At 36.8% G+C, this 57,671-nt stretch carries 52 protein-coding genes, 11 pseudogenes and 1 riboswitch (2 of these 64 cut by a window edge); of the genes and pseudogenes, 18 read left to right on the top strand and 45 right to left on the bottom strand.

Going from position 1 to position 57,671, the window contains the following annotated elements; translation table 11 throughout:
- Positions 1–792, bottom strand: partial view of a response regulator transcription factor gene (locus JCM19034_RS00950; protein ID WP_062046551.1) — the 5' portion only. It extends 789 nt beyond the left edge of the window; only the first 792 of its 1,581 coding nucleotides appear in the window; it begins with the start codon at positions 790–792; its stop codon lies beyond the left edge, outside the window.
- Between the two features lie 441 nt (positions 793–1,233).
- On the opposite strand from JCM19034_RS00950, the pseudogene JCM19034_RS22625 reads away from it, so the two are divergent.
- Together JCM19034_RS22625 and JCM19034_RS22620 are read left to right on the top strand one after the other, a co-directional pair.
- Positions 1,234–1,946: pseudogene (locus JCM19034_RS22625) on the top strand (4-hydroxyphenylacetate 3-hydroxylase N-terminal domain-containing protein); the annotation flags it as partial.
- 114 nt (positions 1,947–2,060) lie between these two features.
- On the top strand, positions 2,061–2,633 hold the full coding sequence (locus JCM19034_RS22620) for a 4-hydroxyphenylacetate 3-hydroxylase C-terminal domain-containing protein (protein ID WP_231686787.1): 573 nt from the start codon (positions 2,061–2,063) through the stop codon (positions 2,631–2,633).
- 89 nt (positions 2,634–2,722) lie between these two features.
- Here JCM19034_RS22620 and JCM19034_RS00940 read toward each other — a convergent pair whose 3' ends face one another.
- Positions 2,723–3,472 (bottom strand): Cof-type HAD-IIB family hydrolase, encoded by a 750-nt coding sequence (locus JCM19034_RS00940; protein WP_269431643.1) that lies wholly within the window; start codon positions 3,470–3,472, stop codon positions 2,723–2,725.
- Positions 3,473–3,597: 125 nt separating this feature from the next.
- Between JCM19034_RS00940 and JCM19034_RS00935 the strand changes: the two genes are divergently transcribed.
- Positions 3,598–4,644 (top strand): lactonase family protein, encoded by a 1,047-nt coding sequence (locus JCM19034_RS00935; protein ID WP_062047315.1) that lies wholly within the window; start codon positions 3,598–3,600, stop codon positions 4,642–4,644.
- A gap of 114 nt (positions 4,645–4,758) precedes the next feature.
- Here the strand turns inward: JCM19034_RS00935 and asnB (JCM19034_RS00930) are convergent, their stop codons facing one another.
- From asnB (JCM19034_RS00930) to JCM19034_RS00860, 16 genes and pseudogenes are all read right to left on the bottom strand, one after another.
- Complete coding sequence (gene asnB, locus JCM19034_RS00930) at positions 4,759–6,687, bottom strand: asparagine synthase (glutamine-hydrolyzing) (protein ID WP_082393663.1); 1,929 nt, start codon at positions 6,685–6,687, stop codon at positions 4,759–4,761.
- A 150-nt stretch (positions 6,688–6,837) separates the two neighbouring features.
- Complete coding sequence (locus tag JCM19034_RS20710) at positions 6,838–6,972, bottom strand: YjcZ family sporulation protein (protein WP_082393662.1); 135 nt, start codon at positions 6,970–6,972, stop codon at positions 6,838–6,840.
- A gap of 96 nt (positions 6,973–7,068) precedes the next feature.
- Positions 7,069–7,305, bottom strand: coding sequence for a hypothetical protein (locus JCM19034_RS00925; RefSeq protein ID WP_062046549.1), 237 nt, complete (start codon positions 7,303–7,305; stop codon positions 7,069–7,071).
- Complete coding sequence (locus JCM19034_RS00920; protein WP_062046547.1) at positions 7,260–7,970, bottom strand: NAD(P)/FAD-dependent oxidoreductase; 711 nt, start codon at positions 7,968–7,970, stop codon at positions 7,260–7,262. The genes JCM19034_RS00925 and JCM19034_RS00920 overlap by 46 nt, the downstream gene beginning before the upstream one ends.
- 129 nt (positions 7,971–8,099) lie before the next feature.
- Positions 8,100–8,519, bottom strand: a complete 420-nt coding sequence (locus tag JCM19034_RS00915; protein WP_062046545.1) for a peptidylprolyl isomerase — start codon at positions 8,517–8,519, stop codon at positions 8,100–8,102.
- A 128-nt stretch (positions 8,520–8,647) separates the two neighbouring features.
- Positions 8,648–9,967, bottom strand: a complete 1,320-nt coding sequence (gene lysA / locus JCM19034_RS00910; protein WP_062046543.1) for a diaminopimelate decarboxylase — start codon at positions 9,965–9,967, stop codon at positions 8,648–8,650.
- 215 nt (positions 9,968–10,182) lie between these two features.
- The gene (locus tag JCM19034_RS00905; protein WP_062046541.1) at positions 10,183–11,667 is read right to left on the bottom strand and encodes a spore germination protein; all 1,485 of its coding nucleotides are present in this window, start codon (positions 11,665–11,667) and stop codon (positions 10,183–10,185) included.
- Positions 11,664–12,222 (bottom strand): annotated as a pseudogene (locus JCM19034_RS00900) (stage V sporulation protein AE). Before JCM19034_RS00900 ends, JCM19034_RS00905 begins: the two are co-directional and overlap by 4 nt.
- 11 nt (positions 12,223–12,233) lie before the next feature.
- Positions 12,234–12,587 (bottom strand): stage V sporulation protein AE, encoded by a 354-nt coding sequence (spoVAE, locus tag JCM19034_RS00895; RefSeq protein WP_062046539.1) that lies wholly within the window; start codon positions 12,585–12,587, stop codon positions 12,234–12,236.
- Position 12,588: 1 nt separating this feature from the next.
- A pseudogene (spoVAD, locus tag JCM19034_RS00890) lies at positions 12,589–13,592 on the bottom strand (stage V sporulation protein AD).
- Positions 13,593–13,608: 16 nt separating this feature from the next.
- Positions 13,609–14,070, bottom strand: coding sequence for a stage V sporulation protein AC (gene spoVAC / locus JCM19034_RS00885; protein ID WP_062046537.1), 462 nt, complete (start codon positions 14,068–14,070; stop codon positions 13,609–13,611).
- Between the two features lie 225 nt (positions 14,071–14,295).
- Positions 14,296–16,201, bottom strand: a pseudogene (gene asnB, locus JCM19034_RS00880) (asparagine synthase (glutamine-hydrolyzing)).
- A gap of 189 nt (positions 16,202–16,390) precedes the next feature.
- Positions 16,391–16,924, bottom strand: a complete 534-nt coding sequence (locus JCM19034_RS00875) for an acireductone dioxygenase (RefSeq protein WP_062046534.1) — start codon at positions 16,922–16,924, stop codon at positions 16,391–16,393.
- A complete protein-coding gene (locus JCM19034_RS00870) occupies positions 16,911–17,549 on the bottom strand; it encodes a methylthioribulose 1-phosphate dehydratase (RefSeq protein WP_062046532.1) in 639 nt (212 codons plus the stop codon). The genes JCM19034_RS00875 and JCM19034_RS00870 overlap by 14 nt, the downstream gene beginning before the upstream one ends.
- Positions 17,546–18,193 (bottom strand): 2-hydroxy-3-keto-5-methylthiopentenyl-1-phosphate phosphatase, encoded by a 648-nt coding sequence (locus tag JCM19034_RS00865; RefSeq protein ID WP_062046529.1) that lies wholly within the window; start codon positions 18,191–18,193, stop codon positions 17,546–17,548. Before JCM19034_RS00865 ends, JCM19034_RS00870 begins: the two co-directional genes overlap by 4 nt.
- Before the next feature lie 5 nt (positions 18,194–18,198).
- Positions 18,199–19,386 (bottom strand): 2,3-diketo-5-methylthiopentyl-1-phosphate enolase, encoded by a 1,188-nt coding sequence (locus JCM19034_RS00860; RefSeq protein ID WP_062046528.1) that lies wholly within the window; start codon positions 19,384–19,386, stop codon positions 18,199–18,201.
- 162 nt (positions 19,387–19,548) lie between these two features.
- A riboswitch (SAM riboswitch) is annotated at positions 19,549–19,655 on the top strand.
- 76 nt (positions 19,656–19,731) lie between these two features.
- On the opposite strand from JCM19034_RS00860, the gene mtnK reads away from it, so the two are divergent.
- Together mtnK and mtnA are read left to right on the top strand one after the other, a co-directional pair.
- Entirely contained in the window at positions 19,732–20,943 is a 1,212-nt protein-coding gene (mtnK, locus tag JCM19034_RS00855; protein WP_062046527.1) for an S-methyl-5-thioribose kinase, read from the top strand.
- Positions 20,940–21,987, top strand: a pseudogene (gene mtnA / locus JCM19034_RS00850) (S-methyl-5-thioribose-1-phosphate isomerase). The gene mtnK and the pseudogene mtnA overlap by 4 nt, the downstream one beginning before the upstream one ends.
- A gap of 58 nt (positions 21,988–22,045) precedes the next feature.
- On the opposite strand, the gene sigF reads toward mtnA, so the two are convergent.
- The 5 genes from sigF to JCM19034_RS00825 all read right to left on the bottom strand — a co-directional run bounded on the left by sigF (position 22,046) and on the right by JCM19034_RS00825 (position 25,299).
- Positions 22,046–22,810 (bottom strand): RNA polymerase sporulation sigma factor SigF, encoded by a 765-nt coding sequence (gene sigF / locus JCM19034_RS00845; RefSeq protein WP_062046525.1) that lies wholly within the window; start codon positions 22,808–22,810, stop codon positions 22,046–22,048.
- A 12-nt stretch (positions 22,811–22,822) separates the two neighbouring features.
- Positions 22,823–23,263, bottom strand: coding sequence for an anti-sigma F factor (gene spoIIAB / locus JCM19034_RS00840; protein ID WP_062046523.1), 441 nt, complete (start codon positions 23,261–23,263; stop codon positions 22,823–22,825).
- Positions 23,264–23,611, bottom strand: coding sequence for an anti-sigma F factor antagonist (gene spoIIAA / locus JCM19034_RS00835; RefSeq protein WP_062046521.1), 348 nt, complete (start codon positions 23,609–23,611; stop codon positions 23,264–23,266).
- Positions 23,612–23,744: 133 nt separating this feature from the next.
- Positions 23,745–24,908 carry a D-alanyl-D-alanine carboxypeptidase family protein gene (locus JCM19034_RS00830; protein ID WP_062047313.1) on the bottom strand — a complete coding sequence of 388 codons (1,164 nt, stop codon included), beginning with the start codon at positions 24,906–24,908 and terminating at the stop codon, positions 23,745–23,747.
- A gap of 181 nt (positions 24,909–25,089) precedes the next feature.
- Positions 25,090–25,299, bottom strand: a complete 210-nt coding sequence (locus JCM19034_RS00825) for an alpha/beta-type small acid-soluble spore protein (RefSeq protein WP_062046519.1) — start codon at positions 25,297–25,299, stop codon at positions 25,090–25,092.
- A 155-nt stretch (positions 25,300–25,454) separates the two neighbouring features.
- Here JCM19034_RS00825 and JCM19034_RS00820 point away from each other — a divergent pair, with 155 nt between their 5' ends.
- Complete coding sequence (locus JCM19034_RS00820) at positions 25,455–25,634, top strand: H-type small acid-soluble spore protein (protein ID WP_062046517.1); 180 nt, start codon at positions 25,455–25,457, stop codon at positions 25,632–25,634.
- A 338-nt stretch (positions 25,635–25,972) separates the two neighbouring features.
- A complete protein-coding gene (locus JCM19034_RS00815) occupies positions 25,973–27,520 on the top strand; it encodes an MDR family MFS transporter (RefSeq protein ID WP_062046515.1) in 1,548 nt (515 codons plus the stop codon).
- 391 nt (positions 27,521–27,911) lie between these two features.
- On the opposite strand, the gene JCM19034_RS20705 is transcribed toward JCM19034_RS00815, so the two are convergent.
- The 4 genes from JCM19034_RS20705 to xylA form a co-directional block, all read right to left on the bottom strand.
- On the bottom strand, positions 27,912–28,058 hold the full coding sequence (locus JCM19034_RS20705) for a YycC family protein (protein ID WP_082393661.1): 147 nt from the start codon (positions 28,056–28,058) through the stop codon (positions 27,912–27,914).
- A gap of 134 nt (positions 28,059–28,192) precedes the next feature.
- Positions 28,193–29,185, bottom strand: a complete 993-nt coding sequence (locus JCM19034_RS00810) for a Gfo/Idh/MocA family protein (RefSeq protein WP_062046513.1) — start codon at positions 29,183–29,185, stop codon at positions 28,193–28,195.
- 20 nt (positions 29,186–29,205) lie between these two features.
- The gene (gene xylB / locus JCM19034_RS00805) at positions 29,206–30,705 is read right to left on the bottom strand and encodes a xylulokinase (protein WP_062046511.1); all 1,500 of its coding nucleotides are present in this window, start codon (positions 30,703–30,705) and stop codon (positions 29,206–29,208) included.
- 75 nt (positions 30,706–30,780) lie between these two features.
- Entirely contained in the window at positions 30,781–32,097 is a 1,317-nt protein-coding gene (gene xylA, locus JCM19034_RS00800) for a xylose isomerase (protein WP_062046509.1), read from the bottom strand.
- 228 nt (positions 32,098–32,325) lie between these two features.
- On the opposite strand from xylA, the gene JCM19034_RS00795 reads away from it, so the two are divergent.
- Together JCM19034_RS00795 and JCM19034_RS00790 are read left to right on the top strand one after the other, a co-directional pair.
- The gene (locus JCM19034_RS00795; RefSeq protein WP_370621764.1) at positions 32,326–33,504 is read left to right on the top strand and encodes an ROK family protein; all 1,179 of its coding nucleotides are present in this window, start codon (positions 32,326–32,328) and stop codon (positions 33,502–33,504) included.
- A 68-nt stretch (positions 33,505–33,572) separates the two neighbouring features.
- Positions 33,573–34,715 carry an acyl-CoA dehydrogenase family protein gene (locus JCM19034_RS00790; protein WP_062046506.1) on the top strand — a complete coding sequence of 381 codons (1,143 nt, stop codon included), beginning with the start codon at positions 33,573–33,575 and terminating at the stop codon, positions 34,713–34,715.
- Positions 34,716–34,802: 87 nt separating this feature from the next.
- Here JCM19034_RS00790 and JCM19034_RS00785 read toward each other — a convergent pair whose 3' ends face one another.
- The 11 genes and pseudogenes from JCM19034_RS00785 to JCM19034_RS00735 form a co-directional block, all read right to left on the bottom strand.
- Entirely contained in the window at positions 34,803–35,159 is a 357-nt protein-coding gene (locus tag JCM19034_RS00785; protein ID WP_062046505.1) for a VOC family protein, read from the bottom strand.
- A gap of 20 nt (positions 35,160–35,179) precedes the next feature.
- Positions 35,180–36,479: pseudogene (locus tag JCM19034_RS00780) on the bottom strand (pyrimidine-nucleoside phosphorylase).
- Positions 36,480–36,498: 19 nt separating this feature from the next.
- Positions 36,499–37,327 (bottom strand): annotated as a pseudogene (locus JCM19034_RS00775) (purine-nucleoside phosphorylase).
- A gap of 13 nt (positions 37,328–37,340) precedes the next feature.
- Positions 37,341–38,156, bottom strand: a complete 816-nt coding sequence (locus tag JCM19034_RS00770) for a purine-nucleoside phosphorylase (protein WP_062046504.1) — start codon at positions 38,154–38,156, stop codon at positions 37,341–37,343.
- Between the two features lie 15 nt (positions 38,157–38,171).
- Positions 38,172–39,346, bottom strand: a pseudogene (deoB, locus tag JCM19034_RS00765) (phosphopentomutase).
- Positions 39,347–39,513: 167 nt separating this feature from the next.
- Positions 39,514–40,404, bottom strand: coding sequence for a site-specific tyrosine recombinase XerD (xerD, locus tag JCM19034_RS00760; RefSeq protein ID WP_062047311.1), 891 nt, complete (start codon positions 40,402–40,404; stop codon positions 39,514–39,516).
- 29 nt (positions 40,405–40,433) lie between these two features.
- The gene (locus JCM19034_RS00755; RefSeq protein ID WP_062046502.1) at positions 40,434–40,661 is read right to left on the bottom strand and encodes a YqzK family protein; all 228 of its coding nucleotides are present in this window, start codon (positions 40,659–40,661) and stop codon (positions 40,434–40,436) included.
- 198 nt (positions 40,662–40,859) lie between these two features.
- Entirely contained in the window at positions 40,860–41,348 is a 489-nt protein-coding gene (locus JCM19034_RS00750) for a Fur family transcriptional regulator (protein WP_062046499.1), read from the bottom strand.
- A gap of 123 nt (positions 41,349–41,471) precedes the next feature.
- Positions 41,472–42,110 (bottom strand): stage II sporulation protein M, encoded by a 639-nt coding sequence (spoIIM, locus tag JCM19034_RS00745; RefSeq protein WP_082393660.1) that lies wholly within the window; start codon positions 42,108–42,110, stop codon positions 41,472–41,474.
- Between the two features lie 301 nt (positions 42,111–42,411).
- Positions 42,412–43,565, bottom strand: a pseudogene (locus JCM19034_RS00740) (endonuclease Q family protein).
- Between the two features lie 5 nt (positions 43,566–43,570).
- On the bottom strand, positions 43,571–44,113 hold the full coding sequence (locus JCM19034_RS00735) for an NUDIX hydrolase (protein ID WP_062046495.1): 543 nt from the start codon (positions 44,111–44,113) through the stop codon (positions 43,571–43,573).
- Between the two features lie 88 nt (positions 44,114–44,201).
- Between JCM19034_RS00735 and mciZ the strand changes: the two genes are divergently transcribed.
- The gene (mciZ, locus tag JCM19034_RS23835; protein WP_269431654.1) at positions 44,202–44,390 is read left to right on the top strand and encodes a Z-ring formation inhibitor MciZ; all 189 of its coding nucleotides are present in this window, start codon (positions 44,202–44,204) and stop codon (positions 44,388–44,390) included.
- On the opposite strand, the gene JCM19034_RS00730 is transcribed toward mciZ, so the two are convergent.
- Together JCM19034_RS00730 and JCM19034_RS00725 are read right to left on the bottom strand one after the other, a co-directional pair.
- Positions 44,306–45,379 (bottom strand): DUF3866 family protein, encoded by a 1,074-nt coding sequence (locus tag JCM19034_RS00730; protein ID WP_062046493.1) that lies wholly within the window; start codon positions 45,377–45,379, stop codon positions 44,306–44,308. The two genes, mciZ and JCM19034_RS00730, sit on opposite strands and share 85 nt — an antisense overlap.
- Before the next feature lie 69 nt (positions 45,380–45,448).
- A complete protein-coding gene (locus tag JCM19034_RS00725; RefSeq protein ID WP_062046491.1) occupies positions 45,449–45,967 on the bottom strand; it encodes a TlpA disulfide reductase family protein in 519 nt (172 codons plus the stop codon).
- Positions 45,968–46,132: 165 nt separating this feature from the next.
- Here JCM19034_RS00725 and uppP point away from each other — a divergent pair, with 165 nt between their 5' ends.
- Complete coding sequence (gene uppP, locus JCM19034_RS00720; protein ID WP_062046489.1) at positions 46,133–46,966, top strand: undecaprenyl-diphosphatase UppP; 834 nt, start codon at positions 46,133–46,135, stop codon at positions 46,964–46,966.
- Positions 46,967–47,031: 65 nt separating this feature from the next.
- Here uppP and JCM19034_RS00715 read toward each other — a convergent pair whose 3' ends face one another.
- On the bottom strand, positions 47,032–47,676 hold the full coding sequence (locus JCM19034_RS00715) for an SDR family oxidoreductase (protein ID WP_062046487.1): 645 nt from the start codon (positions 47,674–47,676) through the stop codon (positions 47,032–47,034).
- Positions 47,677–47,911: 235 nt separating this feature from the next.
- Here JCM19034_RS00715 and JCM19034_RS00710 point away from each other — a divergent pair, with 235 nt between their 5' ends.
- The 4 genes from JCM19034_RS00710 to JCM19034_RS00695 all read left to right on the top strand — a co-directional run bounded on the left by JCM19034_RS00710 (position 47,912) and on the right by JCM19034_RS00695 (position 51,489).
- Positions 47,912–48,301, top strand: a complete 390-nt coding sequence (locus JCM19034_RS00710; RefSeq protein ID WP_062046485.1) for a GntR family transcriptional regulator — start codon at positions 47,912–47,914, stop codon at positions 48,299–48,301.
- Positions 48,294–49,193, top strand: a complete 900-nt coding sequence (locus JCM19034_RS00705; RefSeq protein ID WP_062046483.1) for an ABC transporter ATP-binding protein — start codon at positions 48,294–48,296, stop codon at positions 49,191–49,193. Before JCM19034_RS00710 ends, JCM19034_RS00705 begins: the two co-directional genes overlap by 8 nt.
- Positions 49,168–51,141: a DUF6449 domain-containing protein gene (locus JCM19034_RS00700; RefSeq protein WP_062046481.1), complete on the top strand. Its 1,974-nt coding sequence runs from the start codon at positions 49,168–49,170 to the stop codon at positions 51,139–51,141. Before JCM19034_RS00705 ends, JCM19034_RS00700 begins: the two co-directional genes overlap by 26 nt.
- A gap of 78 nt (positions 51,142–51,219) precedes the next feature.
- Positions 51,220–51,489 (top strand): hypothetical protein, encoded by a 270-nt coding sequence (locus tag JCM19034_RS00695; RefSeq protein ID WP_062046479.1) that lies wholly within the window; start codon positions 51,220–51,222, stop codon positions 51,487–51,489.
- An 88-nt stretch (positions 51,490–51,577) separates the two neighbouring features.
- On the opposite strand, the gene JCM19034_RS00690 is transcribed toward JCM19034_RS00695, so the two are convergent.
- Positions 51,578–52,120, bottom strand: a complete 543-nt coding sequence (locus JCM19034_RS00690; RefSeq protein ID WP_062046478.1) for a DUF2179 domain-containing protein — start codon at positions 52,118–52,120, stop codon at positions 51,578–51,580.
- Positions 52,121–52,321: 201 nt separating this feature from the next.
- Here JCM19034_RS00690 and JCM19034_RS00685 point away from each other — a divergent pair.
- A pseudogene (locus JCM19034_RS00685) lies at positions 52,322–53,354 on the top strand (permease).
- Complete coding sequence (locus tag JCM19034_RS00680) at positions 53,312–54,316, top strand: TIGR03943 family protein (RefSeq protein ID WP_370621797.1); 1,005 nt, start codon at positions 53,312–53,314, stop codon at positions 54,314–54,316. Before JCM19034_RS00685 ends, JCM19034_RS00680 begins: the two are co-directional and overlap by 43 nt.
- Positions 54,317–54,421: 105 nt before the next feature.
- Here the strand turns inward: JCM19034_RS00680 and JCM19034_RS00675 are convergent, their stop codons facing one another.
- Positions 54,422–54,925: a PTS glucose transporter subunit IIA gene (locus tag JCM19034_RS00675; protein WP_062046474.1), complete on the bottom strand. Its 504-nt coding sequence runs from the start codon at positions 54,923–54,925 to the stop codon at positions 54,422–54,424.
- A 154-nt stretch (positions 54,926–55,079) separates the two neighbouring features.
- On the opposite strand from JCM19034_RS00675, the gene JCM19034_RS20695 reads away from it, so the two are divergent.
- Positions 55,080–55,160: a YjcZ family sporulation protein gene (locus JCM19034_RS20695; RefSeq protein WP_082393657.1), complete on the top strand. Its 81-nt coding sequence runs from the start codon at positions 55,080–55,082 to the stop codon at positions 55,158–55,160.
- A 163-nt stretch (positions 55,161–55,323) separates the two neighbouring features.
- Here the strand turns inward: JCM19034_RS20695 and JCM19034_RS00670 are convergent, their stop codons facing one another.
- Together JCM19034_RS00670 and asnB (JCM19034_RS00665) are read right to left on the bottom strand one after the other, a co-directional pair.
- On the bottom strand, positions 55,324–56,070 hold the full coding sequence (locus JCM19034_RS00670) for an SDR family NAD(P)-dependent oxidoreductase (protein WP_082393709.1): 747 nt from the start codon (positions 56,068–56,070) through the stop codon (positions 55,324–55,326).
- A gap of 143 nt (positions 56,071–56,213) precedes the next feature.
- A pseudogene (asnB, locus tag JCM19034_RS00665) lies at positions 56,214–57,671 on the bottom strand (asparagine synthase (glutamine-hydrolyzing)) (it continues 389 nt past the right edge of the window).

The raw sequence follows: 57,671 nt of genomic DNA, 5'->3' as shown, positions 1-57,671 counted from the left end.
TAGTCGCTTAACATCTTGTCCTATATATATAGATACATCCTTTTTCGTATGACGCTCCACTGCCTCCTGAAGCTTTTCAACAAAAATAGTTAGTGAATTCATACAACGTGAAAATAATGCATCAGATACAACTAGTCCGTAGCTATGTCGTCGGTGTGCTCTAATTAAAAACGTCCTCTGTTCTGTTACGATTTCTAATATGATCTTTTCAAGTTCGCTTTGGTAATTAATATCTATATCATCATGTGCAAAGGCGGTATTCACTTCAATAACAATATAATAGTAACAGCTTGCTTGTTCTGTTTTAAACATATCTTTAAAATGAACGGCATATTCCTGTTTCCCACACAATAACTCTTCCAGCTTGGAAGCAAGTAGAACTCTTTCATTATTTTGCTTCATGACCCTTTCTTCTTTTAATGCTGTTGCAAGCTGCTTCAATGTCTCTTCCAATTCCTCTTGCTCAATTGGTTTTAATATAAAATCAAAAACGCCGTAGCGAACAGCTTTTTGGGCATAATTAAAGTCACTATATCCACTTAATATAATAAACTTTGTTCTTAATCGTTTTTCTTCCACTACCCTGCGAATTAATTCTAATCCGTCAAGAACCGGCATACGTATATCGGTAATTACAACATCAGGCTGATATTCCTCAATTAGATGTAATGCTCCTTCACCGTTATCTGCTTCTGCGCATACTTGAAAGCCACATTTCTCCCAATTTATTAAGTTTCTTAATCCGGCACGCACAAATTGCTCATCATCTACTAACACGACTTTATTTATCATGATTACGACCCCTTTCTATTGCAGCAGACAGGAAGGCATTAACAATGCTTACTTTATTTTATTACGTTTTTTACAATTTTGGAAACGGTTTCAATACTATTTTCACATATTAACTACAACGTAATGTTATAAAACCTCCCATGGAATGAAGCTCCATAAGAGGTTGACTAATAGTTATTATGATTCCTAATTCATTCTATAAATAGCATTCAATGTATCCTTATATAAAACTTTACTTCAATAAATCGAGTATATACAACCTAATAAACGATAGAACTTGCTTAAAAAAATTAAGAACCTTTCTGTCAGAAGAAAGAGATAAATAAATCATAAGTATAGAAAGCTATACATATACATAATTGAACTTTCATCATACGGATAAAAGGTGTGAGATTATTGACTTTTTTATCAGGCAACCAGTTCATTGACCGCCTTAATAAAATGGAAAATAGTATTATCATTGAGGGAAAGAACGTAACAGGAAACGTATCAGAACATCCTGCATTTGAAGGAATCGTAAAAACAAAAGCATCAATCTACGACATGTATTTACAAAAAGAGCACGAATCAATGTTAACTTGTAAAAAAGAAGGAAAACTCATTAAAAGGGCTTTTCAAAAACCTGAGTCGATTAGCGACTTACAAGCTAGGAGAGAAGCGACACAACTTATTTCAAGGTCAAATGGGGAACAATCGGTCGTTCACCTGATTATATTCATACAGCCATTATGACCTTAAGGCATTCTAAGGATTTCTTTGATCAAAGGTTTCAATCTAACATTATCACTACGTATGAACAAGCGGTTCAGAATGATCTTTCTTTTACTCACACATTTGTTAATCCGCAAACAAACCGATCCACCCAATACGATGAATTTGTACATGATCTGGATGATGAAGCGGTTATTGCTGCACGAAACTTATCAGAAACTGAAGATGGAATTATTATACATGGTGCACGTTTACTTGCTACACAAGGTGGCATAACCGATGAACTGCTCGTTTTACCAGCGGCTAGTCCCATAATGGAACCTGCTTATGCTTTTGCTTTTACTATTCCTTCAAATGAAAAGGGGATTCACTTCTATTGTCGTGAACCATATGCACCTAATACAAAAAACAATACCTTTAACTATCCATTAAGTTCTCGTTTTGATGAAATTGATACGATTATTGTCTTTGATCACGTACTTATCCCATGGGAGAGAGTTCTCTTTTATAAAGATTGCGAAAGGGCACAGTCCGTATATAATCAAACAGACTTAAATTTGCTGTTGTTATTTCAAGCTGTTTCAAGACAAATAATAAAAACTGAATTTTTACTAGGTATTTGTGAATCTATGGCATCAACAATTTCAATCACACAATATCAACATATCCAAGAAAAAATTAGTGAAATCATTGTAACTCTTGAGATTATGCAAGCCTTATTATATCGTGCAGAAATAGAAGGAGCGAAAAACCATTTTGGTATGTTTGTTCCACTTGCTACACCACTTATGGTCGCCTCTACTTATTATCAAAAAACATACCCTAAACTTATTCAATCCCTCCAACAAATTGGTGCTAGCGGACTCATATCTTTACCTACAGAAGCTGATTTCAGCGAAGAAATTTCTTCACCCTTACACCATTACTTAAAATCACAAACACTTGATGGTAAAGGCAAAACTCAACTTTCAAGATTGGCATGGGATTTAACTATGAGTTCATTCGGTGCAAGACAAACGCAATATGAACGTTATTTCTTTGGTGATCCCGTTAGACTTTCATCAGCCCTTTATAATTCATATGACAAAGCCCCTTTTGCTAATGCAATCTCTGCATTTTTAAAATCATAAATATATTAATGACAGCATTTAGGGAATGCGAGGAAATGAAATTTTAAAAACATCTATGAAAGGCTATTGCCTTCCATAGATGTTTTTACCTATAAACACCATTTACGAATCGCTTTTGCTACTCCATCTTCTTCATGACTTGACGTAATCCAATTTGCTGCCTCTTTTACTAAATCCTGTGCATTTCCCATCGCAACACCAACACCTGCTTCTTGAATCATTGCTAAGTCATTAAGACTGTCACCTATTGCCATAACTTGATCCATTGTAAATCCTAACTGATCACAAACCGTTTTAATCGCTTTCGCTTTGTTTACACCAATAGAATTAATTTCTAAATTAGTTGGGCTTGAATTTGTTATTTCTAATGTACCAAGCTTAGACAAGTCATCATATATTAACGATCGTACATCTTCATCATCAATGTCAAAGCCAAATTTCATCCATTCATGAGCATGAATATCTTCGGCGGGAAATTCATCTCGCCATACACGTCCAACCGAAGCAGCCCAACAATACGTATTATGCTTTTCTTTTAAACTCCACATATATTCTACTAAATTAGTTGGTAATGTTTTGCGTTCAACTAAATTTCCTGACTGATCCCATATTTCACTACCATTCACGGTGATTAAAAAAGAATCTAACGGTAAATCTTTAATAATTGGGTCTAGTGTCATTCGTGTTCTACCTGTGCTAATGACGATATGAATGCCTTGTTGTTGAGCTTCTTGAATCGCCCTTCGATTCTCTTCTGATATAGAATGATCTTTTGATAATAATGTTCCGTCCATATCAATTGCCACTAAGCGAATGACATGATTAGGTTCTCTCTTCAATTTTCTCCCTCCACGACTTCGATTTTCTTTATGTTCATTGTAATTTACTAATCATCAATTAGGCAAATGTGGCGATTAAATGATATAGTAATAGTAGATTTTTGAAGGAGGATGATTTTGTGAAAATGGATTCGTTTAATGCGTATATTGGAACATATACGAACGGAGAAAGTAAAGGAATTTATCGCCTAGATTTCAACTCTACTCAAGCAAAAATAACAGATGTACAAATAGCAGCAGAGATTGAAGGACCTACGTATTTAACGATTAGCGGGGCAAATTCTCATTTATATGCAGTAGCTAAACAAGGGGATCAAGGTGGTGTCGCTGCATTTAAAATTAATGATGATCTCACATTAACTGAGTTAAATCGCCAATTAACAGCTGGAAGCTCACCTTGTCATGTTCAATTAAATGAAAAAAACGATCTTTTGTTTTCGGCTAATTACCATAAAGGGCAAGCTGATGTCTATCCCATTGATCGCGATGGGGCATTACAAGCCTCTTCTTCAACAGTGACACACGAAGGAAAAGGACCAAACAAAGATAGACAAGATAAAGCACATGCCCATTTTGCTGGATTAACTCCTGATGGTAAATATGTGGTTGTAGTAGATTTAGGAACAGATACGATTGCTCTATATACGTTAAAAGATCAATCATTAACTTTACATAATGAAGTAAAAGTGAAGCCAGGCAGCGGACCTAGACATATCAGTTTTTCTAACAATGGTCAATATGCCTATGTCAATGCTGAGTTAAGTTCTGAATTAATTGTCTTTGCCTATAATGGCGAAGCTGGAACTCTAACTGAAATTCAAACTGTATCAACATTACCTAATGACTTTCATGAAGAAAATACAGGAGGTGCTATCTGCTTATCAAATGATGGTCGTTTTGTCTATGCGTCAAACCGTGGTCATGATAGTATTGCTTATTTTAGTATTAATGAGGAAGATGGACAAGTAACGAGACAAGGAATCATCTCAACAGGAGGTAAACATCCTCGTGATTTTACAATAGACCCAAGTGGAAACTTCATTCTAGCAGCAAACCGTGACACAAGTAACATTGTTTTATTTACAATTGACAAAAAAACCGGAGCACCTTCACCTGCTAATGTGGAGGTTACAGTGCCAAATCCGGTATGTATCAAGTTTCTTCAAGTTTAAATATATTAAACATGGTATCCTTAATGAACCTGACTAACAGGTATTGTTTCATTAGCAACAAAGTCCGCTAATTGGGATTAGATATCCTAATTAGCGGACGTTATACGTTTTAAGTTAATAAGGAAGATATAGCGAATTAGGTCGCAATGTTCGTATTGACTTACCATTGAACTGGACTCCCACTTCACTTACATGCTCGTCCACTGAGTCACTTTTTTCTATATATAATTGATGCCAAATCATAAATACAATAGCCGTCCATAGCTTTCGACTGTAATCCCCTTCTCCCTTTTTATGAGCTTCAAGTAATTGTATAAGCACGTCTTTATTCAATAAGTAATCTGTTTGACTATTCTTAAAGATATTCAATACTCGTTCATACCACTCCTTCTTTAACCAATGGCGAATAGGAACGGGGAAACCAAGCTTTTTACGCATAAAAATATGTTCTGGGACAATCTCTCTCAAAGCATCGCGTAATATAAATTTCGTCGTTTGATGAGCAATTTTATACTCTGTTTGAATTTTCCGAGCAATTTCAAACACGTTCTTATCTAAAAAAGGAACCCGTAATTCTAGAGAATGGGCCATAGTCATTTTATCTGCCTTTACTAAAATATCGCCACGTAACCATGTATGAAGGTCAATATATTGCATCTTCGTAACGTCATCGTAAGTATCAGCTTGTTCATAAAGGGGCCTTACCCACTCAATCGATTCCATCCCTCTTTGATAAGTAAGCAAAACAGCTTCTTTTTCTCGTTCACTCATGATATAAGCATTTCCTATAAATCGACGATGCAACTCTGTTGTCCCACGTTCGAGAAATCCTTTCCCCTTTATTCCTTCTGGTAAAAGAAGAGCCACCTGTCTTAATAGCTTCTTTCCGAAATTAGGAATATACGAAAACAACTTTAACGATTCGGGTTCACGATAAATGTTATAACCGCCGAATAATTCATCTGCCCCCTCTCCAGATAAAACTACCTTTACATGTTTACTTGCCTCTTTCGCTACAAAATAAAGAGGAATGGCAGAGGGATCAGCTACCGGCTCATCCATATGCCATAAGATCCGCGGTAATTCTTGTAAATATTCCTCTGCAGTTATGACATAATTAATATTCTCAACACCTAAATCTTCTGCACTTTTTTTGGCGACTTGTACCTCACTGTAACCATCTATTTCAAATCCTACACTAAATGTTTTTATCTTTGGATTTATTTCTCTTGCCAAAGCAACGATTGCCGTCGAATCGATACCTCCTGATAAAAAGGATCCTACTGGTACATCACTACGCATATGGTGTTTGACCGAATCACGTAATACATCTAAAACCTTATTTTTTTGCACTGCATAGGTTTCATGATTTGGAGTAAATGAAGGCTGCCAATACGCTCTCACTTCTAATTCGCCATCCCAGCTTTTCTTCATATAATGACCTGGCTCTAATTTAAGAAGTCGATCCATCATCGTTTCTGGCTCGGGAGTATATTGAAACGTCAAATAATGCTGTAATGCTTGTTTATTGACTTGCACATTATTGAGCACAGCTAAAATCGCTTTTGCTTCAGAAGCCATATATAATTTCCCTTTATTTTCAACATAAAAAAATGGCTTAATTCCGAAATAATCGCGTGCTGCAAAAAGTTCTTTGTTGACTTTATCCCAGATAATAAAGGAAAACATACCCCTTAATTCTTTCACGCAATCTTCCTTATTCAAACTATATAGTGCGGCAATTACTTCCGTATCCGAGTTGGTATTAAACGTAATCCCCTTTTGTATTAAACGGTTACGTATTTCAGTATGATTATAAATCTCTCCGTTAAAAACAATCGTATAACGATTCTGATCAAATGAAAGTGGTTGTTGTCCGTTTTCCAAATCAATTATACTCAAACGTCGAAAACCTAGCTTTATAAAATCATCCTCATAAAACCCTAATTCATCCGGACCTCGATGTGCGATCACGTTCGTCATTTCTTTTAATTGATTACTTCGAGGTAGGCTTGTCCCAAATATTCCAACAAATCCACACATCTTTATCATTCCTTATACTTAGTTTAAAACGTATCATGTCCAACTCTTTGGTGTATTATTCTTCCACCAACCTAGTATAAGATTGAGAAAGCTTAGTAGATAAAAGGATATGTGCCTGACGATAATCGTCAAGCACATAGAAAAAAGAACTTAGCACCATGCAGACCCAACAATAATTAGCAGAATAAACAAGACAACGATTAGTACAAACCCGCTGCCTCCATGTCTAGCTCCAGCAACTGGTGCTCCGTATCCATAACCATAACAATCATAACCGTAACCCATATGATCCCCTCCTAAAAAAATGTCAGAAGACCAATTATTATTGATTTTCTGCTCATACTAACATATGCAAAATAACAAAACTGGTTCGACTACGACTTAAAACATTTTCGCCCAATCATCTTCAACAAGTTCCTTGTTAATACTAATCCCAGCTTCATAGCCTTCACTTGCTGCACCGATTAAACCGGTAAAGCGTTTTGCAGCATCTCCTATTATATACAGTCCTTTTTCATTTGTTTTACCGTGCTCACTCGTCTTATAAGAACCGTTCTCTACATAATCAATACCTAATTGTTCTGGTAGATCTGTATGCTGGACAGCATTTGTTTGCAACAAAAACCTGCATCATAATCAATAACATGCCCATTTGAATACAGAATTTTTAACTTGTCGGCATCACTAAATATCTCTACAATTTCGTCTTCAACTATCGGTATTTGTCTATTTTTTATAGAAGTTCGGTCTTCTTTTGAACACGTTATCTGACCATTCGTCGAAACAGAAATATCTTGACTCCATGTCCTAATTAGCTTTACATAATTGAGCAAATTATCACCATTACCAATAATAACAAGCTTTTTATTGCGATACTCCCAACCATCACAATAAGGACAAGAATAAATTAAGTTCCCATAGACTTCTTTCAAACCTTTGATAGAGGATAAACGTTCCTTTAACCCAGTAGCAATGATTACCTTTTTCGCTTCATATGTATGAATACCTGATTGAATAGTGAACGTTTCCCCTTCTTTTTTAATTCTTTCAGCAGTCATCATAATAAATTGAACCGTTTCATATTTTTCAATTTCTTCTCTCGCCAATTGCCGTAGTTTTTTTGGTGACACAGAATCACGGGTTAAAAAGCCATGAGATTGATTAACGACAAAATTACGTGCCATCTCATTATCAATAACTAATACGTTACGTCTCGCACGACCTAAAACAAGTGCAGCAGACAAACCACCTGGACCGCCACCGACAATAATAACATCATACATAACAGTACCCCCTTATTAAAATCAATAAAAGTAAGTATTCCCTTAGAGAAACAAGTACATTCTCTTTAATCTTTAAGATGAACACAAAAAAACCCCCTCATTTTAAAAATGAGAGGGTACCTGTTGTATTTATTCTTCCCAAACTCTTACTTCTTCCATAACATCGCCTTGTTTAATACGATATACTGATTCTAATCCTTCTACAACTTGCCCGAATACAGTATGTACACCATCTAAATGAGGCTGTGGCTCATGCACGATAAAGAATTGACTACCACCAGTATCTTTTCCAGCATGTGCCATTGATAATGAACCTGCAACATGCTTATGAGGATTTCCTTCTGTTTCACATTTAATTGTGTATCCAGGTCCTCCAGTTCCGTTTCCTAGTGGGCATCCACCTTGAGCAACAAAACCAGGAATAACACGATGGAATGTTAATCCGTTATAAAAACCTTCATTTGCCAGTTTTTCGAAATTCTCTACTGTCTTTGGTGCTTCATTTGGGTAAAATTCAATGATTATTTTTTCACCATTTTTCAAATTCAATGCTACCTTTTTTCATTTCATAAATCCTCCTAAAATTTCGTTCACCTTATTCTACATGATTTACTTTAGAAATGCGACTAAACAACCTAATGAAAAAGTGAAAAGAGAGCGATGCTCTTTTCACTCTACTATTTCAACATATTGCTTGGCAATGGTACATCTAAACGAATAAGATCTGGGTAGCTTTCACGCTCAATCACTTCAAAAGCTTCTCCGTTTTCAACAAAAACAACACCAGGTCGAGGAATCCGATTATAATTATTCGCCATTGAATATCCATATGCACCAGTACAGAAAACAGCTAAAATATCTTCATGGTTTGCTTTTGGTAATGGTAAATCCCAAATAAGCATATCTCCACTTTCGCAACATTTCCCAGCTATTGAAAACGTCTCATTTGCTTCTTCATTGGCACGGTTTGCAAGTACCCCTTCATATTCTGCTTGATATAAGGCTGGTCGTAAATTATCACTCATTCCACCATCAACCGCTAAATAATGACGGACATTAGGAATTTGTTTTTGTGAACCAATCGAATATAATGTTGTTCCTGCATCCCCTACTAAAGAACGGCCTGGTTCGATCCAAATTTCAGGAATATCAATCCCTGCAAGCTGAGCTTTTTCTTTCACAACATTAGCCATTTCCTTTACATATTCACCAGGAGGTAATGGTGTGTCGCCCTCAACATAACGAATTCCGAATCCACCACCAACATTAATTACTGATGGAACAAATTGAAATTGCTCTTTTAATTCTTCTAGTAGTTCAAACATTTTTTCAACTGCCATAATAAACCCAGACGTTTCAAAAATTTGTGAACCAATATGACTATGCAATCCTAGTAAAGTCAGAGATTCATCCTCTTGAGCGAGCTTAACTGCCTCATGCACTTGACCGCTTATAAGATCAAAGCCAAATTTAGAATCCTCCTGACCAGTAGAAATATAATCATGAGTGTGTGCTTCCACTCCTGGGGTAATTCGCAATAAAATACGCATATGCGACTTACGTAGCTTACAAATGCGACTTAACTGTTCTAGCTCATAAAAATTATCTACGACAACGCAACCAAGTTTTGCTTCAACGGCCATTTCCAACTCTTCAATACTCTTATTATTGCCGTGAAAATGAACTCGTTCCATCGGAAATTCCGCTTCAATAGCTGTATATAATTCACCGCCTGATACAACATCTAAACTTAAACCTAAATGATTGACAAGCTCAAACATCGCAATAGAACTAAACGCCTTACTAGCGTATGCAACTTGAAAAGGTACATCAGCTTCACGAAAAGCTTCTTGGAATTGGTTAGCACGTTCACGAATAAGTGCAACATCATACACAAATAAAGGTGTTCCATATTCTTCAGCTAAATTGACCATATCTACACCACCTATTTCTAGATGGCCATTTTCATTTATTTGACTCGTACCATATCTATACATAATGTTCTCTCCTTATTTTAAAAACCAAAAAAAAAATATCCATTCAACTTTATCATATAAAAGTGCATTATTCAATGAAAAAGCGTTATCGTTTAAGCTTATAATGACTGCTATTCTAACTTAAGAAATCAGCTACAGTCTGTTTATGATAAATGTTTAAACAATTAAAAATCCGAACGATGCCTAATTAATCATTCGGATTTTACGCTCTGATTTTATTCTGCTCTTTGCTTAGTAACATTTTGTGGGTGGACAATCGATGGCCGGAAACGTAAGGACGGGACGGTCGATCTAATAATAATGTGCCATAGTGCAGGTGGATCAAAAGGTAGGAATGGCCATAAATATGGTTTATTCAACGTTTTCAATAACGTTAACGCTAAAATAAATATCGTTAATCCTATCACAAATCCAGGTGCTTTAAAAAAGGCAACAGATATTATAAGTAAAACCCTAACAACCCTTAAGGCTAATCCCAATTCATAACTTGGCGTGGCAAACATTCCTATTGCACCTAAGGCAATGTACAAAATAACTTCAGATGTGAAATAACCAACCTCAACTGCTAATTCACCAATTAGTATCGCTGCAACTATCCCAAGTGCCGTCGCTAATGGAGAAGGCGTATGTACAGCTGCCATCCTTAATAGCTCAATTCCTAACTCAGCAAAAAGAATTTGTACGACAATTGGAATATGATTCGGCTGCTCTGGTCCGATAAAGTCTAATCCAGCAGGTAAAAGAGACGGTTGCATCACTAATAGTAACCAAAAAGGTAAGATTAGCAGTGAAAACATAATACCGATGAATCTCGTCCACCTTAAAATTGTACCAATCATTGGGGCCTGGCGATATTCTTCGGCGTGTTGAACATGGTGAAATAACGTAGTTGGTGTAATAATAACACTCGGAGATGTATCAACCATAATAACAATATGACCTTCCAACAAATGATCTGCTGCAACATCTGGTCTTTCAGTATAGCGAACTAATGGAAATGGATTCATACGCTGTTTGACAATATACTCTTCCACTATTTTATCAGCCATTGCAATTCCATCAATTTTAATCGCCTCTAATTCTTTCTTTACGATCGCAACGAGATCAGGGTCTGCAATCCCGTCTATATAGGATATGCAAATATCTGTTTTTGAACGTGTTCCAACTTTCATTATTTCATTTCGCAATCGTTCATCACGAATACGACGTCTCGTTAATCCAGTATTCATGATTATATTTTCAGTATAGCCATCTCGTGCTCCACGTACGACTCGTTCTGTATCAGGCTCCTCAGGACCACGTCCTGGATAGTTACGAACATCAATAACAATCGCCTGCTTTTCGCCCTCTACTAAGATCGAAATCAAACCTGAAAGCATTTGTGTTGCCACATCTTCAAGTGTATCGACGTATTCAACTTGAACGTGAGGCAAATGATTGATAATCGTTTGTTTAAAATCATCTACTTCGGATTTCAATCCCCCTGAATCAAGTAACATTAATTCCCTTAAAATTTCAATTATATATAGATTATCACAGAGCCCATTTACAAAATAAATTTGTAGTTCCTTATCAAAAACCGTAATTTTTCTAACACCAGCGTCAAATGAAACATCAAATCCTAAACGCTCTTTTAATTGCTCTTCGTTTTCTTGAATATCGGGTGATATCGCCGTTTGCTTTTCTTCTGTTTGACTCATTGATATCCACTCCGTTCTAAAATAATCTCCACTGCCTTTTTCGTAATCGGTGCTCCTTTTTTACAGAATCCCAACCAGCCATCTTCCCAATATCACCTACTCCAATAATAATCGGGATGTTCAACTGATCTAATATATAAACCGTATCACCGTTTATTCTTCCGCGTTCTAAATCAGGTAATCCTTCCTTATCAACTCCAACTCCGTTAAATCTCCAAAGCGATCAACACTTATTGTTACATCTGTCCATTCCGAACTGTGTGTCGATGAAGCAACGGCAATTGCTCCAATAACCTCGATATCGGGATGTTTAGCCACTGCTTGCATAGCTCTCTCGCCTGGCCCATTCTCTCGATAACCGCAATCATCAAACATAACTAAGACAGGATCATATGGAGTTTGGAGGATGTATGAGATGAGTTGATCCTCATCAATCTTCGTTGGATTTCCAGCAGAACGACTAATACAGCGTCCGCCAATTTCTCTTGCTACATTTTCAACTGCTTTGCGTGCCGCTTCATCTCCATCGGTTATAAATATAACTTTTCGTTTCATGTAATTCTCCTTTATCCTTTCGGCTTAAAGAAAAGTGCTACTAGAAAGCTAAATAAAATCGTAGAAGAGATTCCAACAGACGTTACTTCAAACACTCCCATTCCAACTCCAAAAAAACCATACCGATCACCTTCAGACATCGCTCCATGCACAAGTGAATGACCAAAGCTCGTAATCGGGACCGTTGCTCCAGCACCTGCGAAGTCAATTAAACGATCATACAGATGGTACCCATCGAGTAGTGCACCAGCAACAACTAACGTACTTAATGTATGTGTAGGAGAAAGTTTACCGATATCCATTAACATTTGACCGATAAAGCATATTAACCCACCAACGACAAATGCTGCAAAATATTCAAACATGTTAATCCTCCCGTTCAAATGAAACAGCATGTGCAATGCATGGAATAGACTCATGTTGATGCATCATAATTGGACTTAATAGAGCACCTGTAGCGACAACGAGTATTCTTTTTATGGCACCTCGTTTCATCTCATTTATGAAATGCCCAAATGTTACTACTGCTGCACAGGCAGCTCCACTCCCTCCTGAAAAGACGGGTTGCTCTTGATCATAAATGACAATACCACAATCCTCATGATTGGTAAGTGAATAATGATTTTCTTCCATTAGTTTACGCAAAATTCCACTTCCTACTCGAGATAAATCACCTGTAACAATGACATCATAATAGGATGGATCGCGGTTTAAATCTTTAAAATGGGTCACAATTGTATGTGCAGCTGCTGGTGCCATAGCTGATCCCATATCATATGGATTTTTTAGACCATAGTCGACGACCTTTCCAATTGTAGCACTAGTTATCCGAATCGAACTTTGCTTTGAACCTATTACAATTGCCCCTGCTCCTGTAACAGTAAAAGTAGCTGAATCAGGACGCTGTCCTCCAAATTCGGTTGGATTTCTAAATTGTCTTTCTGCTGTTGCATTGTGACTACTTACAGCGACAAGAATATGATCTGCCACATCTGTATCAATTAGTAGAGATGCTAGCGATACTCCTTCCATCACTGTTGCACAAGCTGAAAATAAACCAAAATAAGGAGTTTCTAGCTCCCTTGCAACATAATTAGACGTGACAATTTGATTTAATAAATCCCCCGCAAAAAATAATTGATATCGTCCTCTTTTTTTCCAGCCTTTTTTAAAGCAATTTGAATAGCGTCCTTCATCAATTGTCTTTCAGCTAATTCCCACGTATCTTGACCTACGTATAGGCTATCGTACGTTTTATCAAAGCTATCATTTATAGGTCCTTTTGCTTCCTCGGGTCCTACAGTCGTTCCAGTCGATTGTACATAGACAGGAGCATTAAAAAACCACGTATTTCTGCCTTTTCTTTCCAAATAGACACGCTCCTCTCTATGAATTAATCAGCATTGAAACAAGTAGTCTTGTGAGACCAACTACATATGCTGATACAACTCCAAAAGCAATGACAGCACCTGTTAATTTAAACATGTTTGCCCCTATCCCAAAAACAAGTCCTTCACTTTTATGTTCAAGAGCAGCACTTGTCATCGCATTAGAAAACCCTGTTACGGGCACTAATGAGCCAGCACCAGCAAATTGTCCTAAACGATCATATATCCCAAACCCTGTAGCAAGAGCGGCAATAAGAATTAACGTTGCCAGCATGAAACTCATTGCCTCTTGTTGCGTAACAGGTAAATAGGTCATATATATATTGCTTAACCACTGCCCGAAGGTACAAATCAGACCCCCGATAATAAAGGCTTTAAGACCTTTTTTTATAATGTGACTTTTAGGTTGATATAGTTGAATGTTCTTTTGATATTGCTGCTTCACCTGTTCACCACTCATCTATGTTCCCCCTTTCTTCTTCCACATCAAATCGTACTGTTAGTATGACGATTTTATTGAGGGAACATACATTTTAAAAAAGAGTGTAGTAACTAATCAACATTCCTTCAACATCTTTTCTTAATGGATGATTTCTACTACTTTCCCCAAAAGGCTACATACAAAAAAAGCTTGTACGAAAAGAACTACTTACCTTTTACGTACAAGCCTATACGACAAGTATATTTAACTAATACTACAAATTGATTGTTGATTATCTTCGTTAATTGGAGTTATCCATTTCTCACAATCATACTTTCCTTCTACAAAAACTTGGTGCCAAACAATGAAACAAATAATCGTCCATAATTTTCTGCTATTATCTGCATCACCACGAGCATGGGCATACAAAAGTTCCCTAATATAGGGTTTATGTAAATAGGCAGATATTTCACTCTCTCTTACTAATTCTTCTACCCATTCAAACCACTCATTTTTTAACCAGATACGTAACGGAACAGGAAATCCTAATTTTTCCTAGCAACAACATGCTCTGGAATGAGTTCAGCAAACGCTTTTCTTAATAAATATTTCGTTGTTCCCATCGCCGTTTTACTTTCAGGAGGTAATTGCGATGCCACATCAAAAACGATTGAATCAAGAAACGGCACCCTTAATTCTAACGAATGGGCCATTGTCATTTTATCAGCCTTCATTAAAATGTCACCTCTTAACCAGGTCATTAAATCGATGTGCTGCATTCGCTGTATTGGCCTCTCGCCAATTGTTTCCTCGTAAAAAGGTGTAGTAATCGTTTCATTCGAATAAAGAGGATCATATCCTTTTATTAGTTTCATTTTCTCTACTTCCTTAAATATGAAGGCATTTCCAATATAACGTTTTTCAAGTGGGGTAATACCGCGTTCAATCCAGCTTTTCCCTTTTACACCTTCAGGTAATAAGTGGGCTAGCTTGGCTAATACTGGTTTAATATTATTTGGCAGCATTGAAAAAGGAGCTAAGCTAATCGGTTCACGATAGATAGAATAACCACCAAACAATTCGTCTGCACCTTCTCCTGATAACACAACCTTTACGAAGTTACTTGCCTCCTTTGCGACAAAATATAAAGGAATTGCAGCAGGATCAGCAAATGGATCATCTAAGTGCCAAAGAATTTTCGGAAGTTCATTTTTAAATTCATTCGCCGAAAGTACGGAAATATGGTGATCAACATTCAGTTTTTCCGCCGTCTTAGCTGCAACGTCTATTTCACTATATCCTCCTTCATCAAAACCGATAGAAAAAGCTTTTATTTTTGGGTGTAGTTCGCTTGCTAACGTGGTGATGATCGTTGAATCTATTCCTCCAGATAAAAAGCAACCGACAGGTACATCACTTCTCATATGCTTCTCGACCGAATCCTTAATTGCTGATTGAATCTGCTTAATAGAAAATTCCTTTGGTTGGGAAGAAGTCGTTAAATTCGGCTTCCAATAGATTTGCTTATGTAAAGGTTTCCCGATTTCTTTAATCGCAATCGTCCCTGGTTCTAGACGATTAATATGTTCTGTCATTGTAAATGGCTCTGGAACATATTGAAAGGAAAAGTAATGGTGGAGTGCCTGCTTATTAATGCTTCCATCCATTTTTTGTGTTAAAATCGCTTTTTTTCGGAAGCAAAAATAATTCCCTCTTCACTCTCGACATAATATAACGGCTTTATTCCGAAGCGATCACGAGCAATTATTGCTTTTTTCTCTTCGCGGTCCCAAATAACAAAAGCGAACATCCCTCTAAGCTTTTCTACTACTCTCATACCAATCTCGCTAAATAATGCTAGAATTACTTCCGTATCGGAATTTGTCTGGAACTCCTTACCCTTCTCTATTAGCTCTTGACGTAATTCAATATAATTATAAATTTCACCATTAAATACAATTGAATAACGATGATCTTCATATGTAAGAGGCTGATTACCACCTTCAACATCGATAATACTTAAACGTGCAAACGCCATTTCAATATGTTCGCCCTTTAAATACCCTATTTTGTCAGGACCACGGTGTAAAATAAAACGATTCCGATCCATCATTTTTTTATAAGAACCCTTTTGATTATCATCACAAATATGAACAACAAAACCGCACATCATCATCTTCCTTTCATTCTTACAGACAATTTTGAACATGAAACGAAAGGAATCAAATAAAGGTTACAAAAAAGTAAATAAAAACCGTTTCTGAATATAATGACATATATCCCAAAAATCCTTTTACGACCAATTCACAATTTCTCTTTCAAAAAAAAAGCCAACGGTCTGTTCAACCGTTGACATTTTTTACAATTTGTACTCTTTTTCCTCATATGGATGGGCAACCCAGCCTTCAGTATCAATAAATAAACGAACAGCTACAACTTGACGATCATCCATTAATGTAAAGAAGTGTGGTGTATGTTCTGGAACAGAAATCACATCGCCAGCCTCTAATTCAATGTCAAAATAACCTGTTTCACCTTTTACGATAAAAATACCATGTCCAGCTGTGATAGCTCGAACTTCATCATCAGTATGTGTATGGACATTTTCAAATTTCTTCAACAGTTCATCTATATTAGGAGTGTTTTCAGATAACGATATCACATCCCAATTCACATACCCTCTCCGTTCTCCTAATGAACGAATATCCTCATCAAAACTATTAAGAATTTCCTGTTTATCTTCATCAGATAAATCAAAACGTTCCTTTAAATGATCAGGAAGTTTACTCATATCCCACTTCTCATACAATACTTCCTGACTTTCTAAAAATGCTTTAACCTCTTCAGTTCCTTCAATTACTTCACCTGTGTTACGAACTTTAATAACTGCCATTTCTAATAACCTCCTTTAAATTTGCTGCTTTTGCATGTAGCAGTTTCATCTGATAAGAAAATAAAAATTCACATGCTTCAAGATGACGCTTCGCCTCAAACGCATTCCGTCCCCAAACCGTTATCCCATGATTCCGGATTAAAACAGCTTTTGTTTCAGGCTCAATTACATCACCAATTGCCTTCCCTAACGTAGGGAGATCGGCATAATTCTCCACAATAGGAATCGTTAATTCACCATCTTCTTCCCAAATCCCAAATGCCTTTATAAGCTCGACACCCTTGAACGTAATAAAGCCTTGTTCAAAATAAAGATCAGATATTAAATTATTATCTAAAGTATGTACGTGAAGACTGCAGCCGGCATCTGTTCGCTTATATACTTCTAAATGGATCACTGTTTCAGCTGAAGGCTTTCCTTGATCGGTAAGAGCTGCTCCCTTTTCATCAACTAAGACAAAGTCTTCTATTGTTTCTTTATATTTATCTTTTCCACTAACCGTTACTAAACATTGAAGTGGTTCATCATGTACTTTAATGGAGAGGTTTCCACTCGTACCAGGGAACCAATCTCTCGCTGCTAATTCACGTTTGATTTGAGCTAGATCTTGCCATTGTTTCATCATGCTGTATACCCCCTTTCTTGTAGAACGTTTATACAATCAAAAAACGTGACAAAAGGTTTATATTTAAGGTTCAACTGCTTACATTTATCTAACAACAAATCTCGTGCTAATACGAAGTCGGCCTGTTTTGCCGCCTGTAAATCTGTTATCGAATCACCAATAACAATCACTTCTCTGCCTTTGGCTTCTTTACGCAAGATTGATGGTTTACAGCATCCACAATCATTATCACATAAAGAATCACACTCATGAGGCCATTCTATTTTAATCGTTTCTCCCTCAAAATTAGCAGAATTACAGTAAATCGGTAAATCATAAGGTTCTAGTAAAGGCTTAACAAAGAAATCAATTCCACCACTAACGATGATTAATTCAATTCCTTGTTCCTTTGTAAAATCAACAAACTCATTAAACCCTTCGCGAATTTGTGCATCAGCTAAAATAAACTCAGTTAGTTGTCGTTTAGATGATGATGGTAATAAACGAAATAGCTTTCCTACACCTTCTCGAATAGATATTCTTTCACTTAAAATTTGCTCCTTTATCTCATTCCATTCAGGTGGGGCAAACTCCTTCATAATCGCAATAATATTATCGTTTTTCGTTATCGTACCGTCAAAGTCACAAAATATAACCGGCTTCATCTTTCTTATTCCCCTCCCCAAAGCGATAACGCTTGACGGAGTTCCTCTGCATCAGTTGCTGCATCCTTTAACGATCGTTGATTTAAAACTGCATCTATTGCTTGACGGAATGCTTTCCCACCAGCAGGAGCACCACCTGGGTGTCCATGAATCCCACCACCGGCATTTATAATACTATCTATTCCGAAGTCTTGCATTAATTTCGGTGTTAGTCCTGGGTGAATGCCGGCAGAAGGTACAGGGAATGCGCGTTGATATACATCTGAAACGGTCAATTCCTTCGCTATTTTCACTGTCTCTTCTTTTGCCATCGCCACTGATCCGTACGGAGATGGGAATAAAACGAGATCTGCACCAGCCATCCGCGAAAGCTTTCCAAGTAGGAGAGATGGAGACAATCCATAATCCGGCGATGAAATCATCGCACCTGAAAAAGCTGGATGTGCCATTATCGGTAAAGGTATATTCGGGTCCTCTGCAAGCTCCTGCATCACATCTAAACCATATGAAAACACATTAAATAGAAGCAGATCAGCACCTGCATCAGCAGCTCGTTTAGCTTGCTCCTTCAAATGGAACGTACGACCTGTTATGTTAGCAGCATATAACGTTTTCTTACCAGTCTCCTCTTCACTTTCCTTTAATGCTTCTTTGCAAACTCTAATTCGTTCTTCTAATGGCGTCAAGTCATTTTCAAATAGAATCTCATCATCTTTTACAATATCTACTCCACCTAGAGCTTGTCCTTTCATTTGCTCCTTTAGTGAAGCTAAATCTCGTCCGATAACACCTTTAAAAATACTCATAAGCAACGGACGATCAAATGCCCCAGCAAGCTTTCTAATTCCTTCTAAACCGACTTGTGGTCCCGGATAGCTTTTCTTTAAATCTTCACTGAAATGGAGATTTACTAGCTTTACTTTTCCATCTAAAGATAATTTTCCAAACACGGTAGTTAAAATAGCCGGAATATCATTTGTAAAGTTCACACTAGGATATCCAATCGTAATTAAAGAGTAATCAGTTAACGTTTCTACTTTAATCACTCGACCTTTATGTTTTTTAAGTTGCTCCTGTTCAACAGTTGGAAGATTCGTCCATGAACCAACCGTTAATCCAACTGCAATTGAATCAGCCTTCTTTTCCATATTCGTTGTTCCATTTACTAGATAGGTTGCTTTGACTTCACCCATCTTTGTCACCACCTATAAGACTCTCATTAATGTCATTAATTATTTTAAAATTATGACAGTATTCTATTTTTACGTCAATCTTTTTACTATTTAAAAAATCTGAATTGACAAATTATATTAAATAAGTGTAACATGACCGTATGTTAATTGAAAAAGTGATAACTCTTATCATGAGAAGGCTGAGGGACTTGGACCGATGACGCCCGGCAACCTGCTTTAAGCAAAGGTGCTACTTCCAACAGAATGCTAGTCATTCTGAAAGATGAGAGGAACGAACAGAACTGTTTCAATCCTCTTGATCATTTCAAGAGGATTTTTTATTGTAGCCATATATAGGAGGAGAAAATGATGACAGTCAATACCTTAATATACGAACCGTTCACAATCGATTCAGCGATTAGCTATAGTAAGCAAATCGGTATCTTTGAACAAGATGACACATTAGTCGCACAAGAAATCGGAGACGGTAATTTAAACCTTGTTTTTCGGATTCAAAATCAGCAAACAAATAAATCTATTATCTTAAAACAAGCACTTCCTTATGCAAAAGTGGTCGGTTCAAGCTGGCCATTAACATTAGATCGTGCCCGGATTGAAAGTGAAGCATTGAAACGTGCATATGAACTAGTTCCGGAATTCACGCCACGAGTCTATCATTCAGATCAAACGTTAGCTGTAACGGTTATGGATGACCTTTCCCATTTGCAAATTTTACGAAAGGGGTTCATTGCAGGTCAAGTTTACCCCAGGCTCGCTCGTGATATCGGAATTTATTTAGCTCACACATTATTCTATCATTCTGATTTCGGCATGAACCAACAAGAAAAGAAGAAATTAACAGCCAGCTTTATAAATCCGGAGCTTTGTAAAATTACAGAGGATCTTGTTTTTACCGATCCTTTCTTTGATCATGATACAAATAATATCCCTGCTGGTTTAAAAGAATTCGTCAAGACCACTCTTTGGGACGACAACACGTTAAAAAGAGAAGTTGCTACATTAAAGCATATCTTCCTAACAAAAGGAGAAACGCTTCTACATGGCGACTTACATTCGGGAAGTATATTTGCTTCTCCCGTAGAAACAGTCGTTATCGATCCAGAATTTGCTTATTTTGGTCCGATGGGCTTTGATATCGGTGCTTTTATTGCAAATATTCTATTAAACTATTTATCACAAGAAGCACACATGGACGATGAACAAGCAAGAAAGGAATATCAAAACTACTTACTAAGTGTAATGATAGAAACGTGGAATGTCTTTGTCGTTGAATTCGGTGCATTATGGCAGGATCATAGTCAAGATGCCTTTATGAAAGTAGATGGATTTTTAGACGATGTGCTTCAACGAATTTTTGCAGATACACTAGGATTTGCAGGATGCAAAATGATTCGCAGAATGATTGGCTTATCAGGAGTAGAAGACGTTGAATCTATTGAAGATATAGAACTCCGTCTAAAAGTGAAACGAGCTGCGATTACACTTGGCAAAACACTCATTTTAAACCGTTCAACGCTATCATCAATGAATGAATTAAAGAAGGTTGTGACACAATGACAAAACTAGTAGAACCGATACGTTCGGTGCAATGGCAAAATAATCATGTGAAGCTCTTAGATCAAAGACTGTTGCCCCATGAAACAATCTATCTAACATTAACAACGATCAAAGATATTTGGGATGCGATATTCGAATTAAAAGTACGGGGCGCCCCGGCTATCGGCATCTCAGCCGCATATGGTTTATGCTTATGGTCACAATCATTTGATGGTGATGACGTGAAAAGATACTTAACGGAACTTCAAGAGCAAGCCACTTATTTAGAAACTGCAAGACCGACTGCTGTTAACCTATTTTGGGCAGTAAGACGGATTGTAAAAATAGCTAATACAGAAAACTCTGTTACAAAAGCTAAGCAAGCAGTACTTACAGAAGCCAAGCTTATCCAAGATGAAGATGAAGCGGTATGTAGGGCAATAGGTGAGCATGGGTTAGCACTATTTAATGATGGCGACACTCTTCTAACTCATTGTAACGCTGGCGGAATTGCAACTGCCCGCTACGGAACAGCACTAGCACCATTCTATTTAGCAAAAGAGCATGGAATAACATTAAAATGCTTTCGCGTGTGAAACTCGCCCGGTCCTCCAAGGAGCACGTCTTACAGCTTGGGAACTGCAAAACCTAGGTGTAAACGTTACGCTTATTACTGATAATATGGCTGCACATACAATGAAGTCAAAAGAGATCAATGCTGTTATTGTCGGAGCAGACAGGATTGCTGCAAATGGAGACACAGCTAATAAAATTGGAACTTTTGGTATCGCCTTAATAGCAAAATCATTAAACGTACCTTTTTACGTTGCTGCCCCACTTTCAACAATTGATTTGGAAACAACAAGTGGTCATGATATTGAAATTGAAGAGCGGCACGCTGATGAAGTTAGAACGATTAACGGTCAAAGCATTTCACCAAAAGACATTCAAGTGTATAATCCAGCATTCGACGTAACACCAGCTCAATATATTACAGGAATTATCACAGAAAAAGGTGTCATTAAAGGAAATTATGAGAAGGAGTTACCTAAACTGTTTAACTAATAAAAAATACGGCTGCTTCACAATGTTGCTCTTAGATCTTGTGAGGCAGCCTTTATTTTTACGGTTCACTCATATCATGTTTCATTTGCTCTAGTATTTTCTTTTCTAGACGAGAGACTTGGACTTGAGAGATTCCTAATCGATTTGCTACTTCTGATTGGGTTTGGTCTTTATAATAGCGTAAATACACGATTAGCCTTTCTCTTTCATCTAAATCTCTAATAGCTTCTTTTAGAGCAATTTTGTCAAACCATTTCGTTTCTGATTGATCAGCTATTTGATCAAGCAATGTTATTGGGTCTCCATCATTTTCATAGACAGTTTCATGGATTGAAGAAAGTGATTTGCTCGCTTCGCCTGCGAACACGACTTCCTCAGGTGAAATTTCTAACTGTTCAGCAATTTCATTAACTGTCGGAGTTCGTCCTAACGTTTTGGTCATTTCATCTTTTAATTTGCGAACTTTATTACTTAACTCTTTAATCGACCGACTTACTTTCACGGTACCATCATCTCGTAAAAAGCGTTGAATCTCTCCAATAATCATTGGCACAGCGTAAGTTGAGAATTTCACCTCATATGATAGATCGAATTTATCAACCGATTTAATTAAGCCAATACAACCAATTTGAAACAAATCATCAGCCTCATATCCACGATTCATAAAACGCTGAACAACCGACCACACAAGACGAGTGTTACGATTGACTATTAAGTCTCTAGCTTCTTGATCACCTGCTTGACTTCTGGCAATCAGCTCTTTAACTTCCTCATCGGTAAAATGAGGCTGTTGTTTTTTCTGTTGTTTAACCTCGACATCCATATTCAAAACCCCTTAATTACACATAGCTCTGCTATTTGTAAGAGTTTTTTTCAAGTAAACGGTTGTGCCCATCATCGGTTCGGAAGTAACGTCAACTTCATCCATAAAGTTTTCCATAATCGTAAAGCCCATCCCTGATCGTTCGAGCTCTGGCTTTGATGTATAAAGAGGCATTCGAGCTTCATCAACATCTTGAATCCCTAAACCTTCATCACGAATGATTAATTCAATGGCATTATCAATTAATTTAGCATGAATATAAACAACACCAGTGGGATCACTATTGTAACCATGAATAATTGCATTTGTTACAGCTTCTGAGACTACTGTTTTAATTTCTGTTAGTTCATCCATCGATGGGTCTAACTGTGCGATAAATGCTGCAACCGTTATTCGAGCAAACGATTCATTTTTACTAACTGCAGAAAACTGTAAATCCATTTGGTTATTCATTTACGCCACCCCCAACTTTTGCAACGCATATTCTTCATTCTCTTCTAAACGGATAATTTTAAATAATCCCGACAATTCAAATAGACGTTTCACAGCTGGTGAAATGGCACATACGACCATTTCACCACCAATTGCTTTTACTTGCTTATATCTTCCTAATATGACGCCAAGCCCTGAACTATCCATAAAGGAAAGCTGCTCTAAATTAAGAACAATATGCTTAACATCTCTTTTAAGTCTTTCCTCAACCTGTGCTCTTAGCTCCTCGGCTGTATGATGATCTAATTCCCCTATGAGGCGTACAAGTAAGACAGCACCTTTTTCCTCAACACTAATTTGCAAACTCAATGTGATCACTCTCCCTCTAAAGTTCCATTTACACAACATGTGCAATTGTTGTTTAGAGAGTTTCTCCTTTTTGTGTACACCTTCCTGCTACATGACAAAACTAGTGTCATTTCGAATAAAGTTGTCAGCTAATTTAAGAAGCAGTGCCAAATTTCCCGATTGTTCGCTTGAAAATGGACCACCAAGAAGCCTTTTGCACATCCGTTTCAGCTAATAAATCGGTTTGATTTAATAGTTTGCCCTCCTTTTCTATGATTAATGTACCTATAACATCACCTTTTGCAACAGGAGCCCGTAAATCTTCATTTAATTCAATACGTTCTGTAACATCATCAATTTTTTCCCCTTTTTTCGTTAACAAAGAAACCGACTCGGCTGTTATTGCCGCTACTTGTCTTTGTTCTCCTTTACTTACCTTCACATTGGACATTTCTTGACCACGGTCATATAATTTATGGCTTTGATATTGACTAAATGCATAATCTAACATAGAAGTAATTTGTGCATTTCTTTCCTTTGGTGATGGTGCTCCCATAACCACAGTTATTATCCGCATATCATTCTTTTCTGCTGTCGCTGCTAAACAATATTTCGCTTCTCTTGTAAAACCTGTCTTTAAACCATCAACACCTGGATAATATTTAACGAGTTTATTCGTATTCACAAGCCAAAAGGGATCATCACTATCTTGACGTAAATAATCTTCATATATCCCAGTAAATGTCGTAATATCTTCATATTTCAAAAGCTCTTTTGACATAATTGCTAAATCATGAGCAGATGAATAATGATTATCAGCGGGAAGTCCATTTACATTGACAAAATGTGTCTGTTCTAAACCTAACTCCTCTGCCTTTTCGTTCATCATTGTGACAAATTCTTCTTCAGTACCGGCAATATGTTCAGCCATTGCTACAGATGCATCATTACCAGAAGCTACGGCAATCGCTTTTAACATATCTCGAACACTCATCTCTTCACCCGGTTCCAAAAAGATTTGTGATCCCCCCATAGAAGCAGCATACTCACTCGTACGAACCATTTCATCATATGTAATCGCTTCTTTCTCTAGCGCTTCCATAATTAATAACATTGTCATGATTTTTGTCATACTAGCTGGGGGCAGCTTTTCATCTTTATTCTTTTCAAAAAGAATCTCGCCTGTGTCACGTTCAATAATGATAGCTGATGTAGAATTATCTGCTAATTTTGCTTGCTTTTCCGCAGCACTAACTGATGGTACTACTAATCCAATAATTAATAAAACAGATAAAATACTGGATAGAACTTTTTTCATCTCCATCCGACCTCCATTTTCGTTATGATAGTGTCTATGTCCTAAATAATAGCGACAATTCACCTAAGTTTACTCCTTCCATCTTTTCCAATTCTCCTTACTTTATACCTGATCAAAAAAAATAACAGTGCAATAAAAAAACTCGGGATTCATTCACCCCGAGTTAGGCCATTATATTTACTTATTGCTGATTAATATTTCCGCTCATTTGTGACTCTGCTTGTTGTACTAAGCGTTTAGTAATCTCGCCACCTACTGAACCATTGGCACGTGAACTATCATCAGCGCCTAAACGAACTCCAAATTCAGCAGCAATTTCATATTTCATTTGATCTAAAGCTTGTTGAACACCCGGTACAACTAGTCGGTTACTATTATTGTTATTCGCCATGCTGTTTCACCTCACTTTTATTGTGTTCACAAATTAGCATGCTTCTCGTAACCTTGAATTATCCTAGTGAGATTTTCCAATACTCATTTAATCGTACATATTTTTTTGTGATCAGCACAAGTTATAAATGATTTTTCAATGAAAGGATGTTAAACATGGAGATTAAACGAGTAAAACAAATATTATCGTCACCTGCTGATATCGATGTGACGTACAATGGTACCTCCATTTGGATAGACGAACTAAATGAAGCTGATCACACGGTTACTGTCCACCTTAGAGGGCCACTTGAAGAACGAACAACCGTGCCAATTGATGAGTTAGAAGAGAAATAAATAGCAAAGAGCACCTCACCTTTTCTTAGAAGTGTCGTGCTTAGCCTTTACACTGGCTTTTCTAGGAAAAAGTGTGTAGTGTGCGAAGCCGACATTCTTCATTCTAATCCACTACTGACACTTATGATAAATTTCCATAATCATTTCTATATAACTAAAGAAACTAGTCATCCATACAAATGCTATAAAAATAATCAACATGACAACATAGTAATTTCTTGAAGTATCAGTACCTCAAATTCTATTTCATTCATCAACTCTCTCTCTCTTTTGTATAAATAAAGAACCCTCACCCATGTTACAATAAATGGTGTATACAAAAACTGGAGGAAACGCCATTGGAAAATTTAGATTTCAGGAAAAAGCTGACAATCATGATCTCCGTCATGTCTGCCTTGTTATTTGCTGCATTAAATATGACAATCGTTGGTACTTCTTTACCAAAGATTGTTGCAGATATTGGCGGGATGGATTTTTATAGCTGGGTTTTTACCATTTACATGTTAACTGCTAGCACAACAGCTATTTTAGTTGGAAAATTATCAGATATTTATGGACGCAAACCTTTTATTTTGCTCGGAATTGGAATATTTACAATAGGGGGATTCCTTTGTGGTTTCTCACATACAATGCTGCAACTAATTTTATTCCGTGGAATCCAAGGTTTCGGGGGCGGCATGATTATGTCATCTGCTTTCACAACAATCGGGGATCTATTTTCACCGCGTGAACGGGGACGTTGGCAAGGATTAATGGGTGGTGTATTTGGTTTATCTAGCTTGATTGGCCCTACATTAGGGGGATTGATTGTTGATAACCTTAACTGGTCATGGGTTTTTTGGATCTTCCTCCCAATTGGTTTATTTGCATTTATAATGATTTTCAAACTTTATCCCAAAGTCGCTAAAAAAGAAGGTGAGAAAATTGATTATTTTGGCTCACTTACGTTGGCGATTGCCATTTTATCCTTGCTTCTAGCCGTCAACTGGGGTGGTTCTAACGGTTGGAGTTCTGCTTCTGTCTTAAGTATGCTTGCTTTATTTATCGTTTCATTTTTGTTTTTTATATGGATTGAAAAAAAGGTTACTAGCCCCGTCGTTCCACTTTCGTTATTTAAAAACCGAATCGTTACCGTTTCAAATATTATTTCCTTTCTGTCAGGAGTAGGAATGTTCGGTATCATTATGTACGTCCCCTTTTTCGTTCAAGGCGTATTAGGGCGTTCGGCTACTATTTCAGGTTTAACAGAAATGTCGATGACACTATCAATGGTTGCCTTTAGTACACTAGTAGGACAACTAATCACAAAAACCGGAAAATATAAACGATTTGCATTGATTGGTTTTTTCATTTTTTCAATCGGATTATATCTTAATTCCACATTAACGACCGAAAGCACACTCCTTACGCTTATCCTATACTTAATGATCTGTGGTATCGGACTTGGATTAACAATGCCAATTTTTACATTAACTGTTCAAAATGCGGTTGATCACCGCTATCTTGGTGTAGCAACTGCGACATCACAATTATCAAGACAAATGGGGGGCACGATTGGGGTTGCGTTCCTCGGAACCATATTAAATGCTAGAATGGGACAGCAATTAAGTGAAAAAAGTATACCAGCTTCATTAGAACAGACAGCTATAGATCCTAGTATGTTAACAAATCCTGGTTTGCTAATGGAACCAGAGGAAATTTCAAGTTTAAGAAATCTCATACCTGAAACAGTTATAGCTGACTTTGACCAATATTTAACTTCCATACAGGAAACATTAAATCAAGCTCTTTCAACTGTTTTTATAACCACTTCAATCGTTATTTTTCTAGCATTTATTATGACATTGTTTTTAAATGAAATCCCACTTCGCGATTCAAATGAGTAAATATTGTAAAACTCTGATTCAAAGCTATCCCTACAGTCAACTTATTTCTCAGTCGCCTTTGCAAATGGAAACTATTTAATAAAGATGTTATCTAAACAAGATCACATCTAAAGACCGTAGACTAAACGGAGAAGCCAATTTCCTTTTTGGCACTAAACAAAGCGGACGGGATGAGAGGGCCGACTCCTGCAGGAGGAAAGGGCAGGCTGAAATCCACCGGCGTATCGGTTAGTTCAACACCCTCCTGTCCAAAGCGTGCCCCCTACCCTTAGTAGCGTGGTCGGAGGACGATTTCCTGAGCAATAAAAAACCTGTCGCCTGTCTCGCTTATGCGAGACTTTGTCGACAGGCTGAGATGTGACCCAAACAAGATTCACATCTTTTCCTATTATTATTCATTATTCTTTTCATCTTTATCTAATTCAGCTAGCTTAGCAATTAGGATATGCTGTGGCATATGCATAATTTGTTCAATCGGTACTTTAAGCTTATCTGCTAAAATTTGAGCGGTTTCAGCTGATATTTGATGTGGACGCATTTCCTCTCCCCCTTATGGTTTCTTCATATATTTCTTTCAATATCTTACCGTATTATTTAGAAAAATAAAAATTAAAAGGTGCTCCAATAAGTTAAAGTCACTTATTGCAACACCTAAGAAGAACTACTCAAAAACTAAATCATAACACGATGTCCTGACTTCAGAGATTCGTAACAAGCGTCAATGACTTTCATATTACGAACTGATTGTCCACCTGGATAGAACGGCTCCTGACCTTCAAAAACGGCGTTAGCAAAATGCTCTACCTGATTTTTATATTGATCATCTTTAACAATTTCTGTACGTGAATGGCCTCCTACCTCAACAATTATCATTCCTTCACCATCATTGACTACATCAGGGCGATACGCACGCGGAACATGGATCACTCCTTTTGAACCAATCACTTCATATTCATTGCGATTAGACATATCAAAGCTACAATCAAACATTGCATGAACACCGTTTGCCATTTTCATATGTGCAAATACCGATAAATCGATTCCACGTTCTGTATCGATTTCACCGTGTGCTTGAACACTCGAAGGTTCTGTGCTTAAAATATGTCGAATTGCGTGGATTGGATAGCAGCCAATATCATATAAGCTCCCTCCACCTTTTTTTGCATCTGCACGAATATTACCTGAACGATCTTCAAGGTAAAAGGAAAAGCTCCCTTTAATTAATTTCACTTCACCAATTTCTCCTGAAGCGATAATTTTACGAACACGTTCGTGTTGACTATGGAACTGATACATAAAGGCTTCCATGAACGTGACCCCTTGCTCCTGACAAATCGTTACCATCTCTTGTGTATCATCAGCCGTTAGTGCTGCAGGTTTTTCACACAATACATGCTTTCCTCTTTTTGCCGCTTCAATCACCCACTTTTTATGCAGGTGATTTGGTAATGGAATATAGACTGCATCAATTGTCGTATCGGATAACAGTTCTTCGTAACTTTCATAAACATTTGGAATCGATAATGCTTCAGCTACTTCAGTTGCCTGTCCACTTGAGCTTGCTATGGCTGCGACTTCCCCATTGCTCGAACTCTGGATTGCGGGTATAACCTGTGTTTGACCAATTTGGGCTGTACTCATGATCCCCCATTGTAACGCTTTCATGAAAGTTCCTCCCTCATTTTTTATTTACGGAAGCTTACCAGTTGTTCGTTTAAAGATTTTGTTTGTTTATATACATCCTTATATAAAGAGAACAACTGCTTATATGCTTCCGCACGATCCGGATCTGGTTCGTATGTTTTTTTCACTTTAAGCCATTCATCTGCTATATTAGCAAGTCTATCATACCAACCACAACCAAAAGCTGCAAGCATGGCTGCACCAACTCCTGGACCTTGCTCAGTTTCTAGACGTTCTACTTTTGCATTAAAAATATCTGCTTGCATTTGCAGCCATTCCTCATTTTTTGCCCCTCCTCCGATCGATAAAACTGTATCAATCTTCTTCCCTGCTTCCCGGAAAATGTCGATCGATTCATTAAGCGAGAACGTTATCCCTTCCAATACAGCTCGAACAAAGTCTACACGTTTATGAGAAGCATCGATCCCAATAAAGCTAGCACGTATACTAGAGTCGGCATGAGGGGTCCGCTCACCACCTAAATAAGGAGTGAAAAGAAGTCCATTTGCACCAGGAGGCACTTTATCAATACCAGCTGTTAATTGCTCAAATGGTTCATTTGCAGCAAAAGTATCCTTGAACCAGCTTAAGCTGTGTCCCGCTGTTAATGTTACACCCATTGTGTAGTAAGCATTTTCTTGACCATGGTTAAAATAATGAACCTTACCTTCAAATTCCTTCTCACCATTTTCTTCAAATGAAAGAACAACACCAGACGTTCCGATGCTGCACATCGTTTTACCTTCAGATAATATACCTGAACCAATAGCACCACATGCATTATCCGCTCCACCAGCAAACACCTTCGTAGATTCCGGTAACCCTGTATCATAAGCAACCTGTTCTGTAATCGTCCCGACATAAGCATGTGATTCAACTAATGGCGGGCAAATCGCTACATCAATCCCTAGCTTATCAGCTATTTCTTTACTCCATTCTTTTTTCTGAATGTCTAACAGTAACGTGCCAGCCGCATCTGAATACTCACTGTGTAACTGATTTGTTAAACGATATCGTAAATAATCCTTCGGTAAGAGAAAAACGGATGTTTCTGCTAAATGTTCTGGTTCATTTTCTTTTACCCATAAGAGCTTAGGCAATGTGAAACCTTCTAGGGCTGGATTTTTCGTAATCGCCAATACTCGCTCTTTTCCAACTACATCATAAATATCATGGCATTGTTTCGTTGTGCGAGTATCATTCCATAATATAGCTGGGCGAATGACTTCATTTTCTTCATTTAACAACACAAGTCCATGCATTTGACCTGAAAAACTTATCCCTTCCACTTTAGCTGCTTCTTCTCGATTTTGCTGCACTAGCTGTTTTAATACATTCAATGTTTTTTTAACCCATTGTTCTGGATCTTGCTCACTATATCCCGATTTCTTTTGTATAAGTGGGTATGATTCGGAATATTGTGCCACTACACTACCTAGCCGATTCATTAATAAAACCTTTACTGCACTTGTACCTAAATCAACACCAATTACGTAGCTCATCAAAATACCTCCTTGTTTATTAAGCGTCTTTCTTTTTAAAAGGCTGTCCAATTGGACAGCCCCCTTTATCTGTAATTATTTCACATTTAGAATGTATTGATTTAAAATCGCTTTAATTTTTTCTTGACGACCAGATTGATTTTGGATTGGCTCTAATCCAAGTGCATATTCCTCGAGTTTATGAAAGTCAACTTTCCCGTCAACAAAATCACGTCCAATTCCATCATTAAATGATGCATAACGATCCGCTAAAATCGTTTCGAAAACTTGATCTTTAATTAATTGATTTGCCACTTTAGCACCAATTGCGAATGCATCCATCCCCGCGATATGTGAGTAGAATAAATCCTCTGTATCAATTGATCCACGTCTTACTTTTGCATCAAAGTTTAATCCACCAGAACCTAAACCATCATTTTTCAAAATTTCATACATTGCTAATGTAGTTGAATAAAGGTCTGTCGGAAATTCATCTGTATCCCAGCCAAGCAATGTGTCTCCTTGATTGGCATCAACTGAACCTAAAAGTCCATTGACACGTGCTAAACGAAGTTCATGCTCAAACGTATGTCCAGCAAGCGTCGCATGATTTGCTTCGATATTAAACTTAAAATGCTTATCAAGACCATATGTTTTCAAGAAACCAATACCTGTAGCAACATCGAAATCATATTGATGAGTTGTTGGTTCTTTTGGCTTCGGCTCAATTAAAAATTGGCCATCAAATCCAATTTCTTTAGCATAATCAACTGCTAAATGGAAAAAACGTCCTAAATTATCTAGCTCTAGTTTCATATCTGTATTCAATAGTGTCTCGTAACCTTCACGTCCACCCCAAAATACATAATTCTCTGAACCTAGCTCTTTTGCCACTTCTAACCCTTTCTTCACTTTTGCCGCAGCATATGCAACAACATCTGCATTATTTGAAGTTGCTGCTCCACCTACGTAACGAGGGTGTGTAAACATATTCGCTGTGTTCCAAAGCAATTTCACTTTACTCGTTTTCATGTAATCTTTAATCATCGTAATAATTTCATCTAAATTTTTATTCGTTTCTTTTAACGTGTCTGCTTCTGGAGCAACATCAACATCGTGGAAACAGAAATATGGAACACCTAATTTTTCAAAGAATTCAAAAGCGGCTTCTACACGTGCCTTGGCTTGATCCATACCGCTTAAATGATCCCATGGCCGAATCGCTGTACCAGCACCGAACGGATCACTACTGTCTCCTGTAAATGTATGCCAATACGCTACCGAAAATCGTAATAAATCTTCCATTCTCTTCCCTTGAATCAATTCATCAGGATTATAATGTTTAAAAGCAAAATCATTTTTAGAGTGTGCACCTTCAAATTGAATGTTTGAAACATGATCGAAGTAACCCATTGTTTATTCCTCCTAAAAATAAAGTTTAAATAGTAATTGCGAACGCTTTCACTAATACTATTTATTTTGATAAATTGATCATAGCATAGCGAACTTTGTTTGTCTATTGGCTAAACAAAGTTTATACTAGAAAAATAGAAATTGTCCTCCCTTCACTCTTATGTCACAATAATAGAAAGGAAATCGAACGAATTACGTATTAGGTTTGATAAATAAGGTGATAAAATGATGAAACATTCAATGAATCAACATTTAGTGAAAGTTAGTAATAAATCACTCGTCTTGCAAACGATTATAGACGAAACACCACTTTCAAGAGCAACCATTTCGCAAATGTCTGGATTAAATAAAGGAACGGTCTCTTCTTTAGTTAATGAACTATTAGAGGAAGAACTTATATTTGAATCAGGACCAGGTGAATCAAGCGGTGGAAGACGTCCAGTCATGCTTCATTTTAATCAAAGGGCTGGCTACTCCATCGGAATTGATTTGCAAGTTAATCGTATTTTAGCTGTCTTAACAGATCTTAAAGGAACGATAATTATGGAGCAAACAATGAAATTACCATCTACAGCTTATTCATCCGTTTGTCAAAACCTCCATGCTATCATTAAGCTTCTTATAGAGAAAACACCGCAAAGCCGCTATGGAATTGTTGGGATTGGAGTTGGCGTACCCGGGATTGTCAATAATAGTGGTGTCATTGTACATGCACCTAATTTAAAATGGAAAAGTATAGAATTAAAAAAGGAGCTCGAGCAAACCTATTCTCTCCCCGTCATCATTGACAATGAAGCCAACGGCGGTGCTTACGGTGAAAAGATGTTTGGTGCAGCTAAGCACGCTGAAAATGTCATTTATATTAGTGCTGGAATTGGGATTGGAGTTGGAATCATTCTAAATAATCAACTGTATCGTGGAGTTAATGGTTTTTCTGGTGAAATGGGCCATACGACTATACAAGCTGGTGGTCGCAATTGTATTTGTGGGAATAAAGGTTGTTGGGAGCTCTATGCTTCAGAAAGAGCATTATTAACCGAAGCCAAAAAAGTATATAAGAAGGACGAGCTTGATTTAGATGATCTTATTCAATTGGCCAATCAAAATGACGAGACGACTTTATCAATCATTCGAGAGATCGGTCTATATTTAGGTTACGGAATCAACTCGATTATGAACACTTTTAACCCTAACGATATTATCATTGGTAATCGGCTGGCTAGTTTGCAGAGCTATCTCCAAGAGCCAATAGAGGAAGTTACGAATCAAAATCGTTATCAATTTCAACAAGATAATTTAACGATACATTTTTCTTCGTTGGCTACTCATTCAACTGCACTTGGTATGGCAGCTTTTGCATCAGAAGCCTTTATTCGGCCAAAAGAGGAGATTGCTTATTTCACTTAAATCAATTTCCTTCAAGAATAACTCCTGGTTATGATAAGATAAGAAAAAGCAAACGAGGAGTTGAAAAAATGCTATTACACAACTGTTCTCAAAAGGAACGGAAAGAACAATTGAGAATGATCGTAAAGCCATTTATGGAACGAGCAAGTAGGCATGACGAAGACAGAACGTTCCCTTTTGAAAATATAAATGAATTAAAAGCAGCTGGTTATCCTTCCTTAAGCTTAGCTAGCTCTTTAGGTGGTAAAGAGTTATCATTAACTGATTGGTTGGAATTACAAGAAATCATTGCCACTGCAGATGGCTCTACTAGTCTTGCGATTGGCTGGCATATTGGAATCACATCACAATTACATGATAAGAACTGGCCTGAACCAACTTTGCAAGAAGTTGCAAACGACATTGTACAAAACGGTGCACTTTTAAATGCCGCAGCGACGGAACCAGAGACCGGCAGTCCAACACGTGGGGGGAAACCGACAACTAAGGCACATAAAACACCCAACGGTTGGTTGCTCTCAGGTCGCAAGAGTTTTACATCCATGATTCCTGCACTTGATTATATCCTTGTTTCAGCAACGACAGAATCAGGTGAAGTTGGTAATTTTCTAGTGAAACAAGAAATGAACGGTGTTTCAATCGATGAAACATGGGATACTCTCGGGATGCGTGGAACGGCAAGCCATGACCTTGTCTTAACAAATGTCGAAATTCCAGATGAATATTTTGTTGAAACTTTTATCCCCGGTAAAAAAGATGCTGCCGGATGGCTACTGCATATTCCAGCATGCTATTTAGGAATTGCACAGGCAGCGCAAAATGAAGCAATCCGTTTTGCAAAGACATACTCACCAAACAGTTTAAATGGCCCTATAAAAGATATCCCAGCTGTACAAACAAAAATTGGTGAAAATGAAGCGGATTTAATGCAAGCTCGTCATTTGCTATATGCCATTTCAACTAAATGGGATTTGGCCTCAAAGCAACAACGTATGCAACTACATCCAGAATTGGCTGTCGCTAAATATCATGTTGTCCATGCAGCACAAAAAATTGTCGACCGTGCGATGCGAGTAGCTGGGGCACACAGCTTATATTCATCTAATCCGTTACAACGCTATTACCGCGATGTCCGAGCTGGTCTACACAACCCACCAATGGACGACCGTACAATACAAATGCTTGCTCTTACAAAGCTTAATAGTGATTAATTACATAACAATCGTATACGTTTATGTGAGCGTTTTATGCCTTAATTAATAAAAAACGAGTCCAAAGGAAATTCTTTCGGACTCGTTTTAGCATTCACATATCATAATAACATTTCCATCTGGATCTTTTATATTAAACCATTGTTCATTTTCTATTTCCGTTACAAAATGAATTCCTTGTGCTTTTACGTAGTCATATGCTTCATTTATAGAATCAGTATTAAAATGAAAAAGCGGGATATCTTTTATATTTGCCTCATTATAAATTTTAGAATCTAATACTAAATTAGTTCCAGTTTCTAACGGAATAACGTATAAATGATCAAACAAAATTTCATCTGTTGGAGACAATCCTAATAAATGACAATACCAATCTCTAGAACTTTTAATGTCTTTAACAGGTATAAACACCGTTCCTATCCTACGTTTTATCGGAAACGACATAATCATTCCCCTCCCCGCCCTTACATATGCACATCATAAATCAATTTTGGAGGTAACACCTTATCTTTTGACAATTCAAAAGCCTCTTTTACTCTTTTCATCACTTGATCCTGCAAAGAGCCATTTACATGTAGGGAAGCGATTGGTTCTCCTTGATTGGCGAAGTCTCCAATTTTTTTATGTAATTCTATACCAACAGCTAAGTCTATTTCGGATTCTTTCGTTGCTCTTCCAGCACCTAATTGCATAGCTGCCATCCCAATTTGCTCAGCTTCTATTTTTTTTATAAACCCCGTATCGCTAGCGACAACTGGAATCACCTTTTCTGCTGCTGGAAACTTAGCAGGATCGTCAACAACCGAAGCGTCTCCATTTTGAGCCTCAATAAAGGTTTTTAACGTTTTCAGGCTGAGCCGTTTTCAATAGCTTCTTCCAGCATTGCTCTTCCTTCCTCTAATGAGCTTGCTTTCTTAGCTGCATAAACCATTTGGCTCCCGAGTACCATACATAGTTCATGTAAATCTTTTGGTCCGTAACCTTTAAGAATGTCAATAGCTTCTTTCACTTCTAAAGCATTACCGACCGTTTGTCCTAACGGTTGACTCATATCAGAAATGATTGCCATTGTTTTCCTGCCTAAATTATTTCCGATTTGAACCATCGCTTCAGCTAATTGGCGTGCTTGATCATATTCTTTCATAAAAGCACCACTGCCTGTTTTTACATCAAGAACAATCGAATCAGCACCTGCAGCTATTTTTTTACTCATAATGGAACTTGCAATTAACGGAATAGAATTTACAGTACCAGTTACGTCTCTTAACGCATATAGCTTTTTATCAGCAGGTGCTAAATTTCCTGACTGTCCGACGACAGCCAGTTTATGACGATTTACTTGCGTTATAAAATTAGTAGGATTCATCTCGACAGTAAAGTTTGGAATCGACTCTAGCTTATCAATTGTCCCACCAGTATGACCAAGACCTCTTCCAGACATTTTCGCAACAGGTACACCAACGGCTGCCACTAATGGACCCAAGGCGATCGTTGTTTTATCCCCTACACCACCAGTTGAATGTTTATCAACCTTGATACCATCAATTTTCGAAAGGTCAATTTGGTCGCCTGTCTCAACCATTGCTAATGTTAACTCTGCACACTCATCCATTGTCATATCTTGAAAATAGATCGCCATGGCCATGGCAGACATTTGATAATCTGGAATTTGACCATTCGTATAATTCTGTACAGCAAAGCGAATTTCTTCTTTCGTCAGCTCTTTACCGTCCCTTTTTTAGCAATGATATCAACCATTCGCATGAATGCCACATCCTCAATTTTACAGTTCTACTTTCGCAATCAGTTCTCGAACTAATTTTTATAAATTTTGGTTTTGTCTTATTTGCTACTTCAACTACCTCTTCATGAGTAATCCCTTGGATCTCTTCACCAATTGCCATATCAGTAATACATGATATCCCAATCACTTTAATACTAGCGTGCCTTGCAACAATCACCTCGGGGACAGTTGACATCCCGATAACATCTCCACCTAACTTCCGCAGCATAATGAGTTCTGCTCCACTCATATAAGTAGGTCCTGTTATCCCAGCATAAACCCCTTTTTGGATGTTAATATTTAATGAATTAGCCGTTTCTTCTACAAACGATACTAGCTCAGGCGTATATGCATGGCTCATATCTGGAAAGCGTGGACCCAGTTCATCGAAGTTTTCCCCGATTAATGGGTTATCGCCAGTCATATTTAAATGGTCAGTGATAACCATTAAATCTCCCGGTGCAAAGCTTTTATTCATACCACCGCAAGCATTAGTTACAAGTAATAGCTCTACACCTAACGCTTTCATAACTCGAACCGGAAATGTCAATTCCCGCATAGAATAGCCTTCATAGTAATGAAAACGACCTTGCATGGCAATAACTTCTTTCCCTTCTAATGTACCAATCACTAATTGACCAGCATGTCCCTCAACCGTCGAAATGGGGAAATCAGGAATTTTCCCGTAAGGTATTTTCACAGCATCTTCAATTTCATTAGCTAATTCACCTAATCCCGAACCTAGAATCAGACCAATTTTTGGCTTATGCTTTGTTTTAGATTTAATGAATTTAGCCGAATAATTTATTGCATCTAAAAATGTTAACATTACACAAACTCCTTCACATGGATTGAATAATAGCTTTTACTAACGCTAAAAAGTCTTCTCTCACTTTTTCTGTTGTCTCTATCACTTCTTCATGAGTTAACGGTTGTGGTAAAATTCCAGCAGCCATGTTTGAAATACAGGTGATTCCTAATACTTCAAGACCAATATGTCTTGCTACAATCACCTCAGGGACAGTCGACATTCCCACAGCATCTCCACCAAGTTCACGAATCATTCGAACTTCAGCAGGAGTTTCATATGAAGGGCCACTATTTGCTACATAGACACCTTCTTGTAACACAACATTTAATTTCTTCGCTTCTGTTCTTGTAATGTCTCGTAATCGATTAGAATAAGCATTAGACATATCAGGAAACCGTGGACCTAGCTCCTCATCATTTGGACCAATTAGCGGATTTTGATTCATTAAATTAATATGATCTCTTATTAACATTAAATGACCTGGTTCAAAAGATGTATTGACCCCACCTGCAGCATTTGTAACGATGATCTGCTTCACGCCAAGCTGCTTCATAACTCGCACCGGTAGTGCCACTTCTTGTGCTGAATACCCTTCATATAGATGAAAACGACCTTGCATCGCTACAACCTGTTTATTTTGCAACGTACCAAATACGAGTTTCCCGGCATGGCCAGATACCGTTGATTGAGGAAAATGAGGAATATCACTGTAAGGAACCTCAATTGAATCTTCAATTTCTTCAGCAAGCATACCTAACCCTGAGCCTAATATTAATCCAATTATAGGAGTTTTCTCCACTTTTGATTGTAAATAATGAGTTGTCTCAACAACTTTTTCTTTGTTCATTCATTAGACCTCCTTTTATAACGATGATAAGAAGCTAGTTCCATTCCTTGGCATTGTAACGTTAAAATTATCTGCAATTGTAGCCCCAACATCAGCAAATGTTGCTCGTGTTCCTAATGATGCACCCTCATTAGCTCTAGTCGAATAGACGAGTAATGGAACGAACTCACGAGTATGATCTGTTCCGTGGTGAGTAGGGTCATTTCCATGATCAGCTGTGATCATTAATAAATCATCTTCTTTTAAGTGGGCAATTACGTCTGCTAATTGTTGATCATACGATTCCAATGCTTGTCCGTAACCAATTGGATCACGACGATGTCCGTATTTCGCATCAAAATCAACTAAATTAACAAAACATAATCCGGTAAACGATTCTTTCATGGACTCAATAAGTTTTACCATCCCATCGTCATTTGAAACGGTTCGTACCGCTTTCGTAATACCTTCACCATCATAAATATCAGATATTTTCCCTATAGCGATACAATCATAATTAGAGTCCACGAGCTCATTCATTACAGTCCGTTCAAATGGCTTTAGTGCATAATCATGACGGTTAGGTGTACGCTCCCAAACGCCATTTTCTCTTGTAAATGGCCGAGCAATAATTCTACCAACATGTACTCAGGATCAAGTGTTATTTCGCGTGCCTTTTCACATATTTCATATAACTCCTTAATTGGTACAACATCTTCATGAGCAGCAATTTGCAAAACAGAATCAGCAGACGTATACACGATTAATTTACCTGTTCTTACGTGTTCATCCCCTAATTCCGCAATAATCTCTGTCCCTGAAGCTACTTTATTCCCAATCATTTCTCTTCCCCAAGCTCGTTCTAACCTTTCGACAAGCTTTGCCGGAAAACCTTCTGGAAACACACGAAACGGTTCTTTAATATGTAACCCCATTAACTCCCAATGGCCTGTCATCGTATCCTTACCACTTGATGCTTCTTGCATTAGCCCATAATGAGCCATTGGTGATGTAACTTTCTTAATTCCTTTGATATCACCAAGATGACCTAGACCAAGCTTTTCCATATTCGGCATATGTAAACCACGCATTTTTTCTGCAATATGACCTAACGTATGAGCTCCTTCATCCCCATATAAATGGGCATCGGGTGCTTCACCAATTCCAACAGAATCTAATACTATTAGAAAAATTCGTTTATACATATTAATCGACAAACAGATTCCTCCTTTTGTACATTTTAATATTAACATACCCTATTATAAGGTAAGAAAATCATTGAAGCTGTATTTATAGCCGGAATGTGTTTCTAATAATGATCGTCTGATGTCAGACTTCTTTATCTAAATACGTATGTAGCAAAAGCTTCATACGTACGCTATGCTCTAGGATGATATTTTGAATATACGTCCTTCATTCTAGTTTTCGTAACATGTGTATAAATTTGCGTAGTTGAAATATCAGCATGTCCTAACATTTCTTGAACGGCACGTAGATCTGCACCATTTTCTAATAAATGTGTCGCAAATGAATGTCTCAACGTATGTGGTGTTAATTCTTTTTCAATGTTCGCTTTTTGTGCTAGCTGTTTGAGTATTTTCCAAAAGCCTTGTCTACTTAGCGGATTCCCATGTAAATTAACAAACACATAATCATGACGTTTCTTTTTCATTAATACTAATCTACTATTTTCAAGATAGTCTTGCAATGCAACCGTTGCTGCACTCCCTAAAGGAATAATGCGCTCTTTATTCCCTTTACCAATACAACGAACAAAACCCATTGACAAATGAGTATCCGTAACAGTTAAACGAATTAATTCAGAGACCCTCATCCCAGTAGCGTATAACGTCTCTAATAAAGCACGGTTACGGATAGCGAAGACATCAACGCCTTTAGGTGCCTCTAATAGCGATTCCACTTCCGTTGTCGATAACACTTTAGGTAATCTTTTCACTGCTTTTGGAATATCTAAATGAACAGAAGGATCATGGTCTGATTGTTTTTCCCTTAATGCGAATTGGTGCAACGCTCTAATGGAAGCAATGGTTCTTGCAATTGTCGTCTCTGCACGTCCCTTTTGCTTTAATTCATATAAAAAATGAACGATATGCTGGCGTCTTATATCACGTAACTCTATTAATCCTTCGACCTTATCCATATACAATATATATTGCGTCAAATCCCTTTTATAAGAATAAACCGTATTATTTGCTAAACCTCGTTCTACTTGTATGTAATGTAAGAATTGAGCTATTACTTTATCCAATCGTATCGCTCCAATCACAATTATCTTGACTATTCCCCTTCTTGATAGAAAAATATAAGTCTCTCAAAAAAGCTCGTGCCCTTTCTTTCCTCCATTTGAAAAACCTTTACTGCCTTTCCTTCTGGTTCATCATAGCGATGATAGCTTTCATATTCTTGACTTACCCATAGAATACCATAATAAAATAATAAGGTGCATCCCATAAAGAGAATAAACACTTTTAAAGTTTGGAGAACCGCTTGTAACCATGTCTTCATTCAATCCATCCCCTCATCAGCTCAAAACATATCATTACAAGCTATGCCAAAAAGGGAACGAAATATACTAGTAATAGAAATTTTTCTTAGATAATCTTAATGTGCTGCCATTACAAAAAGCTAATTTACATGAAAACAACGAATATCCGCTCAAAAATCGACTCACATGACCCTATATGACAAAAAAGTTGACTTTAACTAAACAAAGTCAACTTTTTTCTCATCATTATCGTTCAAATCTGTTCCATCACGATCGTGACATCTATGACAAATACCGTGAAACGTTAAACGATGGTCCTTAATTTTGAAATTCCAATCACGTTCGACAATTTCTTCTACATCTCCGAGTAAGTCCTCTTGAATTTCATCTACAGCTCCACATTCAATACATACTAAATGATGGTGAAAATGATCTGCACCTTCTTGGCGGAGGTCAAAACGGGACACACCATCCCCAAAGTTAATTTTATCTACAATTTTCAGTTCCGATAATAATTCTAATGTACGATAGACAGTAGCTAATCCAATTTCAGGTGATTTTTCTTTAACGAGGAGGTATACATCTTCTGCACTCAGATGGTCTTCTTCGTGTTCTAGTAGGACACGAACAGTTGCTTCACGTTGAGGTGTTAATTTATAGCTTTGTGCATGTAGATGTTTTTTTATCCGTTCTAGTCTTTTCTCCATCGTTCTCTTCCTCCTCTCAAACCCTAAAAAACCTCCTTTTATTATAATCACTCAAAAAAAGAGTGTCAATTGATAATAATTATTATTTGAAATAATATATAAATTATTAAATTATAATTATTATTACATAGGATTTGAAATAATCATTCTCATCAAAACAGGTGAAACATATGCCTCGAAAGCTGAGGCAAAGGATAGCATAGCTCCAACAAACAATATTAATAGCGTATACTTCATAAACTGCGGAAAAATAGGCAGATTTGTTTTTTTCATAAATTGCTGTCGAATCATTTTCAAACAAAAAGAAATACTAGCAGTCCCAACAATAATAAAAGCTGGAACGAGTATGAGGTTTTGCGGCATGATCGATGCAAATGAAATGAGAAATCCAGTCATTCCCATTTGGTTAACTAAAAAACCAACTGTAAATCCAACTACCACCCCTTTTAAAAAAAGCAAAATAAGGATAACCGGTAAACCGATAATAGACAGGCCAAGGATCCACATTAATCCGAAGTACTTAGCGTAATGAGTATAACTTTGAGCAAAAATGGCCGAAGATTGAGCTAATTCTCCCTCTGTAACATGTCCAAAAAATTGATTAACGTACATATATAAATCGTGCTTCTGCGTTAAGCTTAAACTATTAACTGTAATAGCTCCAAAAACGATTCCCATTAAAAATAACACGATTGTAAATACATATATAGTGCGATTTTCTTCAAGGTGCATTGATATCATATCACGTAGCCCATAACGCATTATAACCATCCTCCCTTTTACTCTTATTACACTCTATGAGATAAGAGAGGAATCTATGACGCCCTTCTTTTAAAAGAATAGAATAGATAAAAATTCGCAAGAGTTGAGGGGGATTACGATGGATTATGGGGTGAACTCACCTCACACGTTATTATAGTTTTTTTGAATTCTAAGAGAGATACTATGATTAAGCTCTTTACATCCACTCATAAATAAGAGTACCTTTACCACAGGCAGGACTTGAACTAGATTTAAACTAGTTGCACTCTCAACCCCAAGTATGAGGGCAATTTACATTTTTCTATTCTATTATCTTTCCGAACCTCCCTCCTCCACCTGCATGGATCGTAAGTTCACCTGATCGTGCTAGAATGATCGCGTCTACTATTTTCTTTGAAATAACTTGCTCTAGATCTTCTCGCGATGTACGATGGATTACATTCATATCAGTTCCAAAGGCCTTTCTTAGTTTCTCTAAGGTCTTTTTTCCAACTTTCGGGATGAATTCTAATGGCACTTGATGGATATACGGAGGACGACTAGTAGAGGGCTGGCTTAACTTTAATTCCTTAATACGCTCAGAAACTCCTTTAACAAAGGAAGAACTATCACAATGAAAACATTTAGTTCCTGACATCGGTTGTGAGCACTGTGCACAAATCGTTTGGTGGTATTTCCCAAGTAAAGGTCTAATCCATAATTCGTAACAATCTTTCTTCCATCTCGTCCTTTAAGTGCAAGTCGCCATTCTTCAAAGCTTGGTTCGTTCATTCTAATGATTTGATATTCCCTAGCCATTTTTTCTAATGAATGAGCATCAGAATTTGTTAAAAACGGATACGATTGCAGCTCTTCAACTTGTTCTGCCATTCTTGTATCACTACTTAACCCTAATTCAACAGCATCTATCAAGTCTGGATGAAACACCTCTGATAAGCTCTGAATAACACCTTTTCCATACATACTTTTAAACGGAGTAAAAATATGAGCCGGAATAAATAAACCTGACAATTCATGGACCTTTTCTTGAATAACCGTTGCTGTTTCGTAAATACGTTGAGAACTTAACGTTGCATTCTTCATTCTCATCTTTAGCCATTCCGAAAAAAGCCTCATCTTTTTAACAGTTGGTAAATAGGCAAGCACATGAATAGGCCCTTTGCAATTATGATCATATATCTCAAGTTCAGTACCTAAAAAAAGGGTTACCTTTGAATATTGAATGCCTCCACCTTCACGTTCATAAGCTTCACCGTTCATCAATTGTTCATCAATCTGATCAAGAATCTCTGAGACGTGACAATCAATAATACCAATTACATCTATCCCTTTTATGTGCTCGGCATAATATATTATATTTTCTAATGTTAAAGAAGAAGCAGCCGTGATTTTCACCGCTGCATTGGACCATGTACGACCAATATGAATATGTAAATCAGCAACATAGCGATTCAATGAAGTCATTCCTTCCTATTATGTAATCTCACATATTGAATAGCATACATCGTTTTAGCATCGTGGATTTGTTGCTCTTCTATTAGCTTTTCAGCTTCATCTAATGTCACTTCTAGCACATCAATAAATTCATCATCATCAGTATGAGATTGCCCAACCTCAAGGTGACTTGTTAGATAAAGATGAATCAGTTCATCAGCAAATCCTGGAGACGTATAAAACGAGCCAATAAATGTTAAGGAATCAGTCTTATAGCCTGTCTCTTCTTCTAATTCTCTCATGGCTGCAAATTTTGGGTTCTCATTAGCTTCAAGTTTGCCCGCTGGAATTTCAATTATGGTCTTTTGTAACGCTTTTCGATATTGTCTTACTAAAACGAGCTTCCCATCTTCTTTAATTGGTACTACTGCAACAGCACCAGGATGCTTAACCACTTCTCTCGTACTTAAGCGACCATCTGGTAATTCAACCTCTTCAATCTGTAAGTCGATAATCTTCCCTTTAAATATCTCTGTTGTTTTTATTGTTTTTTCATTTAAATGATCCATGCTTCTCCTCCAGTTCTTTTTCGTAGGTACGTTACATAAAAGTGTACCATAAGAAAGGATGGGATAAGCTTATGAAAAATGTACATTCATAAAAAAAGGTTTAACAATGGCAGGAAAAGCATGGGAGATCCGTACAAAATTAAAGCAATTGCAAAAGTCTTTTAAAACAGTTAATCACTATGTTGAAACGATTTATTGCTCAAGTCCAAATCGAAGAGCTTCAGCTACAGCACAAAAGAAGAGCGGATCCTCTTCAAAGGTTCTTCCCATTGAATAAATTGGTAACGAGGTCCAATTTAATGCCTCAGTTACCCAATTTGCTACAGCGACTGTTGAAAAGATGAAACGATGTGAACAGGCATGCGGCTCCCTTTCAAATAATTGCTGTTTAATCCGTTTTAATTTCGTTTGCTCCATTACTGGAAAAGGGACAAATGCTGGCTTGAAAGTGAATTCACATAAAGTTGTTAATGTATGATGACTCAGTCCATAATGCCGATTTCGTTTATCAAAGAACGAAATTCGCGGTATCCATACAGGTTGACCTCCTAGACCACTAATAATATGTGACCAATGTGCTTGTATCATACCTGTAAAACCATAATAACTCCCGCTACCGACAACACCAGGGCCTACTGAAATTAAAATACAATCTACCTTTAATATGTGATAGGCAAATTGTATCGCGGATGCGATTGTAATAGCCTCAAAATCGCCACCGAACGCTTGACCGACCGTAATGGTTATCAGATTAGGATTTTTTTTCATTTCACGTATCTGGTCACTTAGATATAGAGGTAAGGATGCTTGATCATCGATAATCACACATAAACGTTTCTTCGGATCGTACACTTGAAGTAATGCAAAAAAAAGTGGCACCATACTATGTAATTCCGCTATCCAAATGGGCCTTCCTTCTAATGAAAAAGGCTGTTCAAATAGGTGATGATACTCACTTTCTTGAGATTCCACAGTCTGAACACTATGTTGAATTGGCGTATAACGGGCTTTCATAATATGGCCATCGTTTTCAGTCGTCCAATGCAGAACTTTATTCCGATGAGAAACGACAAAATCCCAACCACCTGTCCCTAGTAATAGGTCGGTTGCTGTTACATTGACAATTACTTGATCGCCAACATCCGTTCTTGGACATAATCGTTTATAGAGGATAGCCTTATTAGCACCTTTGTCTGTTTCTAATTTTTGGATATCCTCATCTTCGTAATAAATAGATAGAACAGTTGCTGTCAATTCACGATACATCCGTATTCACGCCTTTACCATCCTAATGTTCTATAGTATCTCTCTTTTTTAACAATATATGAATATTATTTATAATAGCGGTTGAATGGCTTCTTCAATTATTTCGTAGCTTACTTCACCTATAAAGACTTCACTTATTTTGCCATTTCGATCAATGACATACGTAATCGGCATACCATATTTAGCACGTAATCTCTCTAACAAAACGCCATCTTCATCAAAAAAGACAGGTAACGTTAAATCTATTTCATGGATAAACTCTATTGCATCATTTAATGTGCGTTCTGTAGTTTGCATGTTTAAGGTTATAATCGACAAACCCTCTTCTTGATAATCATTTTGAAGCTTCATGAAAGCCGGCATCTCATCTCTACACGGTTTACACCAAGATGCCCATAAATTTAAAACAATGACATCACCTTTATAATCGTACAGTTCACCCTCTTCTTGCTCATACATCGGCAAGCGGAAATTTTCCATCATCATTCCTTCATCATTGCCATATTGCTCACGGTCTGCAAAAAGCACAACCGCTATCGCTAGTAATAGACATGCACTTAAAATAATCATCGTTCTTTGTTTATTCATATAACTCCTCCGCATTTAGTCTTACATTTATTATAAAAACGGATTGATTTCAATCGCAACTCACACATATGACGATTAAAAGAATTCTTTTCGAAAAAATGAAAAGTTTGCTAGAATAAAACAGTTCAATAAAAAAATCTAACCAGTTTGAAAGGACGGTTATTTATGTCGATCATTGAAGCCATTATTTTTGGTATCGTTCAAGGAATTACGGAATTCCTTCCTATTTCAAGTACCGCACATATCGTCATTACTCAATTGTTATTTAACTACCAATTCCCTGGTCTTTCTTTTGAGATATTCCTACATATCGCTTCCATTTTAGCGGTTATTATTTATTTTAGACGGGATTTAATTGAAGTTATCAGCGGTTTCTTTAATTACTTTGTTAATAAAAATAAAGAAAATCGTACACAATTCTTTTTAGCAATCTATATTGTCATTGCTACAGGAATTACAGCAGTACTCGGTATATTACTAAAAGATTTCATCGGTGAAGGATTAAAGACACCAACTGTTATTGCGATTTCTCTGACGGTCACAGGAATTTTCCTTATTGTCATTGAACGCTTTGTTACATATGGGAACCGTAAGGAAGGTGAAATGACCTTCTTAGATTCAATTTTTGTTGGGTTAGGGCAAACTATAGCCGTTTTCCCAGGGATTTCGCGATCTGGTGCAACGTTAATTACAGCCCTTTTTATTGGCTTAAATCGTGAAACGGCTGTCCGTTACTCCTTTTTACTATCCATCCCAGCCATTCTTGGTTCTTCGGTATTAGCAATTGGAGACTTTACTGGTGGGGAATTAATTGCTGAAATTGGTCTTTTATCATTAATCGTTTCATTTATCGTGACATTTATCTTTTCATGGATTGGTATCGTATGGTTAATTGACTTCTTAAAGAAAAACAAGCTAATCTATTTTGCACTATATTGCTTTGCTATGGCTCTATTCGTATATTTTTATTTATCACCCGATACAATTATGGATATATAATGAAAATACTGCTTCGGGTGTTCCAAATATTGACTGTTTGAAACACCCCGAAATAATGAGTTTGTTTACACTTTTTCTAAAGCATCCTCTATTGGCGTAACACCGTTTAGAATTTCAAATGTTTTAAAATGTGTATTTTCCCTTTCAATTACTTCCGCTAACACAATTGCAACATCTTCCCTTGTTATCGTATTATCGCGCTCTTTAATTTCCTCTTCTAATTTTATCTTTCCTTGCGCAGGCTCATTCACTAAACTGCCAGGACGCACAATCGTATACGTTAAGCTTGAACGCTTTAAGTGATCATCGGCTAACTTTTTTGCTACTAAGTAATGGCGAATTTGATCGCTTTTATCAGGATCAACCGTCCCCATAGAACTTAACATGACAAAACGCTTTACACCATACTTTTCAGCCGTATCAATGACTTTCATAGCCCCCCATAAATCAATTAAAATCGTCTTGTCTGCACCAGTATGACCACCTGAACCAGCCGCAAAAAGAACGACATCAATTTGGTGAATGGAAAATATGTGATCAATGTTTTGCTCAAGATCAGCCACAATTGTTTCACGAGCACCTAATTGCTTTAGTTCATTTGCCTGTTCTTCATTTCGGATCATCGCAATGGGACTATACCCTTTATCAGATAATTTTGTTAAAGTGTGTCGTGCTATTTGACCGTTTGCTCCAACAACTAATACATTCATTTAACTCTCTCCTTCTTTATATGACTGTTTCTCCGCTCCCTAAAAATCCGATTATGATATAAGTAGGAATTGATTTACCCATAGCATCCCCTTCCCTTCCATAAAATAGCACATAGAAGCTTACTATTTCAAATTTGAAAGGATACGATTTAAAATTATAGTTGCATACACTTATTAACTGTATTAATATGAATAATACAGTAAACACATATAAGTTTTTTGAAAGGAGGACTTTATGTTTCAATTAGATATTCGTAGCAGAAAGCCGATATATGAACAGCTTGTAAATAAATTAAAAGAACTAATTATGCAAGAAGTTTATGAAGCAGATGAGCAGTTACCTTCTGTCAGAATGTTGGCTCAAGAATTAACGATAAATCCAAATACCATTCAAAAAGCATACAACGAGCTTGAAAACCAGGGCTATATTTACTCAATACCTGGTAAAGGAAAATATGTTGCTCCTAAAACTGAAACGATAAATGCTGAAAAGGTGAAAAAAATGAAACAAGAAATAATTAAGCTTCTAACAGAAGCACTTTATTTAGGCCTGGATAAAAATGAGCTTGTATCATTAATTAACGATGCCGAACAATCGTTAAAGGGAGGCGAAAAAGATGATTGAAGTGAACCATATTTTTAAAAAATATGAAAAATTTGAAGCCTTAAAGGATGTATCGTTAAACGTACGAAAAGGGTCTATTTATGGTTTATTAGGTGCAAATGGTGCCGGAAAAACAACATTACTAAAAATCATTTCAGGTATTTACAAACAAAATGCTGGTACTGTCCATATTAATCAAAATCCGATTTTTGAAAACAGTTCGTTAAAACAACGCGTCCTATTTATTGCCGATCATTTATACTTTTTTCCAAATACAACAATTAAACAGGCTGCCCATTTTTATAAGCATATGTATGAGCATTGGAATGAAGATCGCTTTAAGGAACTAAGTAAAGTATTTAATATCAGTCCGCAAAAGAAAATACAGCAATTATCAAAAGGAATGCAAAGACAAGTAGCATTTTGGCTAAGTTTATCAACGATGCCCGATTTTCTCATCCTAGACGAGCCGTTTGATGGGTTAGACGCTGTTATGCGACAAAAAATAAAAAACCTCTTAATACAAGATGTTGCGGAACGTGAAATGACTATTGTAATTTCTTCTCATAATTTACGTGAAGTTGAAGACCTTTGCGATTCAGTTGGTATTATGTACGATGGCCAACTTATAATTGAAAAAGATTTAGATGATTTAAAATCTGATATTCATAAGATTCAAGTCGCATTTAAGCATGAAGCCCCTAGTTCCTTTAAAAAGGACTTGGACATTTTATTTGAAGAAAAACGCGGTAGTGTTCATTTACTGATCGTTAAAGGGGATCAAGCATTCATTGAGAACAAAGTATCTCAATTACAACCTGCTGTATTTGATCTTCTCCCACTTACTTTAGAAGAAATATTTATTTATGAAATGAGGGATGTCGGCTATGCTATCGAAAATGTTCTCGTTTAACCGTGGTATTTTCAAGCATAATATGCACCAAGTTGGCTGGGTCGCTCTTGCATATTTTCTCTGTTTATTATTTACATTGCCCATTCAAATATTGTTTGAATATTCGAATGCAACACCTACTAGCCCATTTCTACCTAGAGCATCGCTATTTTTCTATTCCCATGGGTTAATATATTTTCTAACGTTTATACTTCCGCTTCTATTAGGAATTTTTTTATTCCGTTATATGCAAGTAAAGCTATCAAGCGATTTTATTCATGGCTTGCCAATTCGAAGAGAGCAGCTCTTCATTCAACAAATGCTCACAGGAACTATTTTAGTGATCGTACCGTTTTTCCTTAACGCAGCTATACTTTGGCTTATTGGATTTTTTATTCCAGCACCAGAGCTGCTTTCACTTTCTTCGGTAGGTGAATGGTTGGGTCTCATGATTCTTATGAATCTTTTTGTTTTCTATGTGACCGTCTTTGTTGGAATGTTTACGGGCATTTCAGTTTTACAGGCTGTTTTGACGTATATTTTATTTGTTTTCCCAACTGGGATTATCGTACTCTTGCTTGAGAATATATCTTATACATTATATGGTTTCACAGCAGGCTTTTATATACACGAGAATTCAATCCCTTTTACCGTGCTCATAAATCATCTTTATGAGCCTACTAAGCCATCAGTAATCATTACATATATCGTATTAACGATGCTAGCCTTCGTTAGTTCATATTTCTTATACAAATTAAGGCATGCAGAAGCAGCGACGCTAGCTATCTCTATTTCACCATTAAAACCGATTTTCAAATACGGTATAACGTTTTGCTTTATGCTCTTAGGTGGTTTGTATTATGGTTCAGTTAACAGTGACTGGGGATGGATTATTTTTGGGTATGTTATTTCTGCTTTATTCGGTTACTTTATCGCGGAAATGATTATTCAAAAAACTTGGCGAGTCTTCAATAGCTGGAAAGGTTTTATTGGCTATATCGTCGTTGCTTCGCTGATTGCAATTTTTATTTACTTTGATATTACTGGCTATGAAAAGCGGATGCCAGAATTTGAAGCTATCGAGCAAGTCTATTTCTCTGAGGATGGGTATGTATATACTAAAGTTAATGAAGAAAACGAAAATCTACAACACTACATGTATGATGATTCAGAAGTTATACAATCTATAATGAGCTTACATGAGCAACTTATTAAAGATAAAAATAACTTAATGAATGACAGACATACGATTGATCAAGACACAAAGCGGTTTACGATTGCTTATGAACTTAAAAATGGTCGATCGATAATAAGAGAATATGCAATTCCTACGAAAGCGTATAAAGCATTGCTCGAACCAATCCTAGAATCAGATGAATATAAAAGAAAGCAAAATCCAATTTTAAATGTTGATGTAAATGATATCCAATCGATCCAAGTGAATAATTGGTTATTACAAAATCATCAGCAGCAAGCTCCGCTCTTTATAAGTGAACAAATAGACATTCAAACATTTTATGATGCTCTTATTAAAGACATCTTTGATCAGCGTATTGATGATATATTAAACGAGAAAAATTTATATACATTTATAACGGTAACGTTGAACAATGGAAATACATTAGAACTTAGTTGGAATCAATCCTTTACCCAGCTAGACGAATGGATAAAGGAAAGGCAGTTACTATCTAAAGTGCGATTATCATCGGAAAACGTAAAGCTTGCCATTATTGTCGAGGATCAATATGCATATGATATTTTTGAAACAGTTCAATATACAAATGATTTAAATAAGCTACACATTGAATATACTGAAATCAGTACAGATGAAGAGATAGATGAACTTCTAAATGATTTAGACTTTCACTACTATCATAGTTCTTACTCCGTTCTTCTCTTTTTAGAAGATGAGCTACTACATGAACTATTCTTTATTAACGAAGAGGATGTACAGAAATTTCTGCCATAAACAATTAATAATTGGACCACTCTGCGAATACCATAGTAGAGTGGTTCAAAAAGAAAATGACTGGAAGGAGGTGCCATCATGTGGGAACTACTCATTTATTTGATGGTTGCTCCAGTGATGACAATCGTTCTTTCCCTTGTTTTTGCGATAAAATATCATGATTACTATGCAGCACCTATGCTCGTTTTTATTTTGTTGAATTTTCCGACCATTATTTTTTCAATGAATTATTCAATCGGATGGGAAATTCTTTTTGGATGGTCTATTTTCTACACCTTTTTATCATTATTCATATCTTTTTTCGTTTGGTTTATTCAAAAAAATAAACATACATCAAAGACCGTTTGATTTTATTCTCCTGATTGCATAATAAAATGAGGTTGCTCCAATTTGGTCCTAAGCTAATAACTTAGTTGGAACAACCTCTTCCTTTCAATTATTGCGTTGCTTCCTTTTGCTTTTTTCTTTTTCTCATCGCTTTTGTAATGTAACCTCCCCGGAAATTACGAGGTTCATACGAAACAATAAAAGCACTCGGTTCGTACGTACTGACGATCCGTATAAATTCTTCTTCACGGTCCCTTCTCGCTGTACAGTCTAGTCGATATCGTCTAGCATGATTCATTCCTTCTACTTCAGCTGTCGAAACACTAAACCCCTCTTCTCGTAAATGCTTCGTCAAAGCATCATTTTTATTCATGATATTCACTTCTATTGTTACATAGCCAATAGCCAATTTTTGTTCAATTATTTGTCCGATATATAACCCAACACCAAAACCTAGTGCGTAAGAAACCATGTTCAAGTAATTAGCTAAATCACTAAATACTATTCCAAGTGCCACAACATATATAGCACCTTCTAAAACACCGAGAGCTGCCGCTTTTTCCTTCATTCCTTTGACCATCATAATCGTTCTTAGCGTTAAAACAGGAACAAATAGGAGCTGTGCGATAAAGATAATAATCGCTTGGAGCATGATATTCACCTCTTCATATATAATTCAACCTACGTAGTCTAACAGGATTCTCATCTTCAATCTACCCTTTATTGATAATTTAAGATAGTAATTTTTGTCTAAATGATTTCAACTTAATGACAATTTATAGTATCTATCCTAAAATAAATGGTTCTATGATAAAATTAGTTCTACTATGGTTTTATTAAAAGGAGTTTAACTATGAAAGCGTTGAAAGAAACCCTCCTTAGTTTTCTTAAGGATGTAAGTGGTTTTGTTCTACTTATTTTGTTTCTTATTCTCTTCTTTAATTTCGATACGTTTAAAAATGAACAAGCTGGGATTACTGTTCCTGATACTTGGGTGCTCATACATATGAATTTTTTAAGTATCGTATTAGAAGCAATTCCCTTTATTTTATTAGGTGTCTTTGTTTCAGCACTTATTCAAATCTATGTGAAGGAAGAAATTATCCACCGCTATCTACCAAAAAATGCGTATGCTGCTCTTCTACCTGCTGCTGTATTAGGAGCCATTTTTCCCATTTGTGAATGTGCCATTGTCCCCATTGTTAGACGCTTAATAAAAAAGGTATGCCCTTACACGTTGGTGTTGTATTTTTAGTAGCTGCTCCTATTTTAAATCCCATTGTGCTGCTTCAACCTTCTTTGCGTTCCGTACGGATTTATCTGTTCTCTACGCTAGAATGGGGCTAGCTTTTATCCTTTCAACTCTAATCGGTGCGATTCTATATATCATTTTTAAAAATAAGGATCAATTAAGGTGGACCAAAGAGGAATTAGTTGGTCAAAAGGTCGTTATTAATTCACTTGGACAAAAGAAAATGAACCGGCTTAAGCAAACGATGTATCATGCAGCAGATGAGTTTTTCTTGATGGGTAAATATTTAATTTTAGGAGCATTTGTTGCCTCTTTGTTTCAAACACTATTAGATCGAGACGTTTTACTAGCAATTGGCAGCAATGAAATGAGTTCATCAGCAGTAATGATGGCTTTCGCATACTTATTATCTTTATGCTCGGAAGCTGATGCTTTTGTTGCCGCATCATTCAGTAATACATTTTCAACTGGTTCCTTGGTAGCTTTTTTAGTATACGGTCCAATGCTTGATTTAAAAAATACATTTATGTTATTTGCTTTTTTTAAAGTTCGGTTCGTTATGGTATTCATGATCGTTGTAACAATAACTGTATTTATTTCCGTTATGGCACTCCAATTCGGACAAGTCTTGTAAAAGAAGGTGAACAAAATGAAAAAAAACAATCTGATAATGGCTATCATGCTTACATCCGCGGAATAATATTAATCGGATTTTCCCTTTTAATGCTAGCATTTCTCATGACTGGTAATATTACTTATTATATTGCCCCGGCAATGTTACCATTTATTTACTTTGCTACGGGTGTCTTTATCATTCTTGGGATCTTACAAATAGTTAGAAGCACAAAAAAGGGTCAGCAGGAAGAACAGCTATGTGATTGTGGAGTTGACCATTCTGTTCAAGGTCCAATTTTTGCCAAATTATTCGTATACGCGGTCTTTATTACACCGATTATATTAGGGTTTGTTCTACCCGATCGTTTATTAGATAGCTCTGTCGCAGCAAATCGCGGTATCCAATTTGGTTCTGGTCTAGTTGAAACAACACCTGTATCTGAAAATGGTTCAGCAACCTCACGGGCTGAGGCCTTTCTTGAAGACCCTGATGCGTATTATGCAGATCTAGAAAATCAAACGGAGTATGAAAGTTTAACTAATGAAGATTTTTTTACGGAAGAAGGCTACAATCAATATTACAGTGATTTGGCAGAAGATTTGCTTGTAGATGATCCTGTTATTGTCACTGAAGAAAACTATTTAGATATTATGACCGTTCTCGACCTTCATTTAAATGATTTTATAGGTAAATCAATCGAGATGGTTGGCTTCGTCTATCAAGAGGATGATTTTGACGATAACCAATTTGTCGTCGCACGCTTTGCCATGACGTGCTGTATTGCTGATGCTTCGGTGTATGGTACGATGGTTCGTTCAGATGAACCTCTCCATTTAGATAGTGATACTTGGGTACATATAAGTGGAATTATTAGTGAAGATACGTATAATGATATGCGTATACCGCAAGTTATGCTACGTGGAATTGAACTCATTGACGAACCCGAAAGCCCATACGTATACCCTCGTTTTAGTTTCTAATGAATACGTTTAGATTAGCTTCCAAAAAAGACCATTTTTATTGTTCATACCTTTGTAGTGCATCAAGGCCACTGTAGGGACTCCTTACAGTGGCCACTTTTTACATTATTGTGTTGAAACAGATAAAATAATCGATTCACCACCAATGACATCTTGAGCTGAACTCTTCTCTAATTTAATTATTTTTTCAACGTTTGTAATAATAACTGGTGAAATAGCACTTGTCGCTTTATTTTTAATCGTATCAACATCAAATTCTACTAGGAGATCGCCCTTTTGAACCTTATCTCCTTCTTCTATAAATGTAGTAAATCCTTCACCACCTAAATTGACCGTATCAAGACCAATATGAATGAGGATTTCTAGGCCCCCTGCAGTCTGTATCCCAATCGCATGCTTTGTCGGAAAAACTTGAACAACTTCTCCATCAATTGGTGCTACTACCTTTCCTTCCATAGGAGAAACCGCAAATCCATCCCCGATCATTTTTTCACTAAAGGTCGGATCTGGTATATCTTCGATTGGGACAAGTGTTCCTGTTAAAGGGCTATAAACCTTTTCTTCTACTGGTTTAGTAGGATTATTTTTCTTAAATAGCTTTTTAAACATGGATCATACTCCTTCTAGCTTTTAGAGTTACTGTTACTATCCCCTTTAAACAGTGCAACAAAACCTCTAAATATGATTATTTTCACAAATGCCTATACACAGATTGTCAAGGAAAACATAAGCTATAAAGAAGTAAAGAAAGGAGCTGAGGACAATGAGTTACGGTTCTAACGGATTTACGTTACTCGTCGTGTTATTCATCCTCTTAATTATCGTTGGCTCTGCATATGCTTAATTAAAATTACAGATAATCTAAGGTAGAAACGACAAGTGACTTTCAATGTCCTTGTCGTTTTTTTGTATTAAGTAGATTTCCCCTTTCGCTTCGTCAATTTTCTAGTTTCGTTTGAACTGTTACGTTAAAAATGTCTTCTAAACTTAACTGCTATGTAAATCGTTTAATGCTCATACATCATTTTTCTAGTCATCCCTCCGTCAATGGTAATATTTTCTCCATTAATAAACTCATTGCCTTCTGCGGTTAAAAACAAACAAGCTTTAGCAATATCTTCTGGAGTTCCAACTCTTTTCGAGAAATGTTGTTGATGGTCTATCTCGCGTAAACTCTCCTTCTCATCAGTATGAATCCAGCCTGGACTAATACAATTAACACGAATGTAGTCTTCTTGTAATGAGGCTGCTAATGCATGTGTGAGTGAAATAAGTGCACCTTTAGATGCTGCATACGCTTCAGAGTTTGGCTCTGACATTACCGCTCTTGTTGAGGAAATGTTAATGATTGCACCACCCTGATTTGCTTTCATTACCTTCGCTACTTCGCGTGAACAAAGAAAGGCCCCACGTACGTTCGTATTTAATATACGATCCCAATTTTCAATACTTAATTCATACGGTGAACGAAATTCGGAAACACCTGCATTATTAATTAGAACATCAATTCGTCCATATTGATGCTGTACTTCCTTTATTAAGCGTGTAATATCACTTTCCTTTGTCACATCACAGCGATATGCATCGCAATTTCTATTATGTTCTTTTATTAGTTCCGCAGTCTCCCTTGCTACACTCAAATTCTTATCAGCAATAATAACGACAAAACCATTCTTTGCGTAAGCGATTGAAATCGCCCTTCCAATACCATGACCAGCTCCTGTGACAATGACCACTGGATTCTTCAATTTAATCAACTCCTTGTTCATACACTATCAAACATATCATATCATTCATTCCTTCATTTTAGAAAAATGCTGGATTGATTACAGTTTTTTTAATTCAATCACTTTAAAAGACTTCTTGAGATTTCATCAACTCAAGAAGTCTAGAACGCTTACTCTTTAATTTGCACCTTATAATTATTTAACCATTCGTTCATTTGAATAAAATGAGCAAGAAGTTGAGGTCCTGCCATTAATTGCCCAAAATAAGGCTGATTTTCGGCAAAGCCACCGTCCTCGGCTACTTTCTTTAATGCATTTTTATCAATGAATTCAAATAATGCAGCATCCTTTTGTGCTAATATCTTTTTCATTTCTTCTTGGACTGCTTTTGTATAATGAGGATGATATGTTTTTGGATATGGACTTTTCTTACGATATAGAACATCATTTGGCAAAACACCTTCTAATGCTTTTCGCAAAATCCCTTTTTCTCTACCATTTAATTGCTTCATCTCCCAAGGAATGTTCCATACGTACTCAACGAGACGATGATCAGAAAAAGGCACTCGTACTTCTAAACTAGCTCCCATACTCATTCGATCTTTTCGATCTAATAAATTGGTCATAAACCAGATCATGTTTAAATAAGAAATTTCTCTTCGGCGTGCTTCCACTTTCGTATCTTCTTCAAAAGTTGGTGTTTCGTTAATTGTCTCCTTATATCGATCATACACATACTGCTTTAGTTGCAGCTTCTTTTTCCATTTGTCATTTAACAATCCTTCACGTTCAGATATCGATCTCATCCAGGGGAACCCATCGAAATACATTACTTCCGGCTTATGAAACCAAGGATAACCGCCAAAGATCTCATCTGCACATTCACCGGATAACCCGACTGTAACATCTTTATTTATTTCGTGACAAAACCATAGTAATGATGAATCTACATCAGCATTCCAGGAAGGTCACGAACATGTACAGCCTCCTTTAAACGAGCAGTTAATTCATCAATTGAAATGATTTTATTTTGATGGTTTGTACCTAGTGCTTTTGATACTTTTTGCACCCAAGGGGCGTCTTCATTTGGTTGAAAATCATTTGCACGAAAATATTTATCATTTTCATCATAATCAATTGAATAACTTCGAATCGGTCCTTTTCCTTGTTTCTCATATATTCTAGCTGCAAGAGCTGTTAAAGCACTTGAATCAACACCACCTGATAAAAACATTCCAACTGGAACATCTGCAACCAATTGCCTTTCCACAATGTCTTCCAACAAATAGCGAATATAATCTGCTGTTTCGTCTACTGAATCGTGATGTTGCTTACTTTTTAATGACCAATAACGACTAATTTTCGCCCCGTTTCGATCATAAATTAGCAAATGAGCAGGTCTTAACTCTTCAATTTCATCGTAAATCCCGTGCCCCGGTGTCCTAGAAGGTGCTAACCCAACGATATCAGCTAAACCATTTGCCTTTATGACAGGTTCTACATCACGGTGTGCTAATAATGCTTTTAGCTCCGAACCGAATAGTATACAACCATGACGTACTGTGTAAAAAAGTGGTTTAACCCCAAGACGGTCTCTAGCTAACAAAAGACTTTGATCTTGTTCATTC

The sequence above is a fragment of the Bacillus sp. JCM 19034 genome (genome assembly GCF_001310635.1).
GTDB lineage: Bacteria > Bacillota > Bacilli > Bacillales > Bacillaceae_D > Halalkalibacter.
The sequence above is the reverse complement of the archived record's forward strand: the minus strand, read 5'-3'. Positions and strand labels throughout refer to the sequence as shown.

Excerpts from the sequence above, each read along its gene's own strand:
- sigF (WP_062046525.1), bottom strand. The coding sequence starts at position 22,810 with ATGGATGTCGAGGTTAAACAACAGAAAAAACAACAGCCTCATTTTACC.
- JCM19034_RS00870 (WP_062046532.1), bottom strand. The coding sequence starts at position 17,549 with ATGATGAAACAATGGCAAGATCTAGCTCAAATCAAACGTGAATTAGCA.
- JCM19034_RS00705 (WP_062046483.1), top strand. The coding sequence starts at position 48,294 with ATGATTGAAGTGAACCATATTTTTAAAAAATATGAAAAATTTGAAGCC.
- JCM19034_RS00810 (WP_062046513.1), bottom strand. The coding sequence starts at position 29,185 with ATGAAAGCGTTACAATGGGGGATCATGAGTACAGCCCAAATTGGTCAA.
- JCM19034_RS00825 (WP_062046519.1), bottom strand. The coding sequence starts at position 25,299 with ATGGCGAATAACAATAATAGTAACCGACTAGTTGTACCGGGTGTTCAA.
- JCM19034_RS00710 (WP_062046485.1), top strand. The coding sequence starts at position 47,912 with ATGTTTCAATTAGATATTCGTAGCAGAAAGCCGATATATGAACAGCTT.
- mtnK (WP_062046527.1), top strand. The coding sequence starts at position 19,732 with ATGATGACAGTCAATACCTTAATATACGAACCGTTCACAATCGATTCA.
- JCM19034_RS00820 (WP_062046517.1), top strand. The coding sequence starts at position 25,455 with ATGGAGATTAAACGAGTAAAACAAATATTATCGTCACCTGCTGATATC.
- JCM19034_RS00830 (WP_062047313.1), bottom strand. The coding sequence starts at position 24,908 with ATGAAAAAAGTTCTATCCAGTATTTTATCTGTTTTATTAATTATTGGA.
- JCM19034_RS00770 (WP_062046504.1), bottom strand. The coding sequence starts at position 38,156 with ATGAACAAAGAAAAAGTTGTTGAGACAACTCATTATTTACAATCAAAA.
- JCM19034_RS00690 (WP_062046478.1), bottom strand. The coding sequence starts at position 52,120 with ATGCTCCAAGCGATTATTATCTTTATCGCACAGCTCCTATTTGTTCCT.
- JCM19034_RS00875 (WP_062046534.1), bottom strand. The coding sequence starts at position 16,924 with ATGGCAGTTATTAAAGTTCGTAACACAGGTGAAGTAATTGAAGGAACT.
- xylB (WP_062046511.1), bottom strand. The coding sequence starts at position 30,705 with ATGAGCTACGTAATTGGTGTTGATTTAGGTACAAGTGCAGTAAAGGTT.
- spoVAC (WP_062046537.1), bottom strand. The coding sequence starts at position 14,070 with ATGAGTGGTGAACAGGTGAAGCAGCAATATCAAAAGAACATTCAACTA.
- JCM19034_RS00920 (WP_062046547.1), bottom strand. The coding sequence starts at position 7,970 with ATGTATGATGTTATTATTGTCGGTGGCGGTCCAGGTGGTTTGTCTGCT.
- JCM19034_RS00675 (WP_062046474.1), bottom strand. The coding sequence starts at position 54,925 with ATGTTTAAAAAGCTATTTAAGAAAAATAATCCTACTAAACCAGTAGAA.
- xylA (WP_062046509.1), bottom strand. The coding sequence starts at position 32,097 with ATGGGTTACTTCGATCATGTTTCAAACATTCAATTTGAAGGTGCACAC.
- JCM19034_RS00695 (WP_062046479.1), top strand. The coding sequence starts at position 51,220 with ATGTGGGAACTACTCATTTATTTGATGGTTGCTCCAGTGATGACAATC.
- JCM19034_RS00715 (WP_062046487.1), bottom strand. The coding sequence starts at position 47,676 with ATGAATGTATTAGTTGTTGGAGCAAACGGTCAAATAGCACGACACACT.
- JCM19034_RS00905 (WP_062046541.1), bottom strand. The coding sequence starts at position 11,667 with ATGAGTCAAACAGAAGAAAAGCAAACGGCGATATCACCCGATATTCAA.
- spoIIM (WP_082393660.1), bottom strand. The coding sequence starts at position 42,110 with ATGCGTTATGGGCTACGTGATATGATATCAATGCACCTTGAAGAAAAT.
- JCM19034_RS00750 (WP_062046499.1), bottom strand. The coding sequence starts at position 41,348 with ATGGAGAAAAGACTAGAACGGATAAAAAAACATCTACATGCACAAAGC.
- lysA (WP_062046543.1), bottom strand. The coding sequence starts at position 9,967 with ATGTATAGATATGGTACGAGTCAAATAAATGAAAATGGCCATCTAGAA.
- JCM19034_RS00860 (WP_062046528.1), bottom strand. The coding sequence starts at position 19,386 with ATGGGTGAAGTCAAAGCAACCTATCTAGTAAATGGAACAACGAATATG.
- JCM19034_RS00795 (WP_370621764.1), top strand. The coding sequence starts at position 32,326 with ATGAAACATTCAATGAATCAACATTTAGTGAAAGTTAGTAATAAATCA.
- JCM19034_RS00735 (WP_062046495.1), bottom strand. The coding sequence starts at position 44,113 with ATGGATCATTTAAATGAAAAAACAATAAAAACAACAGAGATATTTAAA.
- JCM19034_RS00700 (WP_062046481.1), top strand. The coding sequence starts at position 49,168 with ATGCTATCGAAAATGTTCTCGTTTAACCGTGGTATTTTCAAGCATAAT.
- JCM19034_RS20705 (WP_082393661.1), bottom strand. The coding sequence starts at position 28,058 with ATGCGTCCACATCAAATATCAGCTGAAACCGCTCAAATTTTAGCAGAT.
- asnB (WP_082393663.1), bottom strand. The coding sequence starts at position 6,687 with ATGTGTGGATTTGTTGGAATATTTGGGACAAGCCTACCTCGAAGTAAT.
- uppP (WP_062046489.1), top strand. The coding sequence starts at position 46,133 with ATGTCGATCATTGAAGCCATTATTTTTGGTATCGTTCAAGGAATTACG.
- JCM19034_RS00725 (WP_062046491.1), bottom strand. The coding sequence starts at position 45,967 with ATGAATAAACAAAGAACGATGATTATTTTAAGTGCATGTCTATTACTA.
- JCM19034_RS00755 (WP_062046502.1), bottom strand. The coding sequence starts at position 40,661 with ATGAAGACATGGTTACAAGCGGTTCTCCAAACTTTAAAAGTGTTTATT.
- JCM19034_RS20710 (WP_082393662.1), bottom strand. The coding sequence starts at position 6,972 with ATGGGTTACGGTTATGATTGTTATGGTTATGGATACGGAGCACCAGTT.
- JCM19034_RS00865 (WP_062046529.1), bottom strand. The coding sequence starts at position 18,193 with ATGAAGCCGGTTATATTTTGTGACTTTGACGGTACGATAACGAAAAAC.
- spoVAE (WP_062046539.1), bottom strand. The coding sequence starts at position 12,587 with ATGTTTGAATATTTTGCAGCATTTGTCGTTGGTGGGTTAATATGCTTT.
- JCM19034_RS20695 (WP_082393657.1), top strand. The coding sequence starts at position 55,080 with ATGAGTTACGGTTCTAACGGATTTACGTTACTCGTCGTGTTATTCATC.
- JCM19034_RS00785 (WP_062046505.1), bottom strand. The coding sequence starts at position 35,159 with ATGTCGTTTCCGATAAAACGTAGGATAGGAACGGTGTTTATACCTGTT.
- JCM19034_RS00730 (WP_062046493.1), bottom strand. The coding sequence starts at position 45,379 with ATGTATCGTGAATTGACAGCAACTGTTCTATCTATTTATTACGAAGAT.
- spoIIAB (WP_062046523.1), bottom strand. The coding sequence starts at position 23,263 with ATGAATAACCAAATGGATTTACAGTTTTCTGCAGTTAGTAAAAATGAA.
- JCM19034_RS00935 (WP_062047315.1), top strand. The coding sequence starts at position 3,598 with ATGGATTCGTTTAATGCGTATATTGGAACATATACGAACGGAGAAAGT.
- JCM19034_RS00790 (WP_062046506.1), top strand. The coding sequence starts at position 33,573 with ATGCTATTACACAACTGTTCTCAAAAGGAACGGAAAGAACAATTGAGA.